At 40.3% G+C, this 57671-nt stretch carries 44 protein-coding genes, 1 other RNA gene and 1 pseudogene (2 of these 46 cut by a window edge); 44 read left to right on the top strand and 2 right to left on the bottom strand.

Features of this window, described 5'->3' with window-relative positions; genetic code table 11:
- The 11 genes from BMW61_RS01700 to BMW61_RS01650 all read left to right on the top strand — a co-directional run.
- A protein-coding gene (locus BMW61_RS01700; protein ID WP_091819505.1) for an HlyD family efflux transporter periplasmic adaptor subunit crosses the window boundary here: on the top strand, positions 1–760 show its 3' end. The gene continues 908 nt to the left of window position 1, outside the view; 760 of the gene's 1668 nt are visible here — the last part of the coding sequence; its start codon lies off the left edge, out of view; it ends in the stop codon at positions 758–760.
- A gap of 122 nt (positions 761–882) precedes the next feature.
- Positions 883–1974, top strand: a complete 1092-nt coding sequence (locus BMW61_RS01695; RefSeq protein WP_175475066.1) for an ABC transporter permease — start codon at positions 883–885, stop codon at positions 1972–1974.
- Between the two features lie 43 nt (positions 1975–2017).
- Complete coding sequence (locus BMW61_RS01690; RefSeq protein ID WP_091819504.1) at positions 2018–4594, top strand: ABC transporter substrate-binding protein; 2577 nt, start codon at positions 2018–2020, stop codon at positions 4592–4594.
- A 38-nt stretch (positions 4595–4632) separates the two neighbouring features.
- Complete coding sequence (locus BMW61_RS01685) at positions 4633–5085, top strand: NfeD family protein (protein ID WP_242876572.1); 453 nt, start codon at positions 4633–4635, stop codon at positions 5083–5085.
- A gap of 24 nt (positions 5086–5109) precedes the next feature.
- Positions 5110–6021, top strand: coding sequence for an SPFH domain-containing protein (locus BMW61_RS01680; protein ID WP_022760084.1), 912 nt, complete (start codon positions 5110–5112; stop codon positions 6019–6021).
- Positions 6022–6112: 91 nt separating this feature from the next.
- Positions 6113–6412, top strand: coding sequence for a hypothetical protein (locus BMW61_RS01675; protein WP_022760083.1), 300 nt, complete (start codon positions 6113–6115; stop codon positions 6410–6412).
- A gap of 193 nt (positions 6413–6605) precedes the next feature.
- Positions 6606–8177: a transcription termination factor Rho gene (rho, locus tag BMW61_RS01670; protein WP_091819503.1), complete on the top strand. Its 1572-nt coding sequence runs from the start codon at positions 6606–6608 to the stop codon at positions 8175–8177.
- 535 nt (positions 8178–8712) lie between these two features.
- Positions 8713–9882 carry a cobalt-precorrin-5B (C(1))-methyltransferase gene (locus BMW61_RS01665; RefSeq protein ID WP_026497445.1) on the top strand — a complete coding sequence of 390 codons (1170 nt, stop codon included), beginning with the start codon at positions 8713–8715 and terminating at the stop codon, positions 9880–9882.
- A gap of 51 nt (positions 9883–9933) precedes the next feature.
- Entirely contained in the window at positions 9934–11028 is a 1095-nt protein-coding gene (gene trpS / locus BMW61_RS01660) for a tryptophan--tRNA ligase (RefSeq protein ID WP_022760079.1), read from the top strand.
- Between the two features lie 42 nt (positions 11029–11070).
- A complete protein-coding gene (gene glgA, locus BMW61_RS01655; RefSeq protein ID WP_022760078.1) occupies positions 11071–12516 on the top strand; it encodes a glycogen synthase GlgA in 1446 nt (481 codons plus the stop codon).
- Positions 12517–12520: 4 nt separating this feature from the next.
- Positions 12521–14173 (top strand): putative polysaccharide biosynthesis protein, encoded by a 1653-nt coding sequence (locus tag BMW61_RS01650; protein WP_026497446.1) that lies wholly within the window; start codon positions 12521–12523, stop codon positions 14171–14173.
- Positions 14174–14195: 22 nt separating this feature from the next.
- Here BMW61_RS01650 and BMW61_RS01645 read toward each other — a convergent pair whose 3' ends face one another.
- Positions 14196–15038: a glycerophosphodiester phosphodiesterase family protein gene (locus BMW61_RS01645; protein WP_091819501.1), complete on the bottom strand. Its 843-nt coding sequence runs from the start codon at positions 15036–15038 to the stop codon at positions 14196–14198.
- 94 nt (positions 15039–15132) lie between these two features.
- Between BMW61_RS01645 and BMW61_RS01640 the strand changes: the two genes are divergently transcribed.
- The 19 genes from BMW61_RS01640 (at position 15133) to BMW61_RS01550 (ending at position 39863) form a co-directional block, all read left to right on the top strand.
- Positions 15133–17361 carry an LTA synthase family protein gene (locus BMW61_RS01640; protein WP_139176164.1) on the top strand — a complete coding sequence of 743 codons (2229 nt, stop codon included), beginning with the start codon at positions 15133–15135 and terminating at the stop codon, positions 17359–17361.
- A gap of 2 nt (positions 17362–17363) precedes the next feature.
- On the top strand, positions 17364–19157 hold the full coding sequence (locus BMW61_RS01635; protein ID WP_091819498.1) for an Rqc2 family fibronectin-binding protein: 1794 nt from the start codon (positions 17364–17366) through the stop codon (positions 19155–19157).
- A gap of 136 nt (positions 19158–19293) precedes the next feature.
- Complete coding sequence (locus BMW61_RS01630) at positions 19294–21726, top strand: RICIN domain-containing protein (protein ID WP_091819497.1); 2433 nt, start codon at positions 19294–19296, stop codon at positions 21724–21726.
- 211 nt (positions 21727–21937) lie between these two features.
- Positions 21938–22825 (top strand): YicC/YloC family endoribonuclease, encoded by an 888-nt coding sequence (locus tag BMW61_RS01625; protein ID WP_022760072.1) that lies wholly within the window; start codon positions 21938–21940, stop codon positions 22823–22825.
- Between the two features lie 18 nt (positions 22826–22843).
- Entirely contained in the window at positions 22844–23467 is a 624-nt protein-coding gene (gmk, locus tag BMW61_RS01620) for a guanylate kinase (protein WP_026497450.1), read from the top strand.
- A 23-nt stretch (positions 23468–23490) separates the two neighbouring features.
- Positions 23491–23772 (top strand): DNA-directed RNA polymerase subunit omega, encoded by a 282-nt coding sequence (gene rpoZ, locus BMW61_RS01615; RefSeq protein WP_022760070.1) that lies wholly within the window; start codon positions 23491–23493, stop codon positions 23770–23772.
- A gap of 18 nt (positions 23773–23790) precedes the next feature.
- A complete protein-coding gene (gene rimO, locus BMW61_RS01610) occupies positions 23791–25218 on the top strand; it encodes a 30S ribosomal protein S12 methylthiotransferase RimO (protein WP_091819496.1) in 1428 nt (475 codons plus the stop codon).
- The gene (pgsA, locus tag BMW61_RS01605) at positions 25202–25738 is read left to right on the top strand and encodes a CDP-diacylglycerol--glycerol-3-phosphate 3-phosphatidyltransferase (protein WP_026497452.1); all 537 of its coding nucleotides are present in this window, start codon (positions 25202–25204) and stop codon (positions 25736–25738) included. Before rimO ends, pgsA begins: the two co-directional genes overlap by 17 nt.
- Positions 25739–25868: 130 nt before the next feature.
- Positions 25869–27608 (top strand): DEAD/DEAH box helicase, encoded by a 1740-nt coding sequence (locus tag BMW61_RS01600; protein ID WP_091819495.1) that lies wholly within the window; start codon positions 25869–25871, stop codon positions 27606–27608.
- 188 nt (positions 27609–27796) lie between these two features.
- Positions 27797–30979, top strand: a complete 3183-nt coding sequence (locus BMW61_RS01595; RefSeq protein WP_091819494.1) for an insulinase family protein — start codon at positions 27797–27799, stop codon at positions 30977–30979.
- Positions 30980–30984: 5 nt separating this feature from the next.
- Positions 30985–31965, top strand: a complete 981-nt coding sequence (locus BMW61_RS01590) for a hypothetical protein (protein ID WP_139176162.1) — start codon at positions 30985–30987, stop codon at positions 31963–31965.
- Between the two features lie 130 nt (positions 31966–32095).
- Positions 32096–33643, top strand: a complete 1548-nt coding sequence (gpmI, locus tag BMW61_RS01585) for a 2,3-bisphosphoglycerate-independent phosphoglycerate mutase (RefSeq protein ID WP_022760064.1) — start codon at positions 32096–32098, stop codon at positions 33641–33643.
- Positions 33644–33727: 84 nt separating this feature from the next.
- On the top strand, positions 33728–33970 hold the full coding sequence (secG, locus tag BMW61_RS01580) for a preprotein translocase subunit SecG (protein WP_022760063.1): 243 nt from the start codon (positions 33728–33730) through the stop codon (positions 33968–33970).
- Positions 33971–34095: 125 nt separating this feature from the next.
- Positions 34096–36543 (top strand): ribonuclease R, encoded by a 2448-nt coding sequence (gene rnr / locus BMW61_RS01575; protein ID WP_091819492.1) that lies wholly within the window; start codon positions 34096–34098, stop codon positions 36541–36543.
- 82 nt (positions 36544–36625) lie between these two features.
- Positions 36626–37090: an SsrA-binding protein SmpB gene (gene smpB, locus BMW61_RS01570; protein WP_022760061.1), complete on the top strand. Its 465-nt coding sequence runs from the start codon at positions 36626–36628 to the stop codon at positions 37088–37090.
- Between the two features lie 56 nt (positions 37091–37146).
- Positions 37147–37495: a transfer-messenger RNA gene (gene ssrA, locus BMW61_RS01565) on the top strand.
- A 164-nt stretch (positions 37496–37659) separates the two neighbouring features.
- A complete protein-coding gene (locus BMW61_RS01560) occupies positions 37660–38475 on the top strand; it encodes a hypothetical protein (RefSeq protein WP_091819491.1) in 816 nt (271 codons plus the stop codon).
- Between the two features lie 15 nt (positions 38476–38490).
- Positions 38491–39303, top strand: a complete 813-nt coding sequence (gene proB, locus BMW61_RS01555) for a glutamate 5-kinase (protein WP_026497454.1) — start codon at positions 38491–38493, stop codon at positions 39301–39303.
- Between the two features lie 2 nt (positions 39304–39305).
- Complete coding sequence (locus BMW61_RS01550; RefSeq protein WP_175475065.1) at positions 39306–39863, top strand: GNAT family N-acetyltransferase; 558 nt, start codon at positions 39306–39308, stop codon at positions 39861–39863.
- An 86-nt stretch (positions 39864–39949) separates the two neighbouring features.
- On the opposite strand, the gene BMW61_RS01545 is transcribed toward BMW61_RS01550, so the two are convergent.
- Entirely contained in the window at positions 39950–40528 is a 579-nt protein-coding gene (locus tag BMW61_RS01545; protein ID WP_022760057.1) for a hypothetical protein, read from the bottom strand.
- A 149-nt stretch (positions 40529–40677) separates the two neighbouring features.
- Here BMW61_RS01545 and BMW61_RS01540 point away from each other — a divergent pair, with 149 nt between their 5' ends.
- The 14 genes and pseudogenes from BMW61_RS01540 to BMW61_RS01475 form a co-directional block, all read left to right on the top strand.
- Positions 40678–43494, top strand: a complete 2817-nt coding sequence (locus BMW61_RS01540; protein ID WP_091819489.1) for an FtsK/SpoIIIE family DNA translocase — start codon at positions 40678–40680, stop codon at positions 43492–43494.
- A 43-nt stretch (positions 43495–43537) separates the two neighbouring features.
- Positions 43538–45214: a formate--tetrahydrofolate ligase gene (locus BMW61_RS01535; RefSeq protein WP_022760055.1), complete on the top strand. Its 1677-nt coding sequence runs from the start codon at positions 43538–43540 to the stop codon at positions 45212–45214.
- Between the two features lie 30 nt (positions 45215–45244).
- Entirely contained in the window at positions 45245–46102 is an 858-nt protein-coding gene (gene folD / locus BMW61_RS01530) for a bifunctional methylenetetrahydrofolate dehydrogenase/methenyltetrahydrofolate cyclohydrolase FolD (RefSeq protein ID WP_026497457.1), read from the top strand.
- A gap of 4 nt (positions 46103–46106) precedes the next feature.
- Positions 46107–47570, top strand: coding sequence for a chitobiase/beta-hexosaminidase C-terminal domain-containing protein (locus BMW61_RS01525; protein WP_022760053.1), 1464 nt, complete (start codon positions 46107–46109; stop codon positions 47568–47570).
- 132 nt (positions 47571–47702) lie between these two features.
- Positions 47703–48578: a sulfide/dihydroorotate dehydrogenase-like FAD/NAD-binding protein gene (locus BMW61_RS01520; RefSeq protein WP_026497459.1), complete on the top strand. Its 876-nt coding sequence runs from the start codon at positions 47703–47705 to the stop codon at positions 48576–48578.
- A 27-nt stretch (positions 48579–48605) separates the two neighbouring features.
- Complete coding sequence (gltA, locus tag BMW61_RS01515) at positions 48606–49994, top strand: NADPH-dependent glutamate synthase (RefSeq protein WP_022760051.1); 1389 nt, start codon at positions 48606–48608, stop codon at positions 49992–49994.
- Positions 49995–50053: 59 nt separating this feature from the next.
- Positions 50054–50542, top strand: a complete 489-nt coding sequence (locus BMW61_RS01510) for a hypothetical protein (RefSeq protein ID WP_091819488.1) — start codon at positions 50054–50056, stop codon at positions 50540–50542.
- The gene (gene rlmH / locus BMW61_RS01505; RefSeq protein WP_091819636.1) at positions 50542–51021 is read left to right on the top strand and encodes a 23S rRNA (pseudouridine(1915)-N(3))-methyltransferase RlmH; all 480 of its coding nucleotides are present in this window, start codon (positions 50542–50544) and stop codon (positions 51019–51021) included. The genes BMW61_RS01510 and rlmH overlap by 1 nt, the downstream gene beginning before the upstream one ends.
- Positions 51018–52046 carry a PhoH family protein gene (locus tag BMW61_RS01500; protein WP_091819487.1) on the top strand — a complete coding sequence of 343 codons (1029 nt, stop codon included), beginning with the start codon at positions 51018–51020 and terminating at the stop codon, positions 52044–52046. Before rlmH ends, BMW61_RS01500 begins: the two co-directional genes overlap by 4 nt.
- 3 nt (positions 52047–52049) lie before the next feature.
- The gene (locus tag BMW61_RS01495) at positions 52050–53333 is read left to right on the top strand and encodes a hypothetical protein (protein ID WP_091819486.1); all 1284 of its coding nucleotides are present in this window, start codon (positions 52050–52052) and stop codon (positions 53331–53333) included.
- Positions 53317–53820, top strand: a complete 504-nt coding sequence (ybeY, locus tag BMW61_RS01490) for an rRNA maturation RNase YbeY (RefSeq protein WP_026497464.1) — start codon at positions 53317–53319, stop codon at positions 53818–53820. The genes BMW61_RS01495 and ybeY overlap by 17 nt, the downstream gene beginning before the upstream one ends.
- A 19-nt stretch (positions 53821–53839) precedes the next feature.
- Positions 53840–55462, top strand: coding sequence for an MATE family efflux transporter (locus BMW61_RS01485; protein WP_091819485.1), 1623 nt, complete (start codon positions 53840–53842; stop codon positions 55460–55462).
- A 5-nt stretch (positions 55463–55467) separates the two neighbouring features.
- A complete protein-coding gene (locus BMW61_RS01480; RefSeq protein ID WP_139176160.1) occupies positions 55468–56700 on the top strand; it encodes an aminoacetone oxidase family FAD-binding enzyme in 1233 nt (410 codons plus the stop codon).
- Positions 56697–57671: pseudogene (locus BMW61_RS01475) on the top strand (NAD(P)/FAD-dependent oxidoreductase) (its annotated part continues 702 nt past the right edge of the window); the annotation flags it as partial. The gene BMW61_RS01480 and the pseudogene BMW61_RS01475, both read left to right, overlap by 4 nt.

Raw genomic sequence — 57671 nt, 5'->3', positions numbered from 1 at the left:
TTCACTTCAGGATACAAAAAATAAGACAGCTCAGGAGCTCGAGAGAGCAACAACAGACAGAACAGAGCTTCTTACTGAGATTGCAAAGGAAATTGAGCTTGATGCTCAGAGAGATACAATTGCAGAGCAGAGAGAAACAGTTGAGAAGCTTGAGAAGGAATCAACCGGTGCTACCGTAACTGCGCCTGTAGACGGAACAATAACAGAGCTTGCCCTCAAAGCAGGTGAGACAACCAATGCCGAGAATCCCGTTGCAACAATTCAGGTTGACGGCAAGGGTATGGTTACAAGCTTCTCTGTTACCATGGATCAGGCAAAGCGCCTTAAGGTTGGCGATATTGCTGAGCCTCAGAATGCATGGTACTACACAGACTTTAAGGCAACCCTTAAGTCTATTACTGCGGATCAGCAGAATCCTAATACAAAGAAACTTCTTACTTTCAATATTGAAAGTCCGGAAGTACAAAACGGCCAGTCAGTAAGTCTTCAGATTGGACAGAAGTCTGATAACTATGACCTTACAATTCCTGCAGGAGCTGTAAGAGAAGACTCAAACGGTAAATTTATCCTTATAGTAAAGTCGAAGTCCAGTCCTCTCGGAAACAGATATATTGCTGCAAGAGTTGATGTAGAGGTGCTTGGATCTGATGATACTACTGCAGCTATAAGCGGCAGCCTTGAGGGTGATGAGTATGTGATCACTACAGCGACAGCTCCTATTAAATCCGGTGATCAGGTAAGACTGGCTAATAATTCATGAACAAATTAAAAGAAAGTATTATAGGATTTTTCAAAAATCTGAAATTAAAACAGATCATATATTTTGTTGTTATGGTCCTGCTTGCGCTTATCATCTTTGCTTTAGGAGTCCAAAAAGATTTCATGGCAAGACATCAGTATGATCAGATGATGGGTAACAGATGGTCAGGGGATACCAGATGCGGTCAGGTCAGCATGTTCTTTTCCGAGAATCAGGGTGTAAGTATCGATACGGTTAACGAATATGCTTATAAGATCAATAAAGGTCTTATTGCTGACGGACTTCAGGAAGCAGATGCCAGTACAGAGGGTGGCGGTGCAGTATGGAATTACTGCTACAGCGCTGTGGGAAGCATAGAGATCACGAGAGACCTTAAATCTGTAACAGCAGTTGGTATCGGTGTTGGAGGAGACTTTTTTCAGTTCCATCCGATGAGAGTTATGAGTGGTAACTATTTTACCGGTGACATAGTCATGAAGGATTATGTAATTCTCGATGAGGAACTTGCATGGCAGCTGTTTGGCTCCAATGATATTGTGGGTGAGACCATTTTACTTGGAGGAGTACCTCACTATATTGCAGGTGTTGTAAAGAGGGACAGCGGAAAATATGTAAAGGCTGCCGGTATGGTATATCCTACTATTTTCATGTCATTTGAATCTCTTGCAACCTATGGCAGAATCGATGCTTCCGTTCTCTCGACAGACGGCTCTCTTGGTAAGGTCAACGTGGCATCCAAGAATGATGATGAGGAAGGAGGCGGCACTTCTGATGTTGAGACACAGGCCAAGGGTATTGTCTGTATGGAAGTTGTTATGCCCAATACCGTAGACAACTATGCCGCTAATTTTGTTATAGAGAAGCTCTCGCTTAATACAACCCAGGTTGAGGTTGTTGATAACAGCGCGAGATTCGAAGATCCTAATCTGTTTAAGCTTATTGGACAGTTTAATATGAGAGGAATGCAGACGAAGCCTGTTATTTATCCCTATTGGGAGAATAATGCAAGGGCTTATGAAAACATACTGGCCGTGCTTCTTCTTATTCAGATAGTTTGCGCAGTAGTTTTGTTTTTGATGGCAGCTATAGTTGTTGTACAGGCTTACAGACACAGGAAATGGACTGTAGGTCAGCTTGTTGAAAAAGCTGCCGACTGGAAGTACAATCTTGAATCAAACATGAAATATCATAACGAAAAGTGGAAATATTTTTGACGGTTTTTCAGTTTGTTTTATGGATAAACAAGGAGGATATTTAATGAGAAGAATTTATCTAAAAAGGCTACTCAGCGCTTCAATGGCTGTAGTTATGGCTGTAACTATGGCAGGATGCGGCTGCGGTAAGAAAAAGACAGGATCGACCGAGGAACAGGCAAGTCATGATGCTTCTGCCTATGTGTTTAAGGATAATCCGATTGACCTTGGAGAGAGCATTGATACATCATCAATTTCGGCTCTCGGCAAATTCGGAGATAAGATTTATGCAGTAGGAACTGCTGTTTCCGATGAGGGAAACAATAAAACTACTGTTTTCACTTTTGATAAAGACGGAAGTAACTTAAATACTATTGATCTCGCAAATTCAGGAAATTTACTGCTGTATAACGCAGCACTTACCGATGATGGTTCAATTTATACCCTTGAAGTCCAATATGCAGGCTATATGGGTGGCGGTGATTTTGAATTTGATCAGGGGTTGGATGGTTCTTCTCCGATTATTCTTGAGGATGGTAACTCAATAGAGATTGAAGATTCCGAATCGGTTGAAGACGATGTTACACAATATTCCGGTGAGGATGAGGAAGAAGCTATTTCCGATGATTCCGAAGCAGATGAAGAGGGTACATCCGATGACGCAGCTTCTACAAGCCAGGATGCTACAGAAGATACTAATACTACTTCATCTGAAGGTGGTGAGGGTGATGTAATTATGCCCTCCGATACAGATACCGGAGTTGATATGTCATCTTCAAGTAATGTTGATTCAGATACTTATTACATGGTCAAGTATGACAACAACGGTACAGAAGTATGGAGACAGGAGATTGATTCTACAACCGATTCATATTATTATGTGAATTCTTTTATTGCTGCTGATAATGATACTCTACTTGTATCCGATACAAACGGAGTTCATAAATACAGTACTGCTGATGGAAGCAAGACCGCTGATATCGCTTTTGATAATGCTGACACAGAGTATGGTTTTTCAGCATATGTGTATAAACTGGGTGACGGAAGCTTCGGTGCGCTTGTAAATGGTTCCGAACAGACTTTTTATAAAGTTGATTTAAAGGGCGAGAAGGCCACTGAGGTTGGAACTGTAGATTCAACTTTCTATGACTACTCATTTTATTCAGGTGCAGGAAGCCATGATCTTTTTGCATCAGGTTCCGAGGGTATTTATACCTATAAGCTCGGTGATGAAAAGGTTTCAATGATCCTCAATTTCGTTGATTCGGATATTGATACTTACGGTGTATCTCAGATGGTAGCAATTTCCGATACCGAGATAATTGCACTTATTCCTACAGAAGATATGAAGTATAACCTTACATATCTTACAAAGGTTGATCCCAAGACTGTAAGCGACAGACAGCAGATTGTTCTTGGCTGTAACTATATCGATTATGATGTAAGAGCGCAGATAATTAAGTTCAATAAGACAAATGATAAATATCGTATTGTTATCAGTGATTACTCAAAATATGACTCTGACAGTGAGATGTCAGGTGGTGCAAACAAGTTGAATACAGACATTGTTTCCGGTAATGCACCTGATATCCTTGTTCTTGATTCCGATATGCCTGTAGATAGTTATATCTCAAAGGGACTTTTTGAAGATATGACAGATTACTTCAAGAATGATGAAGAATTAAGCAAGGTCAAGTATATGGATCATGTAATGGAAGCATTCAAGAATGACGGTAAGATGTATAAGCTCATTCCCAGCTTCTATGTTGAAACAGTTGTTGCAGCTACAGACGACGTAGGAAATGATGATTATACATGGACTATCGATGAACTTGAAAAGCTTGTAAAGGCAAAGAATATCGAGCACAAGAATATTTTCGGACCTCTTACAAGAGATGAAGTGCTTGATATGGCGCTCAGTCTTTCCGGTTCTCAGTACATCGACTGGTCGACTCTTACCTGCAGCTATGATTCAGAGGCATTTACACATCTTCTTGAGTTTGTAAATGAGTTCCCTGAGGAGCTTTCAGAAGATGATTACAATTATGAGACAGCAGCTCTTTACAGAACTGATAAGGCACTTGCAGAGAGATTATATCTGTACGCTTTCTCTGATTATAACTATGAGGCAAAGGGTACTTTCGGTAAGCCCATTAAGACAGTAGGCTTCCCTTCAGATAACGGAAGTGGCTCCGCGCTTTATCCTAACCTTCAGCTCACCATGAGCTCAAGTTCTAAGGTTAAGGACGGATGTTGGGAATTCATGAGATACTTCCTATCAGACGAGTATCAGAAGACTATTGACGGTGCTTGGCCTGTAAGTATGACAAAGATGGATGAGCTTTCAGAGAAAGCTAAGAAGAAGCCTACATATATCGATGAGAATGGCAAGGAAGTTGAATATGATGATACCTGGTATGTTGGAGATACAGAGGTAATTGTTGATCCTATGACTGATGATGAGGTAAATGAGGTGCTTGACTTCCTTAATAGCATCGATCAGGTAGGAAATGCAAATGAAGCTGTAACAAGCATTATCTTTGAAGAGGCAGCGGCATACTTCAGCGGACAGAAGACTGCTGCGGAGGTTGCTGATATCATTCAGAGCCGTGTACAGATTTATGTAAACGAGATAAGCTGATAATAAGCTTCTTTGTATGATAAAGTGGGGTGACTGACATGTACAATACGTTATTTGGAGTGTCGCCTATGATATTTTGGCTGATACTTACCGTAATATTAGCTGTTTTTGAAATATTGACACAGGGGCTTTCCACCATATGGTTTGCAATCGGAGCTTTGGCAGCATTTATTATGGCTGTGCTCGGTTTTTCGGTTCCGCTGCAGATAGTGGTTTTTATTCTGGTTTCAATTGTCATGTTGCTTTTGGTAAGACCGGTATCGGTAAGACTGCTTGGCGGAAGAATTGTTAAGACCAACATCGATGCGGTTCCCGGAAGAAAGGTTACTGTCTCCAAGGATATAGACAATATCAAGGAGACAGGCGCCGTGATTCTTGATGGGACTACCTGGAACGCAAGAAGTATGGATGATGAGGTTAATATTTCATCAGGGGAAACAGTTATTATTGAAAAAGTTGAGGGCAATAAGCTTATCGTAAAGAAAGCTTAAAGGTATGAAGAAGGAGGAGAAGTTATGCCAATATTTATTATCATCGTTTTAATTCTTGTTCTGATTGCACTAAATATCAAGATTGTACCGCAGGCTCACTCATTTATTGTTGAGCGTCTCGGTGCATACAAGGAAACTTGGGATGTCGGTCTTCACTTTATGGTTCCTTTTATCGACAGAATTGCAAGAAAGGTTGATCTTAAGGAACAGTACTGTGATTTCCCGCCTCAGCCTGTTATCACTCAGGATAATGTAACAATGCAGATAGACTCAATCGTGTTCTTTAGAATTTCTGATCCCAAGGCTTATGCATACGGAGTAAGAAATCCGATAGGAGCTATTGAAAATCTTACAGCAACAACTCTTCGTAATGTAATCGGATCACTTACACTTGATGAAACACTTACCAGCCGTGACCAGATCAATGCTCAGATGCAGGATGCTCTTGATATAGCAACAGATCCCTGGGGTATTAAGATTACACGAGTAGAGCTTAAGAACATCAATCCTCCGGAGCAGATTCGTGATGCCATGGAGAAGCAGATGAAGGCTGAGCGTGAAAAGAGAGAAAAGATCCTCTTCGCAGAAGGTGAGAAGCAGTCAGCTATCACAGTTGCAGAGGGTGAAAAGCAGAGTAAGATTCTTCAGGCAGAGGCTGATAAGCAGGCAACAATCCTCAAGGCTGAGGCCGAGAAGGAGAAGCAGATCAGAGAAGCTGAAGGTAAAGCAGAGGCTATTAGAAGCGTCCAGAAGGCTAATGCTGATGGTATCCAGATGCTTAAGGATGCCGGTGCTGACGAGTCTGTTCTTACAATTAAGAGTCTCGAAGCTTTTGAGAAGGCCGCAAACGGACAGGCTACAAAGATTATTGTACCCAGCAGTATCGCAGGCGTAGCAGGTCTCGCTGAATCTATCAAGGAAGTTGTAGCGAAGTAATCTGATATTTTGTGAGAATAACTATTTTATTATCATAGCCTTCCCCTTGTAGGGGAAGGCGTCAGCGCAGCTGACGGATGAGGGGATTACTATGGCAGATAATAAGGGAAGAGAAGCACTTATTCATTCGCTCGCACAATCCATGGGAATGGGCGATGCACAAAAATTTAAAACAACAACCGGAAGATATAATTCCGAGACCGGTACAATTATGAGTAACGGCAGAGTTATATCGAGTGCGACAGTCATTCAGGCAAAAAACTATTTTACTTCACAGTACAATAAGCTTGCCGAAATGGATGATGAAGGCGCAAAACAGATGGCTACTCTGTATGAGGTTGCAAAAGAAGCTATCGGTATTATGATAGACAGTGGTAAGGGGAATGAATAATTCCCCTTATTTAATAAAATCTTAAAAAAATTTCTATTGATATTTCTTATTTTATGATGTATTGTGATGTTTAGTCGAAGGTAGTTTTTATCTTGAAGCATTAGCTTATCGACAATCAGACTTAATTTTTAAGTTTTCGATTACTTTTTCCAAGTGTTTTTTATAATTTGAATTTATAAGAAAGGAATTAGATTTGAGAGAAAAATTAGAGACACTAACACTTGCGTCCCTTCGCGATCTTGCAAAGCAGAATGGAATTAAGAGTGTTACAACAATGAAGAAATCTGAACTCATTGATGCTCTTTTGGAGCTCTATGAGAAACAGCAGGCTGAGGAAGCTAAGGCAAAGGCAGCTGAGGCAAAAGAAGCTGAGACAAAGGGATCAGAAAAGAAGCCTGCAAAAAGTGCAAATGAATCAAACGATAAACCTGCACAAAAAAAGCCCGGCAAGAAGAAGGTTATTATTGCCGATAACAGCAGAAATGACGGAGCAGATAAGAAGCCTGCAGAGAAAAAGGCTCCAGATAAGAATTCTAACGAGGCAAAGCCCGCTGAGAATAAGGAACAAAAGTCTTCTTCAGAATCCCAGGAATCCTACGCAAAAAAGGAAACTCCTGCCGATGAGGCTGAAATTGCCAATGGAATAGAGGCAGACGGTATTCTTGAAGTAATGCAGGATGGTTTTGGATTTATCAGATGCGAGAATTATCTTCCCGGTGAGAACGATGTTTATGTTGCTCCGGGTATGATAAGAAAGTATAATCTCAAAACCGGTGATATTCTTAAAGGTATTGCCAGACAGAAAAAGGAAAACGATAAGTTCGGAGCACTGCTCCAGCTTAATTCAATAAACGGCTATAAGCCCGAAGTTGCTATGGGCAGATGGGATTTTGAAAAGATGACCCCCATTTTCCCGAATCAGCAGATTGTTCTTGAACATCCCGGCTGCACGATAGCAATGAGAATCATGGATATGATCTCGCCTATCGGTAAAGGACAGCGTGGAATGATTGTTTCACCTCCTAAGGCAGGAAAGACAACACTTCTTAAAGATGTTGCTCTTTCAGTAAAGAGAAGTAATCCCGATATTCACCTTATAGTTCTTCTCATAGACGAGCGTCCTGAGGAAGTTACGGATATCAAGGAGAGTATTGAGGGACCTAATGCAGAGGTTATCTATTCAACCTTCGACGAGCTTCCGGAGCATCATAAGAGAGTATCCGAGATGGTTATCGAGCGTGCTAAGCGACTTGTTGAGCACAACAAGGACGTTATGATTCTTCTTGATTCAATTACAAGACTTACAAGAGCATACAATATTGTAGTTCCTCCGTCAGGAAGAACTCTTTCCGGAGGTCTTGATCCGGCGGCTCTTCATATGCCCAAGAGATTCTTCGGCGCAGCAAGAAACATGAGACAGGGCGGAAGTCTTACAATCCTTGCTACAGCACTTGTAGAGACAGGTTCCAAGATGGACGATGTTATATATGAGGAATTCAAGGGAACAGGTAACATGGAAATGGTTCTCGACAGAAAGATGCAGGAGAAGAGAATATTCCCTGCTATCAATATTCCCAAGTCCAGTACCAGACGCGAAGATCTGCTTCTTAAACCCGAAGAACTCGCAGCAGTTAATGCACTTCGCAAGGGCTTCAACGGCATGAAGGCAGACGAAGCCGTAGACCAGTGCATAAACATGTTCTCCAAAACCCGCACCAACCAGGAATTCGTACGACTTGTAGAAAAACAGATTTCAAGATATTGATATACATGACGAAAGAGAGCTTAATATATTGTCTTTAAACCTCGTTGCAAAATACGCATAATCGGTTTAAATTCAATATATTAAGCTCTCTTTCTGTTTTTGTATGCAATATAGAAATTTGTTTTTCTACAATCGTACGATTATCAAGGAGGCCGTTTTGGCCTAACACATCCGCATCCCCTCCCGTATCATTCCAAAAAAAATAAACGCCGGGGCGTTTTTTGGGAGGAGGGGTTGTCAGGTGGGGAACCCGACAACCCGGTATGAAAAAAGTTTTGTTGGGGGAGTCAGAAGTTCTAACTCCTGTTAAATTTATAGTAAAGAGTAAATTTGTACAGAATATGGACAATTCATAAACTAAATATAAAATAATTCGAAATTATATCTAATCACGAACGAATTTTAGAATATTATGTGTCTATAATGACGAGTAAATATAAAAGAATTCTCCAATAATAAAGCGCCTTAGAGTAAAACATGTTATACTATTTTTATAAAAATGACTAATAAACGAACACCGCCTGGGGGGAAATCAATGATTCAAAAAGGCATGAACGTTTTTTCAAATATTTCTTCATTATCCGGGGGAGCGATTGCTGCGGTGGCAGCAAAAGCTGCTGCTTCGTCGCTACTTTTGCGCATTAGTTACGAGTCTATAGAATTTCATACTGATGATGGCAGACCGGTCAATGTTCCCGTTCGCTTTATTCCGCATCCTGAAAACCATGCGCTTCGTGAATTCTGTGTTGTTCTCGGCAATGTAAATATTCAGGGGCTTTCCGGTGCTTCGGAAGTTCATGTGACGGTTGAGCGTGTAAGGAAGATGACGGATATTCCGGATGATATATATATAAAACCGGAATATATTAATCTGTATCTTGATGGCGGAGAAGGTATAAGCAGGCTTACTGCTGCTGAGCATGGAGTACCTGCCGGATTTGCGAATATTGATAAGGAAGCGAGAGATGTAATTTTCGAGGCTGTTGCGGATGCGATCCATTTTGCGGATATAATGCCGCTTATAAAAATAACGGTTTCAGCCATATCGTATAATAACAGCTCATTGCAGTTTAGTATTACCGGGGGCAACGGTTCCGTTGCCAGAACTTCACAGGACGATGTTCTATCGGAAATCGCAGGTGCCATCCAGGAGCAATATGAATCCGGGATAAGGAATGTTATAGCGGTTCCGGGTAACGCAGGCCATAAATATATACAGGATAATACCCATATATCTATGGCGCACTGCATAAGATGCAGAAACTATATAGGTGACACGCTAGATATGGCAGCAATGGTTGGTATGGAAAATTTCCTGCTTGTCGGAAATGCTTCAAAGCTTATCAGACTGGCTGCGGGTATTATGGATACTCATACCTGGAATGCTGACGGAAGGCGAGAAGTATTTTCACTTCATACAGTATTAGCGGGGGGGACTATATCCCAGGCCAGAATCCTTCAGGATCTTGCAACCACGGATCAGATGCTCGCAAAGCTCACGGAATGGGGAATCCGTGATGCGGTAATGCAAAGTATCTGTGTGAAGATAGGTGATTATGTTCAGAACAGAATCGGCGGTAAAGCTATGAAGTTCGGAGTTATTCCGATTCATCAGGATTACGGCATTCTGGGACAGACTCCCGATATCGGAGATGTTATTGCATGTGTTAGCAGAGAACAGTTTGCACTATCTATAAAAAAATAAGGTTTTTTGATATAATATTTAATTATATATTTTAAGGAGATGGAAAAAGTTATGCGCAAAGTTATACTTACCGGCGATCGCCCGACGGGGAAGCTTCATGTCGGTCATTATGTCGGTTCACTCAGAAGGAGAGTGGAACTCCAGAATTCAGGGGAGTTTGATGATATTTTCATTATGATCGCGGATGCTCAGGCTCTTACAGACAATGCCGAGAATCCCGAGAAGGTGAGACAGAATGTTATTGAGGTTGCGCTCGATTATCTCGCGGTAGGTCTTGATCCCGCAAAGAGCACGCTTTTTGTACAGTCACAGATACCTGAACTTACAGAGCTTACATTCTATTACATGAATCTTGTTACAGTATCCAGACTTCAGAGAAATCCCACAGTAAAGTCTGAAATACAGATGAGAAATTTTGAAACAAGCATTCCGGTTGGATTTTTCACATATCCAATAAGCCAGGCTGCTGATATTACCGCATTTAAGGCTACAACTGTTCCCGTTGGAGAGGATCAGGAGCCAATGATTGAGCAGTGCAGAGAAATTGTAAGAAAATTCAATTCAGTATACGGTGAAGCGCTTGTTGAGCCGAACATCCTGCTTCCGGATAATGCAGCTTGTCTTCGTCTTCCGGGTACCGACGGAACAGCTAAGATGAGCAAATCACTTGGAAACTGTATTTACCTTTCAGAGTCACCGGAGATGATAAAGAAGAAGGTAATGGGAATGTTCACAGATCCCAATCACCTTCGCGTTGAGGATCCGGGCGAAGTTGAGAACAATCCGGTATTTATTTATCTTGATGCATTTGCAAAGGATGAGCATTTTGCTGAGTTTGCTCCCGATTATGCAAATCTCGATGAGATGAAGGCTCACTACAAGAGAGGCGGCCTTGGAGATGTTAAGGTTAAGAAGTTCCTTAACAATGTCCTCCAGTCCGAGCTTGAGCCTATCAGAAAGCGCAGAGAGGAATTCCAGAAGGATATTCCGTATGTATATGACGTTATCAAGAAGGGCTCGGAAGTTGCAGAAGAGGTTGCAGCACAGACTCTCAGTGACGTTAAGAAGGCTATGAAAATCGATTATTTCTCAGATGAAGAGCTTATAGCTATGCAGTCTGCGAAATATCAGGTGACAGAAGACTGATCGCCTGTTAATAAAAAATCTTCCAAATGATGGAGGCACTACATGAAGAACATTCTATTTGTTGCATCAGAAGGCGTACCATTTATTAAAACCGGCGGACTTGCAGATGTTGTTGGCTCTCTGCCCAAGGACATTGATAAGAAGTATTTCGATGTCAGAGTTATCCTCCCGAAATATACCTGTATGGCACAGGAGATGAAGGATAAGCTCGAATATGTTTCGAATTTTTACATGGATTTTCACTGGAAGAGCGAGTATGTGGGAATCTTTTATGCTGAGGTTGAAGGCATAAAGTACTACTTTATAGATAATGAGTATTTCTTTAACGGAATGGCTCCCTATAGCGGAGATGTTATCTGGGAGATTGAGAAGTTTGCATATTTCAGCAAGGCTGCGCTTTCAATTCTTCCGGTTATAGGATTCAGACCTGATATAATTCATTGCCACGACTGGCAGACAGGTCTTATCCCGGTTTACCTTAAGGAGAGATTCCAGGGTAATGAATTTTTCCGTGGCATAAAGTCTATAATGACAATTCATAACCTGAAATTCCAGGGTAAATGGGATGCAAAGGATGTTCAGGATATCACAGGACTTCCGGATTATTACTTCACACCCGATAAGCTTGGATATTACAAGGATGCAAACCTGCTTAAGGGCGGTATCGTATATGCTGATGCGATCACAACCGTCAGCAGTACTTATGCTGAAGAAATTAAAACCGAGTTTTACGGAGAAGGTCTAGATGGGCTATTGAGAGCCAGAACCAATGACCTTCGCGGTATTGTCAATGGTATTGATTATACGGAATTCAATCCCGAGACAGATAAGTTCCTGGATTATCCTTATAATGCAATCAATTTCCGCAAGGAGAAGGTGAAGAATAAGAGAGCACTCCAGAGAGAGCTTGGACTTCCCGAGGATGATAAGACAATGTTGATCGGTATTATTTCAAGACTTACCGATCAGAAGGGCTTTGACCTTATAGCTTATGTTCTGGATGAGCTCTGTCAGGATGCAATTCAGATAGTTGTTCTCGGAACAGGTGAAGAACAGTATGAGAATATGTTCCGTCACTTTGCATGGAAGTTCCCGGAAAAGGTTTCTGCGAATATTTTTTATTCCAATCCTTTGTCACATAAGATTTATGCAGCATCTGATGCTTTCCTTATGCCTTCGCTGTTTGAGCCCTGCGGACTTTCACAGCTGATGGCGCTTAGATATGGTTCTATTCCGATTGTCAGACAGACCGGAGGACTTACCGATACCGTTGAGCCTTACAATCAGTATGAGAGCAAGGGTACAGGCTTCGGCTTCCTTAACTACAATGCGCATGAGATGATGCGTACTGTTCGCGAAGCTGAGAGAGTATACTATGATAACAAGCGTGAATGGAACAAGATGATTGATCGTGCAATGGCTGCCAACTTCTCATGGGAGGTTTCGGCATCCAAATATCAGGAGATGTACGATTGGCTTAGACCGTAATAATATGAGCAAAAAGAAAAACATGATTGTGCAGGGAAGTGTCCTTGCAACTGCCGGAATAATATCAAGAATTATCGGTCTATTATACCGTGCTCCTCTTACCGGAATTATTGGTGATGAGGGCAATGGATATTACAGTACGGCTTACAATATTTATTCAATTGTATTGTTGATTTCGGCGTACAGCATACCTTCTGCCATGAGTAAAATCATATCGCAGAAGCTTGCTGTACACGAGTATCGCAACGCACAGCGGATTTTTCACTGTGCGCTTATTTATGTGTGCGTAGTCGGTGGGATTGGAAGTCTTTTTGTCTTCTTTGGGGCGCCGTTTCTTGTAGACGGATATTCAATTCCGGTTCTCAGGTTTTTTGCACCTGTAATTTTAATATTCGGACCTCTTGGAGTTTTGCGAGGATACTTTCAGGCTCACAGAACGATGGTGCCAACAAGTGTATCGCAGCTAGTTGAGCAATTTTTGAATGCTTTTGTTTCTGTGGGAGCAGCTTATTTTCTTGTGAAATTTGCTATTTCGAAAGGAAGCGATGATTCTACCAGAGCCATGTATGGTGCAATAGGAAGCTCACTTGGAACAGGGTCCGGTGTGGTTATAGCACTGATATTTATGTATTTTGTATACAGTATCAATAAGGATTATATAAACAGAAAAGTAATTCATGATCATCATGAGGATATGCAGTATAAAGAGATATTCAGACTGATTATTATGATAGTTACGCCTTTTATTTTGAGTACTGCTATATATAATTTATCAACTACAATGAATTCCACGCTTTTTTCAAAGATAATGACCTATAGCAAGAATATTCCTCACAATGAGGTAGTCACTAGATATGGCGTTTTTTCACAAAAAGCGGTGGTGATAGCAAATTTCCCGATATCGATCGCGGCAGCTACTGCGGCAACAATTATGCCGAGCATATCAACTTACTTTGCGCAAAAGAACTATGAAAGAACAGAAGCGCTTGTTGAGAAGGTATATCGTATGATCAATATGATAGCTATTCCTTCCGCAGTTGGACTTTTTGCCCTTGCTGATCCTATAATTATGCTTCTGTTTCCGCAAAGGGCGACTATACATGAGGCTGGATTTTTAATGCAGATGCTTGCTGTTACTGTTGTTTTTTATTCGCTATCAACAGTTAGCAATGCAATTTTGCAAGGTATAGGAAGGGTGAACGCACCGGTTTTAAATGCTACCTTTGCTCTTATTGTTCAGACGGCACTGCTTGTGGTACTCCTTCTTTTCACAAATCTTGGAAATAAGGCTCTTGCTATCGTGACTATAACTTATTCATTTTTGATGTGTGTTTTGAATGAACATTCAATTTCAAAAGTGCTTAACGTTAAACAGGATATTATGAAGATGTATCTGCTCCCTGCAGGGGTATCTGCCGTAATGGGAACAGTTGCGTGGGGAGTGTATGAGCTGTTTAAGCTCTTATTCGAAAAGTTTATTTCACGTGACTATTTTGTAAACCTATTTGCTGTTATGATTGCTGTTTTTGTAGCAGTAATTATATATGCAGTAGGAATGGTAAGAACGAATGCGGTTACTGAAGAAGAGCTTAAATCCTTCCCTAAGGGTCATACATTGGTAGGGCTTCTGAAGAAGGTACATATTATGAAAAGTTAATCCCTTTTCCAAAAGGGGAAGGCTATAGATCTGTACGATCGGTATAAATACCTGAGATTCCTTCGCTCAGGTATTTTTTTATTTGTTCATCATCATTAACCGTATGTACAAAAAGCGGAGTATTTGTCTTTTGCATTATATTCATGAATTCCTGATCTTCAGTGAGGTCAATATGAAAAGTAAAACCAACAAGAGGCTTTTTGGCAGCGCGAAGAAGTGCCTCCTCTGTGCGTTCTGAATCCTCAGTCTCATACAAGGTATAAATGATATAAGGGAAACCGGCTTTTTTTACTGCATCATATTCTGACGCATGATATATCTGAACGACAAATCTGTCTGTGAGATCGGGATAGGAAGAGGCTATCATTTTATATGTTTCAATATTTGTTTCTTTTGTATCAGTGACAACAACCATATCCGTATATTCACGCATATAATTTGCGATGTCTTCAAAAGTAAGAACAGTGAATTTATCCAGTATTTTGCACTGAAGATAATTTGAAAGCGTCGGAGCTTCACCGGGAGTCATCTGTTTGCCGTCAAGGTAGAGATCCCCCCAGGCCTTACCGCAGACAAGGTTGCCATCACTGGTGTAATGAAAATCAACCTCGATAATTCTGTTTCCTGCTAAGAGACTGTTTTCAAGAGCTTCCTTTGAATTCGTATAATCGTATAAAGTGCCTTCATCATCACTTACAAAACCACAGGCATGGATTATATATTTATTCTCTGAAAAAATACTGCGCATGGCTTCTATGTTGTCAGGAACCTTGCTTGAAGAACATGCAGATATAAAAAGTGACATGGTAACTGCCATGATAAGTACGATATTCAGCTTCATTTTTTTGAATGATGTAATGAACATAAGTAATGAATCCTTATAGTTTGTTAGGCCTTATTATGCTAAAATAGTATAGTTTGGTGAAATCAAAAATAATTATAACATTTAAGGAACAGTCGTGAAGAAAAGAAATATAATAAAATACCTGTTTTTAACATTATTATTATCAATACCGTTTTTACTCTTGTTTACATCTCTTTGGTTTTTCAATACCTGGAATACCATGACAGTGAACGAGCTTGTTTTCAATGTAAAGATGTCTTTGTCGGGCGCGTCACATGCTATGATAAAACTTTTTATTATGAGAGCATTTCTGCCAACATGTGTGGCAGCACTTATAATCTTTTTATTTCTGCTACTTGCAAAAGATGCATTTAAAGGTAAAAAGACACTGGTTGCAATTGGAACATCTGTCATAGCACTCGTGGCAGCTATGTCTTATACGTGGATTCAGCTGGATATGACTTCATATATTGATCAGCAGCTGCATGCATCCACCTTTATTAAGGACAATTACGTGGATCCCAATTCCGTAAACATCGATTTCCCTGAAAAGAAGAGAAATCTGGTTTACATCTACCTCGAATCCACTGAAGTTACAGACAGCGATTCTGAGCATGGCGGAGCTTTTGAAAAGAGTCGAATTCCTGAGCTTACGGACCTGGCACTTTTGCATGAGTTTTTCGGAGATGGTTCAGATAAGCTTAACGGCGGTTTTTCCATGCCCGGAACCGATTGGACAATGGGTGCTATTTTTGCTCAGTCCACAGGACTTCCTCTACAGATAAGCATTGATGCAAACAGCATGTCGGAGCAGGAGACATTCTTCCCGACTGTAAGGGCAATAGGTGATATTTTAAAGGATGAGGGCTATCATCAGGAATACCTTTGCGGTTCAAATGCCAGTTTTGGTGGAAGAGAGCTCTTCTTTAAGACGCACGGTGATTATGGCATAGTTGACTATCCTTATGCCAAGGATCAGGGCTGGATACCCCAGGATTACGGTGTATGGTGGGGCTTTGAGGATGAGAAACTCTACGAATATGCTAAAAATCGTCTCAGCGAGCTGTCAAAATCGGATGAACCTTTCAATCTGACACTTCTTACCGTTGATACTCATTTTGAGGATGGTTATGTCTGCAGATTGTGTGAAGATGAGTTTGAGGATCAGTATTCCAACGTATTTGCATGTGCAAGCAGACAGGCTACAGAGTTTGTAAACTGGATAAAAGAGCAGGATTTCTATGAAAATACTACCATAGTTCTTGTTGGCGACCATCCTACAATGGATGCTGATTTTTGTGCGGAAATACCTGAGGATTATACGAGAAAGGTATACACCTGTATTATTAATCCCGGTGCATCAAGGGATGGTGCAGACCAGAGAGAATATACAACCTTCGATATGTTCCCGACAACGGTTGCAGCTTTAGGCGCATCTATTGAGGGTGACAGGCTTGGACTTGGAGCAAATCTGTTTTCAAGTGAGCAGACTCTTCTTGAAAAATATGGAATGGAACTTGAAGAGAGCGAGCTGAACAGAAAGTCTCACTTTATGAATGAACTTGCCGGAATAACCGATGAAATGGCGATGGAACAAAATTATGAGGGAGCGTCTGCAAATTGCAGCATCGAAGAGCAGGGAGATATAGTTAAAGTAACAGTAAGTGACATTACGGGAGTTGTTGAAAAAATCGAGGGTATTCAGGTCGATGTAAGGAAGGATGGAAATTACGACAGCCTTATGACCTATAACATGGTTTTAAACGAGGATGGATCATATTCTGTAGATATACCTGCAAGTGAGATAAATCCCGGTGATACAGACTTCAATATTATTTGTAAAGGGGCTCTTGGCTCTGATATTAGTCTCTTTTCACAAAGAGGTGATATGCACCTTAAACAGACTGACCTGCAGGAGTATCTCGAAGCTTTGAAAGCGTATGCAGAGAGTGGTGAATATACTGTATTTATCACGACCAGGAAGAGCGGCGCTATGAGACTTACGGATGACAACATTGCAGCGTTAAAAGCTCTCGGCATAAGCGATGATATTCCAAAAGGACAGGATGTCACTATAGTTGCAGCAATTAACAGCGAGCTGAACGACAGCCATGCTACCAAAGAAAACCAAAATATCAAGGGTACTGCATCTGATAACGTATCCTATCATTTAAAGGGAAGCTGGGATAGTTTTAAGGATAAAGATTTCCTTCTCGAAATTAATGATGAAAATATAATGATTGAGCGAAAGGGATTGCATTTCGCCGTAGTAAATAATTCAACCGGAAGAGTGGCCGATTATGTAAACTTCGACCTACTTGATAAGGAATGCAGGAGATATTAAAAATGGCATTCGATGGAATTACAGTCGCCAACATAGTGCGCGACATAAAAAAAGAACTTACAGGCGGTCGTATTTACAAGATCGCCCAGACAGAAAAAGATGAGCTTTTAATAACGGTAAGGAAGGCTGTGGAAAACGGTGGCGGTCAGAGACGACTTTTTATGTCTTCTGATGCTTCACTTCCGCTTGTCTATATGACTGATGAGAATAAGCAGAGTCCTATGACAGCACCGAATTTCTGCATGCTTCTGAGGAAACATATTCAAAACGGCAAGATAATAGATGTATTTCAGCCTGAGTTTGAGAGAATCATCAGAATTGAGATCGAACACCTGGACGAGATGGGAGATCTTCGCCATAAGACTCTGCTTATGGAGCTTATGGGAAAATACAGCAACATTATTTTTGTAGATGAGGATAATAAGATCATTGATTCAATCAAGCATATTCCTTCATCGGTGAGCTCTGTTCGGGAGGTGCTTCCGGGACGGGATTATTTTGTGCCTGTAACCCAGGATAAACTTAATCCTCTGAAAGTAACCAAGGATGAGTTTATGAGTCTTGTTCCTTCAAAAGGGCAGCCTGTTTTCAAGGCTCTCTATGAGAGCTTCACAGGCCTTTCACCTGTTGTTTCAAGAGAAATATGCTATAGGGCTGATATTGATTCTGATAAATCTGCTATTGCGCTTGAGAACGATGAATGTGTCAGACTGTGGGATGCTTTTGATAAGGTTATGACAGGGATCAGGAATGATGAATTTGCTCCCGAACTGATTTATATTAACGACAAGCCTAAGGAATATGCAGCAATTCCGCTTACCATGTATCATGAAGGTGCGGATTCTTCTTACAAAGAATATGAGGAGATATCGACACTTTTACTGGACTTTTATTCTGAGAAAAATACTGTTACAAGGATCAGACAAAAATCTTCAGACCTCAGAAAATTGGTAGCAACTGCTCTTGAGAGAAATATCAGAACGCTCGATCTTCAGACCAATCAGCTCCGCGACACCGAGAAGAAGGATAAATACAGGATTTACGGCGAACTTCTTACAGTATATGGCTACAGTGCTGAGCCTGATGCCACGTCGATAACGGTTAATGATTACAATACCGGAAAAGATGTCAAGATAACTCTTGATCCTACACTTACTATTGCTCAGAACGCCAAGAAATATTTTGATAAGTATACAAAGATGAAGAGAACTGCCGAGGCGCTTGAGATTCAGATGAAGGAAGTTTCAGAGACAGTTTCTCATCTGGAATCCATTGCTGCTTCTCTTGATATCGCAAGGCAGGAAGAGGATCTTACGGATATCAGAAGAGAGCTTGTAGAGGGCGGATATATAAAGGGTAATGCAGCTGACAGGATAAACGGAAAAGGAAAAAACGGTAAGAACAACCGTGGCCGAAATTCCAAGAGTAAGCCCTTCCACTATATCAGTAGCGACGGTTTCCATATCTATGTAGGGAAAAACAACTACCAGAACGATGAGCTTACTTTCAAGATGGCCAACGGTGGAGACTGGTGGTTCCACGCAAAGGGCATACCCGGGTCTCACGTTGTTCTCATCACCGAAGGAAAAGAAGTGCCGGACAGAACTTTCGAGGAGGCTGCATCCCTTGCGGCTTATTATTCAAAGGGCAAGGAACAGGACAAGGTCGAGATTGACTACTTAAAGCGCAAGGATGTCAAAAAGCCGGGAGGCGCAAAGCCCGGATTTGTCGTATATTACACCAATTATTCAATGGTTATAGGTACTGATATTTCCGCGCTTAAGGAAATTGATTAAGATTAAAAATAAAACGTAACAATTTTTTTGGTAATTCGTCATGAAAAATTGTTACGTTTTTTTTGTTCTTTTCATGATTTAATTTTTTGATATAGTGTTATAATTTTGTTGTCACGATTTTATTTTTTAGGAGGGTATGAAGAAAGTGTTATATCAATCAAAGTCTCACTTTGAGGGCAAAAAAATTGCTCTCAGAATCTTTACGTTACTCATTTTTACGCCTATGTTGGCAATTTTATTTGGCTTCACTTCGAAAGCGGCGTCATATTCATCGGATTGGCGTGATTGGAGACAGAAGCAGTCTGATTATGCCACCATGAGAAGTGGCGGTTGCAGAATTGTTTCTTATGCAAAATTACTGAAAGCTACAGGGCTTGTTACAGATCCAAACTTTAATCCTGATGAATTATTTAGATGGTGTGCGGCTAATGGTAAGGTTGCCTCATTAGGGAATGTTACAGAGCAGGGTACTCCCGGTGAAATCCCGATTTTGTATGCAAAAAAAGTTTTGGGAAAGACTATTACACAGAAAAAAGATGGTGTTATGTTAAGCGGTGACAATGCAACAAGAAGAAACACTGCTATAAATTATAGTAAGCAAGGGTATTATGTAATTGTATGTGGCCCGAATCACTTTTCATATGTTGATGAAGAAAGAACAAGATCAACCGGTAATCTGTGGGTAGATGATTCCGGGTATGGTGTTACTCAAGTTGGCGACACGATATGTGGATATAGTTTACAGAAATATCAAAGGATCAGAATCTTTACAGCTGAGGCTCCCACACCTCAACCCGATCCTGAACCAACTCCGTCTACACCTACAGGAAGTAGAATGGCATCAGGCTATAGCAGGACTTTGCCTGATGGCGATTATATTATAGCCAATGCAGCAAATCAGAAATACTATCTTGATATAGAAGGTAGCAGTTATCCGGCTACTGAATTTCAAAATGTACATCTTTGGCATGAGGATAATCTGAGTCTTAATGATTATGATGTTTGGCATCTAAAATATGAGAATGGATTTTATACTATAACTCAATATGACACAGGTATGGCACTTGATGTTTATTATCAAGGTCTTGAAAGCGGTACAAATGTAGATGTTTATTATAATTATGAAGACAACGATGCTCAGCTGTTTGCTATTTCTGCAAACGGTAGAAATGGCTATAGAATTCAGGCCAGATGCAACGGATATTCTCTGGATATAGAAAACGGAAATATTGCGGATAACTCAAATGTAAGAACCTGTTCCAATAACAATTCTGATGCACAGTCATGGGTGTTTATACCCTACAAACCTGCCCAGCCAATTAGTAATGGCAGATATATTATTACCAGTGCACTGAATAGCAACCTGGAATTGGATGTTGCCGGAGATACAGCTAATATAGCTAATGCTACAAATGTTCAGATTTGGGATGATTCATGTCAGAGTAAATATAATTCATTTGACGTAGAAAAGCTTAATAACGGTTATTATAAGCTTACAAATGCAGCCTCAGGAAAAGTGCTTGATTTATATGGTGGAGGTACACAATATAATTCCAATATATGCGTTCATGATGCAAATGGTAGCCTGGCACAGCAGTGGGCAATAATTCCCGCAGGAAGTGGCTATGCACTTGTTCCAAGATGTAGCGGAATGGCAATGGATGTGGTTAATTCATCCAAAAGTAACGGGGCGAATGTTCAGCAGAGGCCATTTAACGGGAATAATATACAGGCAAACCAGACATGGAATTTTGCTGTTGCCGAGCACACAATAAAGTATGATGCCAATGGTGGTAATAATGCGCCGGCTTCCCAGATAAAATACTATAGAAATGCTCTTACTATCACAAATGATATACCAACTAGAAGCGGTTATAAATTCGCAGGTTGGAAAGTTAGTAAGGCAACTAATAATATTATAGTTAAGCCCGGTGAGTTATTAAAAATCGATATGAATATGATTCTGTATGCTCATTGGGAAAGCACAGGAAATAATGAGACCGGTGAGAAAAGTACAGAGGAAATAAAGCCGGGTAAGGATGAATCCGGTGAAGGCAAGAAAACAGAAGGAAAAGATACAAAGCCTTCTGATAAGGTTGAAACTAAGCAGGCAAAGCCTGAGGTAGGTGATACGGTTGTTGATGAGGAATCAAATGCTTATTACCTTGTATTACAGACAGGTGTAAATTCAAATGCTGTTATTTATGTAAAGTCTAAGAACAGCAGTGACAAGAACGTTACAATTCCTGCAGACATAACAGTTGATGACGTAAACTATATGGTTTATGCGATTGCTCCAAATGCGTTTAAGAACAATACCAAGTTAAGGTCAGTTACTATTGAGAAAAACATATTATCAATCGGTAAAAACGCATTTTATGGATGCAAAAACCTTAAGAATATAAGAATTAAGACAACTAGTCTTTCCAAGAATACGGTTGGTAAGAATGCGTTTAAGGGTATTAATACCAAAGCAAAAGTAAAGGTTCCTAAGAGTAAATTAAAGAGTTATACAAAAGTATTGAAAGCCAGAGGAATCTCAGGTAAAAAGCAGACAATCACAAAATAATCTCTTTTAAATCTGAAAAACAGAAATTAAGAAAGACAGTGGAATCAATTTTCACTGTCTTTCTTAATGACAATAATAATATGCGTTTAAGCTTGAAATCATTGACTAAAACTGCTGTTTCATCATATTATAAAAGAGGTGTTTCTATCAGAATTATGCCAAATAACGATAGAAAGACCGGAAGTGAAAATATTTTCGGTTAGGAGGAATTATGGTTTGTAGTATGACAGGCTATGGACGAAGTGAAGTAGCCGACGAGAAGCATAAGTTTACGGTTGAGATGAAGTCCGTAAACAACCGTTATCTTGATATCAATATCAAGATGCCAAAAAAGTTTAATGCATTAGAGTCCAAGATCAGAAACGAACTTAAGCAGTTTATTAAAAGAGGAAAGGTCGATGTTTTCATAACATATGAGGACTTTTCTGAGACTGATACAAGAGTCAGATACAACAAGGAAATTGCTGCCGAGTATCTCGAGTACTTGAAGCAGATGTCTGAAGATTTTGGTATCGACAATGATATCAGAGTATCTTCACTTTCAAAGTATCCGGATGTTTTCAGCATGGAGGATGCGGAGCTTGATGAAGAAGAGATGTGGGGAACTCTCAAGAAGGCAATTGACGGCGCCGGCGAAGAGTTTGCTGCAGCAAGACAGAAGGAGGGAGAATTCCTCCACAAGGATCTCGATGAGAAGCTTGAAGGAATGCTGGAGAGCGTTGAGTTTATTACAGAGAGATCCCCCATTATTATTGATGAGTACAGAAACCGCCTTAGAGATAAGGTTAAAGAACTCCTTGAGGATAAGGCAGTTGATGAGAACAGACTTATCATGGAGGTTACTCTTTATGCTGATAAGGTTTCAGTGGATGAGGAGCTTGTTCGCTTAAGAAGTCATATCAAAGCTATGAGAGATGCTCTTAACAAGGGCGACGACAAGGAAGGAATAGGAAGAAAACTGGATTTCCTTGCTCAGGAGATGAACAGAGAGTCCAATACTATCTTATCTAAATCAACAGATCTTGAGATATCTGACAGGGGCATAAGCCTTAAGACAGATGTAGAGAAGGTACGTGAACAGATTCAGAATATTGAGTAAGGTAGGAAGTAAGACTTTATGAATAACAAAGGTATTATTGTTGTTGTTTCCGGTTTTTCCGGTGCCGGAAAGGGTACTCTGATGAAGGAGCTGATTAAAAGATATGATAATTATGCGTTATCAATATCGGCTACTACCAGAAATCCCAGACCCGGAGAAGAAGATGGAAGAGAGTATTTTTTCATCTCTAAGGAAGAATTTGAGAAGCTTATAGCGGAGGACGGACTTGTGGAGCATGCCTGCTATGTGGGAAACTACTATGGAACTCCCAAGAAATTTGTCCAGGAAAAGCTTGATGCCGGCAAGGATGTAATTCTTGAAATAGAAATACAGGGGGCACTTCAGATTAAGAAGAAATTCCCCCAGGCGCTTCTTCTTTTCGTAACACCTCCTTCGGTTGAAGAACTCGAGAAGAGACTTCGCGGAAGAGGCACCGAAACAGATGATGTCATACACGGAAGAATGCTCAGAGCAAAAGAAGAGGGACAGGGTATTGACGAGTATGATAATATAGTAATCAACGACGATCTTGACGTCTGCGTTAAGCAGATGCATGAGATAATACAGGCAGCCCATTATACGCCTGATCGCAATAAGGAATTTATTGAAGAGATTAGGGCGCAGCTGTCAGAGTTAAAGTAATTATTTTTAAATGGAGGACTAACATGATACATCCGTCATATGTGGATCTTATGAAGGTAGTTAATAAGGACGTAGAGGAAGGAAATGAGCCTATCATCAGCTCAAGATATTCCATCGTTATGGCAACAGCTAAGAGAGCAAGACAGCTTATCGCAGGTGATGAGCCTATGGTAAGAGTTAAGGATAATGAGAAGTTCCTTTCAATCGCTGTTGACGAACTTAATGCCGATAAACTCAGAATTCTTTCTGACGAGGAGAAGGAAGCACTTCTTGAAACTAAGGAAGAGGATTCTGTCGAGGAATAATTTTCTCAGGTAACCAATATGAAAATATTATTTGTATCTCTCGGCTGTGACAAAAACCGTGTTGATTCTGAAGTTATGCTCGGAATGCTGTCACAGCGGGGGCATGAATTTACAGATGATGAAGAAATAGCCGAAGCAGCAGTGGTAAACACATGCTGCTTTATTGGTGATGCGAAGGAAGAAAGTATCAACACGATTATCGAGCTTGGTGAGTATAGGAAAAGCGGAAAGTATAAGGCACTGATTGTAACCGGGTGTCTTGCTGAGAGATATCGTGAAGAAGTGCTGAAAGAGATTCCGGAAGTTGACAGGATTCTGGGAACCGCTTCCGTGGAGCATATAGTTGAAGCTCTTGATGGTGTTCTTGCAGAAAATGGGCAGGAACCTTCTGACGTAGAGCTTTCCGAAAACACTTCATCTATGAGAAGAATTTATCTGGACAGTCTTGAAAAGAAGCCTACAGGCAATCAGAAGAGAGTTCAGACTACAGGTGGCCAGTACAATTATTTGAAGATAGCTGAGGGCTGCAATAAAAATTGTACTTACTGCGTTATACCTAAGGTTCGCGGTAAATACAGAAGCGTACCTATGGAAGAGCTGATTGAAGGTGCAAAAGCACTTGTGAATCAGGGAGTAACGGAAATAATTCTTGTTGCGCAGGAGACTACACTTTACGGTGTTGATCTATACGGTAAAAAAATGCTTCCGGAGCTTCTTCATAAGCTCTGTGAGATAGAAGATCTTAAATGGATTCGCATAATGTACTGTTATCCTGAGGAGATCACTGATGAGCTCATACAGACAATAAAGAATGAGCCAAAGGTATGTAATTATCTCGATATACCTCTTCAGAGCGGATCTGATCACATACTTAAGCTTATGGGAAGGGCAACAACAAGAGCGGCCATTGCTGAGAGGATAAGCTATATAAGATCTCAGATTCCGGATATTTGCCTGAGAACAACTCTTATTGCCGGTTTCCCCGGTGAGACAGAGGCTGATCACGAGGAATCACTTTCTTTTATTAAAGAAATGAAGTTTGACAGGCTCGGATGCTTTGCTTATTCCCAAGAGGAAGAAACTGTTGCCGGAGAAATGGCAGATCAGCTTTCACAGGAGGTGAAGGAAAGCAGAAGAGATGATATAATGGAAGCACAGCAGGAAATAGCTTTTAATGCTGCCAAAGACAGAATCGGACAGGTTGTAAGTGCTGTTATCGAAGGAAGAATTGCCGACGATGACGATGATGAATACGATGGCAGTACCTATGTGGCGCGAACATATATGGATGCTCCTGATGTTGATGGATATCTCTTTATCATGAATGTTCCATATGATCTCATGAGCGGACAGTTTGTTGATGTTCTTATAACCGGTTCAAATGATTATGACCTGATTGGGGAGTTAACGGAGGGGAAAGAAGATGAAAATGAATTTACCGAATAAGCTTACTGTAATTAGAGTTATTTTGATTCCTTTTTTTGTACTGTTTTTGCTTGCTAATATCTTTGGTGAAGCTGATAAATGGATAGCGCTTGCGATTTTCATTATTGCATCGCTTACTGACCTTGCTGACGGCAAAATTGCAAGAAAGTATAATCTGGTCACGGATTTCGGAAAATTCATGGATCCTCTTGCTGACAAGCTTCTTGTGTGCAGTGCAATGATCTGTCTGATAGAGCTTGACAGAATTCCTTCATGGATTGTTGTTATTATTATAGCAAGAGAGTTTATTATAAGCGGTTTCAGACTTATAGCTGTTGAGAACGGAAGAGTTATTGCTGCAAGCTATTGGGGCAAATTTAAGACAACCTTCCAGATGTTCATGGTAATTCTTATGATCATCAATCTGCCGCAGCTTCAGCTTGTTACCACGATCATTATGTATATAGCACTTGCACTTACAATTATTTCTCTTTGTGACTACATCATAAAAAATAAAGATGTGATGAGTGGAGATATGTAATTTAAAAAATAAATTGCTTGTGTAAAATCGAAATTGATGATATAGTTTTTCATTGTGTAATTTGAATGTGTTTATTGGGGACGACATATTAAATGATCGTCCTCTTTTATTTTTATAAGAAAGAGGTAATATGTCCAATATTTTAGACGAGATTAAGAAGAACATTGAAGGGATTTCGGAAGCAGTTTCCGGAACAAAAGAACGAGATCCCAAAAGGGCAGATCATAAGGGTAGAGATAAAAAGAAAGCTGAAGCAAACGAAGAAGTCAAGGTTCGCTACGATGAAGCCGAAGGCATTGACGAGAGGGTTCTCAGAGCTATCACGGAGATGGGATTTGAATACATGTCTCCTATCCAAAGGGCTGCTATTCCCGTAATGATGAAGGGAGTAGATATTATCGGACAGGCTCAGACCGGAACAGGAAAGACTGCTGCCTTTGGTATTCCGCTCCTTCAGAAGATAGATCCGGACAACAGACATCTTCAGGCAGTTGTTTTGTGCCCCACAAGAGAGCTTGCAATGCAGGCTGCCGATGATATCAGAAGCTTTGGAAAATATATGCATGGAATCAAGGTTCTTCCTGTATACGGAGGACAGGACATTTCAAGACAGATTCGTGCATTATCATCAGGAGTTCAGATTGTTGTCGGCACTCCCGGGCGCGTTATGGATCATATGAGACGCCATACTATGAAAATGAACGATGTGCGCGTTCTTGTACTTGATGAGGCTGATGAAATGCTTGATATGGGCTTTAGGGATGATATCGAAACTATTCTCGATGGTATGCCTGAAGAGAAGCAGACAGCATTGTTCTCAGCTACAATGCCTGAACCCATTTTGCAGATTACTAGAAAATATCAACATGATGCGGAATATATTAAGATGACACCCAAGGAAATCACTGTTAAATCTATTGAGCAGTATTACTATGTGGTTCCGTCAAATTACAAGGAGGAGGTACTCACAAGACTTATTGAGTATCATCAGCCTGTAAGAAGCCTTGTTTTCTGTAATACAAAGAGAAAGGTTGATGAGCTTACCGGAATACTTAAGAACAAGGGATACAGAGCTGAGGGACTTCACGGAGACCTTTCACAGTTTCAGAGAGATACTGTTATGAATCTTTTCCGTTTTGGCCAGGCAGATTTTCTTATTGCAACCGATGTTGCGGCAAGAGGAATTGATGTCAGTGGTGTAACTGCTGTATTTAACTACGATATCCCAGAGGATATTGAGTATTACGTACACAGAATCGGACGTACAGGAAGAGCAGGAAAGAGTGGACAGTCATTCTCACTTGTATCTCCAAGAGAGATGTATAAACTCAGGGATATTGAGCGCATCTGCCACACTAAAATTGAGGAGGGCGAAATCCCTTCAGCAAAGGAAATAACAAGAGCAAAGGCCAGAAAGATTTTTGCAGAGGTTATCGATCTCATAGAGGCAGGGGAAATTACAGATTGTCTTGAGTTCTTAAATGATAAGGTAGCTGAAGACGAGTATTCAATTGAACAGCTGGCTGCCGGTCTTATGAGACTTAAGATGGGTAAAGCGCCTGAAGAACTTGATTTGAAGCCCAGAAAACGTGACATCTACAGAGGACAGAGAAGCAGAGACAGAAGAGAAGGCAGAGGCGGCAGATTTGAAAAGGACAGCCATGGCAGAAGAGACGGTCAAGGCAGAGGCGATGGAAAAGGCCGAAGAGACGGCAAGGGCTCAGGTTATGGCAGGAGCCGTGATGGCAAGTACAGTAAGGACCGCGGTATGAGAGACGCTTCTCCTATGCATAAGAAGGCATCCGCAGATAAGTTCAGAAGAAATGCCAGACCAAGAACTGAGAAGCTTGGTGTAAGAAAAGAAAAATAATACAAGAAAATACCTGTAGTATAAAGCATAAAAGCTTCATGGAATATAAATACCTCCATGAAGCTTTTTTTCAATACCTGCTTATTTATTTGTAATAAAAAGTTAATAGAGATTTAATTGAGGGCTATTTTTATCAAAGCTAAAATAATAATGATTGTGTGTATTCTCTAAACGTTGGAGGGTTTGGAATGAAGAAAAAAATAATATCAGTTCTGATGTCACTGTGTTTAGTTGCAGGATGTAGCACAGCTGCTCCGGCAAAAGATAATTCTGATAAAAAAGAATCAGCCGCATCTGAAGTTTCGGAAACTCCTACAAGCGCTGAAGAGGCTGTTGAGAAGTCAGGTGATACTGACGAAGCGAAAAAAGATGAGGATCAGCCAGAGGAAACTACGAAAGGCAACGCTGAGGATATGTCTGAAGAAGCCGGGGATTCAAATGACGAAATGGCAGGGGAGATGGCTGTCGGTGAGACATATCATGGTTTTAAATTAAATGATATGTACAGCAGCCGTTTTCTTAGCTCTGATATATATACCTTTAAGCATGAAAAGAGCGGAGCAGATCTTGTTTATACCAAGAACTCTGATCCGGAAGTGTCTTTTTGCATCGCTTACAAAACTCCCTATATAGATGAGACTGATACTAATCATATTTTTGAGCATGCGATTTTGGCATCCTCCGAAAAATATCCTTCCAAGGATCTTTTCTTTGATATTGCCAATAAATCATATAATACATATGTTAATGCACATACAAATTTGACGACAACCTACTATCCGGTTTCATCCATGAGTGAGGATCAGCTCATGACTATGATGGATGCTTATATGAGTTGCATGGTTGACCCGGCTATTTTGAAGGATGAAAAAATTTTTGAAAGGGAAGCTATTAGATTTGAACTTGATGATCCTGAAGGTGATATTGGCATAAATGGTACGGTATATGCGGAAGACTACGGCTTTTTAACTGACCTTTCGGAATGCTCACTCAATGCCCTTATAGATAATATGTTCCCCGGACAGATTGCATCTAATATGATAGGTATGGCTGAGTATCATTATGATGATCTTACCTATGAACATACAATTGATACGTATGAAAGGTGTTATCATTTTGATAACAGCTTGATTTCTCTTTATGGAGATCTTGATATAGACAGATTTTTAGAATTTCTTGATACAGAATATTTGTCAAAGTATGAAGTATATGGAACAGACTTAAGTGAATATGAGGATTCACATACAGAGGACGGATATGTTGAGAAGGTTGAGTATATACCGGCATATGAAGGTGATTCTGTAGAAGATAGTGGCAGAATCTTTTATGCAATTGATATGGAGGATGCTTCTGACGATGAGCTTATACAGTGGGACTTTCTGACGACATTAATTAATAATAATGCATCCTGTATGAATAAAAAGCTTATCGAGGATGGTATCTCAAATCCTGTTTCTTCTTCAATTGTAACGGATCTTGCAAAGCCGGTTCTTATGTTCGCTATGGATTATGCAAATGAAGATCAGATGCAGTCTTTGAAAGAAATTGCAGAATATACACTTGCGGAAGTTGCAGAAAACGGAATACCAAAGGATATTTTTGAAGCAAATATTAAAGAGACTGAGCTTGGTACAATTTTTCTTAGGGATAGTTCAAATGTAGGAAAAGGCTTAAGTGAAGTTTACAATGCATATTGGGCAAGAACCGGGAAACTTGACTATTTTGAGGAGTATGAAAGAATATTCGATGAGCTTGCTGGTGATAATGAGCAGGCTACCTTTAAAAGGATTGCAGCTGATGCAATGACACCTGTAAGAAGTGTTCTTGTAGCGGCTATTCCTAAACCTGGGCTTGCTGAAGAACATGATAAGGAATTAGAGGATTATCTGAAAAATAAAAAGGCACAGATGTCAGAGGAAGAAATTGAAGAATTTGTTCAAAAGACAAAGGAATTCAATGATTGGAATGAAAAAGAGCTTTCAAATAATGACTTCTTGATAGATATTAAGGATTTGCCGGAATATCTGACTTCTTCTTTTGAGAAAAAGCAGGAAGATGGAATTACATATTATACCTCGGATATTGAAGCCGGCAGGGGCGGCTATTATGATATCTACTTTGATTTAAGCAGTTTATCCAGGGATGAGATAAAGACACTAATACTTTATACTGATTTCTTGTTTGAGGTAGATACAAATAAATATGATACAGACGAACTGACACTTCTTGAAAGTGAATATCTGAATGGATTTTCAACAGGACTATTTTATCCTAATAAGGAGGCAAAAGAAAATCACAGACCAATGCTGCATGTCCTATGGAGGGGATTAAACGAAGATTTTGATAAGTCGCTTGATCTTGTTCTGAATGTCATATGTGAGACGGATTTGAGTGATAAAACCAATATTAAACATATTATCTCCCAATATTGTGAGAACTATAATCCGGCGAAGAGCGATGCCTATTCCCTGGCACAATCCTATGCTACGGCAGCCGGAACAACGATTACGGCTGATTCGGAAAAGTTCGCTATAGATATTTATAATAAGGATATATATGATTATATTTCGAATCTTGACGACAATATCGATTCGGATGATGTTTTTGATAAATTTGTAGCTGATATTGAGACTGCAAGGAAAAAAGCATTTACAAAAACAAATCTTATTTTCTCATCCGTTGCTGAAAAGACAGAAAATGAAGAGGTTATTAAGACTGCAGCAAATACATTTTCAGGACTTGAGGAAAATGAAGAAACCGGGACTTCTTATGATCTTCCTGTTTTGGCTTTGAAAACCGGAGTAATTGTTGAGAACTCTCAAAATTATACTATCTTTGATATTGATTTCAGAAATGATGAAAAATTCAGGGGAGCCTATGTACCGTTCTTATTTGCTGCAAGTGATAAGTATATAGTACCTAAGATGAGATTTCAGATGGGAGCTTATTCGGCAGGAGCCTATTCCGTTTTGAGGTGTTATGAGCTTGGGGCATACACATATTCCGATCCAAACGTAAAGGATACCATTGAGACACTGGAAGGTATACCGGAGTTTATAAAAACAGCTGAGCTTGATAAAGAGGATTACAAAGGCTATGTCCTCAATGCTTATGGCGATGAAACAAGGACGACAGGTATATGGAGTGATGCTGTCAGAAGAATCAGAAGGGATATTCTGGGTGTTGATGAAAATGCCTATGTGGATACAGTAAATGATATAAGAAACGCAGATATCAGCATGCAGCAGGAAGCAGCGGAGAGCTATGAAAAACTCTTCAAAAATGCTGCTATTGCAACGGTTGGTAATGAACAAAAGATTACTGCGGACAAGGATGCGTTTGACGAAGTTCTGAACTATAAACTAAAATAGGGCTCATGATGAATTATGAAAAAATAGAGGATGTATTTATAAAAAATGCAAAGCTTCCTGATGGCGACATGGAGGAGCTTTGCACAACCGTCAGACTGTATGCCTATGAACTATTGTCTGATAAAACCGGGCGTTCTGATGATATAGGCGAGATAAGAGAGTTAGTTGAAACAACAAGTCCTGTTCTGGAAAAGCTCTATCAAGAGTATGAAAACTCTGAACTGAATACACTGAAAGATACAAACGGAAAAGCTTATGACGAGACAGTTTTTGATCTTTCGGTTTTAATAGCTGTGATGTGTACAGGCTCCAGAGTATATGAAAATCTTGATCCTGTGTTTTCAAGAGATATAATGCATGCCGCACTTGATGCCGCACATTTTCTTATGGTGCGTCAGTTTAAGGAGGCTGATGACGATAATAGCGATGCGGGTGAGAGAAGCAGTGTAATTCGAATGAGCAGCAGGGATGATGAACTGTCCGAAAGGACAACAGCAGCTATGCTATGGGCTTTTGCGGAACTATTGAAAACCGATAAGGATATCAGAAATGTTTACGACCATTCGCTTATGGCCGGTATGCCCCAGAAAATGTCCAGACAAAAGAGATATAAACTGCGAGTGTCAGATCTGATAAAAAGAATTTCATTCGATCTATCAGGAAACGTCGAATCAAGTATTTTGATATTATTATCTTTAGTGGTGTTAAGCGATACGGAAGAGACATTTTCCGATGAAGTCAGAACAAAGTTATACGAGTTTTTATATAAGAAGGCGGATGAATCAGATGATGAAATGACCACTGCGGTAGCTGTTTTAGCTCTTCAGAATGAGCTTGATATGGATGAAAAGGCAAACGGAGGAGCGTCTGAACTGATAAAAGTTGTCGAATACAATGTCATCGGAGCAGGCAAAAAGAAGATGACAGAGGAAGAAAAAACAGCTGTCAAAGAACACATTAAGAGATTAGAGGCAAAGCTTCAATAATTGTAATAACAATTTACATAAAAAGTTTATTTGAAAAACAAGCGATTTATGGGTATACTACTGTGTGGAAACCGATAAATCGCTTGATATTTGAGTAAAAATATTAAATTTTATAAATGGAGGCATAAATATGCAGGGTTCTAAACCAACAGTTTTATTAATTATGGACGGATTCGGAATTAACGACAATCCGAAGGGAAATGCTATTGCTATGGCAAATACACCCGTCCTTGATGGCCTTATGAAGGACTATCCTTATGTTAGAGGTAATGCCAGCGGACTTGCTGTAGGTCTTCCTGACGGACAGATGGGTAATTCAGAGGTTGGACATATGAATATGGGTGCAGGCCGTATCGTTTACCAGGAGCTCACAAGAATTACAAAGTCTATCGAAGATGGCGATTTCTTTACAAACGAAGGCCTTATGGCTGCTATCGATAACTGTAAGAAAAATGATTCTTCTCTTCACATGTACGGTCTTGTAAGTGACGGTGGTGTTCACAGTCACATTACTCATATCTACGGACTTCTTGAACTTGCTAAGAGAAACGGACTTTCAAAGGTTTATGTTCACTGCTTCCTTGATGGTCGTGATACACCTCCGGAATCAGGAATAGATTTTGTTCAGCAGCTTGAGGACAAGATGAAGGAGCTCGGCGTAGGTGCAGTTGCTACTATCTCCGGCAGATACTATGCAATGGACAGAGATAACAACTATGACCGTGTCAAGGTTGCATATGATGCCATGACAAAGGGTGAGGGCAACAAGGCAGACAGCGCTCACGAGTGTATGGTTCAGACTTATAAAGACGGAAAGACAGATGAATTCGTTATTCCTACAGTTATCATGAAGGATGGCGCTCCCACAGCTACTATCAAGGATAATGATTCTATCATTTTCTTCAACTTCCGTCCTGACAGAGCCAGAGAGATTACACATTGCTTCTGCGATGATGATTTTGATAAGTTTGACAGAGGAGCACGCATTAAGACTACTTATGTATGCTTCACAGATTATGATCCGCTCATTCCCAACAAGGAGATTGCTTTCAAGAAGGTTCTTCTTAACAATACCTTTGGTGAGTGGCTTGCAGCTAAGGGCATGAAGCAGGCTCGTATCGCTGAGACAGAGAAGTATGCACATGTAACCTTCTTCTTCAACGGCGGAGTTGAAGAGCCCAATGAAGGTGAGGACAGAATCCTTGTTAATTCTCCTAAGGATGTTCCTACATATGACCTTAAGCCTCAGATGAGCGCTCCTGAAGTATGCGACAGAGTACTTGAGGCAATTAATTCAGATAAGTATGATGTTGTTGTTACAAACTTCGCTAACCCGGACATGGTAGGCCATACAGGTGTTATTGATGCTGCGGTTAAGGCTGTTGAGACAGTAGATGAGTGTGTTGGTAAGATCGTAGAGGCTGTTAAGGCTAAGAATGGCACAATGTTCATCTGCGCAGACCACGGTAACGCTGATATGATGATCGATTATGAGACAGGTGAACCTTTCACTGCTCATACAACAAATCCTGTTCCTTTCATCCTCGTTAACTATGATCCTGCATATACACTCAGAGAGGGTGGATGCCTTGCAGATATCATTCCTACACTTATTGAGTGCATGGGTTACGAGCAGCCTGCCGAGATGACAGGAAAATCACTTCTTATTAAGAAGTAAGCTGTAATTTAATACTTGTTGATTTTTACGATTATTTATGTTATCTTAGACGAGTATTTGTGAAATATTAGGAGGGATTTTTTCGTGGCAGCTTTGAAAATTGTTTTGGCAATTATCTTTATTATTGATTGTGTCGCACTTGTAACACTGGTTCTTGCTCAGGAGGGTAAGACTCAGGGACTTGGTTCTATACAGGGATTTGCAGAAACTACTTACTGGGGTCAGATTAAAGGACGTTCCAGAGAGGGCATTCTTAAGAAGGTAACAGTTGTACTTTCTGTGCTTTTCATAGTTCTCAGTATAGTTCTTAACATGACTGTATTTTAAATTCAGGTTGTTTTACTTAAGGGCACTCTTAAATGAGTGCCCTTTTTATCTTATGAGAAATAAGCAAGCGGAATTTTATCTATTTAGATTTAAGGCTCTTTTGGAAGGATATAAAGGAAGACATTATGAGCAAAAAGAAGATTATGAATAAAAAAGAGAATATTGTCGGTACTTTTATTTCAAACCAGAGAGGCTTTGGATTTGTTGAAGTAGAGGGCAGGGATGAGGATATCTTTATTCCCGACGAGTATACCGGCGGAGCTTTTCAGGGTGATACCGTAGAGGTTGTTATAACTTCTGACAGAAATAAGAACGGCGGTATGCGCGACGAGGGAAGAGTTGTGGGAGTCCTTGTAAGGGCTGTCGAAAAGGTTGTTGGTACCTTTCAGGATGGACATACATATGGTTTTGTAATTCCTGACAACTTAAGGTTCACACAGGATATTTTTGTATTGAAAGAACACACCAGAGGTGCAGTTACCGGAGATAAGGTTGTGGTCGCTATCACTGATTATGGTGATCCAAAGAAGGGAAGGAAGCCTGAGGGTAAAATAACAGATATAATAGGAAATATTAATGATCCCGGAGTTGATATATTATCAATAGTTGAGGGATATGATATTCCTAGTGTTTTTCCTGAAAAGGTGATGAACCAGGCTGAAAAGTGCAAGGATCATCTTATTGAAGGTGACTATCAGGGACGCCTTGACCTTAGGGGGGTGACAATGGTCACGATTGACGGCGAAGACGCGAAAGATCTGGATGATGCTGTATCATTGACGGTAGAAAATGGGATATATCATCTCGGAGTACATATTGCTGATGTAACAAATTACGTGCAGGAGGGCTCAGCTCTAGACAGGGAAGCTCTTAAGCGCGGGACGAGCGTATATCTTGTTGACAGAGTAATTCCTATGCTTCCCCACAGGTTAAGTAACGGTATATGCTCTCTTAATCACGGTGAAGACAGGCTTGCTCTCAGCTGTCTTATGGATATTGATTCAAATGGTGCGGTTTTATCTCATCAGATTGCTGAAACGGTGATAAATGTTAACGAGAGAATGACCTATACTTCCGTTGCGGCTATTTTAGAGGATGAAGATCCTGATGAAATTAGTAGATATGAAGAGCTTGTGCCGATGTTTCGACAGATGGCTGAGCTTTCAGAGATTTTGAAGAAGAAGCGCGCAAAAAGGGGAGCGATCAATTTCGATTTTCCTGAAGCAAAGATTACTCTTGATAAAGAAGGGAATCCTCTTGAGATTAATATAAGAGTTGCAAATACAGCGACGTCAATGATAGAAAGCTTTATGCTTGCGGCAAATGAGACTGTTGCGGAGCACTTTTTCTGGATGCAGGCTCCTTTTGTATATCGTGTTCATGAGCAGCCGGATCTTGAAAAAATTGCGAATCTCAATGCTTTTATATCAAGACTTGGCTTGCATCTGAATGTAAAAGCTGAAGAGATACGACCTTCCGAGATTCAAAAGCTCCTTGAAAAGATTGAAGGAACCGAGGAAGAAGCGGTTATAAGCAGAATAGCTCTAAGAAGTATGATGCAGGCAAAGTATAGTACAGAGTGCCTTGGTCATTACGGTCTTGCTTGTAAATATTATTGTCATTTCACTTCACCTATCAGAAGATATCCTGACCTCCAGATTCATAGGATCATCAAGGATTATCTGAGAGGCAGAATGGATGATGATAAGCTTAAGCATTACAAAGATATCCTTGAAAATGTTGCCAAACATTCTTCGGATACTGAAAGAAGAGCTGAAGAAGCAGAACGCGAGACTGAAAAACTGAAAAAGGCTCAATTTATGGAATCTCATATTGGAGAAACGTTCGAAGGTGTTGTCTCCGGTGTTACCGGCTGGGGAATGTTTGTTGAGCTTCCCAATACCTGTGAAGGTATGGTTCCGGCTGTCACTATGGAGGATGATTTTTACGTTTTCGATGAGGATAACTATAGACTTGTCGGAGAGAGAACGGGAAAAGTATACGCACTTGGGCAGACGGTCACTGTAAGAGTTCATGATACAGACAGACTTGCAAAGACAATTGATTTCAGGATTGTCGATGAGAATGAGGATAATTACGGCGATAATTTGAATTTCCTTGACTATGACAATGACTTTGAAGAGGATTACTATGAAGAGGATGAAAACGGTCATCTGAAATTAGTTAAAGGGAAAAATAAAAAGAAATCTGCAAGTAAGAAAGTAGATAAGAAGTTAGGTAAGAAGCCTGAGAAAAAGACTCCTGCTAAGCTTCGCGCCGCAAAGATTTCAAAATTATCTCTGGATTCCGAGGAAGCTGTTATAACAGCAAAGGAAAAGAAAGCTTCCGGAAAGAAAAGAGATAAGCTGAGCGAAAAAAAGAAAAAAGAAATCCTTAAAGAGGCTTCAAAACTTAAGAAATTAAGTAAGCTTAAGGCTAACAAGAGCGAAAAGAGCGCTAAGAAGGCAGAAACAGAGAGCGGACGGAAAGTATATAAAGTACATAAGTATAAAAAGTCCGCAACTTCGAAAGCGGCAAGGAGTAGCCAGGGGAAGCGTAGAAAGAAAAAATAATAATGTGAACTCGTGGTTTATTGTTTTTTTCTATAATATGGCATAATATATTAAGACTACAAAGAATTGAGGTATGATCGTCATGGCTGACGAAAGCATAAAATTAATTGCAAATAACAAAAAAGCATTTCACGATTACTTCATTGAGGAAAAATATGAAGCAGGTATTTCTCTTGCAGGTACTGAGGTTAAGTCCTTAAGGCAGGGGAAATGCAGTATAAAGGAAGCCTGGGTTAGTATAGATAAGGGCGAAGCATATATTTGCGGTATGAACATAAGCCCTTATGAAAAAGGGAATATTTTTAACAAGGATCCGCTTCGCGTTCGTAAGCTTCTCCTTCATAAGGCTGAAATAAGAAAACTTGATCAGGCTTCACAGGCACAAGGCTATACGCTTGTTCCTCTTGAGGTATATTTTAAGCATGGTAAGGTCAAGGTTCAGATTGGTCTCGCTAAAGGTAAAAAGCTCTATGATAAGAGAGAATCAACCGCTAAGAGAGATCAGCAGAGAGAGGCAATGAGAGATTACAAGGTGAGTCTGAGATAAACTATAAGTTTAGTTGATTTTGGACGATAATCAGTATATACTTATCAGGCAAGCAAGGGTTAGTAAAGGTTTCGACAGGGATTCTGAAGCTGGAGAAGCTGTCCGCAGGATGGTGCGTTAATCCTCAAACTTAAATATAAACGCTGAAGATAATTTAGCAATCGCTGCCTAAATGCGGCGCGTCAGCCTGAGTGCACCTGCACATTCAGTAACTGACGTCAACTTTGCAGGAAACGACATGGTGAGTGCTCCGTAGCTATGGTCGTATCAGGGGCTACTTCTCATATTAGGGCGCTGACTTCCGGTTATGAGAGGGAAATGGCTTTGCCACAATAGCCGGCTATGACAGTAGAAGGACAGGGGACGGATTTTTGGACGCGGGTTCGACTCCCGCCTAATCCATTCACACAAATCGGTTTAATAGTTTGTAAATAACTATTGAGCCGATTTTTTTCATTGAAAGATATTATAAATTCTTGCCCAATGTCTGATTTTTCTTGCAATTTACATGTTCTTGTGTTTAGAATGTTTTTATGCACAAAATATGTAGGCATAAAAAGGAGGTTAGTATGATAAAAGGGGTAAAATATTTAAAGAAGTTTATCGTATCTGCGCTTGCCGCAGCATTTATTATCAGCGCTGTACCGACAACTGCAGTTACCGTAAACGCGGCTACAAAGGTTGATGTAAATGAGACAACACAGGTTCTCAGTAAAAGAGGTGTTCTTGTTTATAAGGCAACAGGAAACAGCATGGTTACAATTACACCTGGCGTGTATGCTAAGAATGTTCTTTCCGTAACAATTAATGATGAGGATGCAAAGATAAAGAATATCAAGTGCTCAAGCAAACTTAGATATAAGCTTACTTACAGAGAGTACGAGGATAAGACCGATTCAGTAACTTACAGATTTTCATTCTTTACAAAGACAGCTAAGCGTTACAAATTTAAATTCAAGGTTGATGATCAGGAATATTCAATTTTCATAAATGCTACAACACCGGTTGCAAGAGCTACTTTTGCAGGTCAGGATCTTTCAACAAAATATGGCCTTGGTACAGTTAATTATGTAACTGAGCTCAGTAAAGGTAAGTTTGCTGTACAAATGGGAAAAGGTTATACGCTTGAATCTGTTCAGGTTGGAAGATATAAGAATGTAACAAACGAAAACAAAGAGGTACATCCTACACTTTACTGGACTACCAGTGCTAACAATAAGACAATTAAGCTCAGCGGCGAGAAACAGGTTTCAGAGGATAGAGATATTCTCGAGAGTAGTATGTATGCTACAACTATTATTCGTGTAAACTACAGATACACGAAGAACAACACAACAGGCTGCGTTGATTACTATCTTAACAAAATTGTAGATTCAGATAATTAATAAAGGATATATGTAATGAGTCCGAAAAAAATCAGAAAAGAGCGCATAGTAGTCAAGGTAGGAACTTCGACTATCACCAATGAAAATGGCGGCATTAATATTCATCAGATTGATCTTTTATGCAGGGCGCTCTCAGGAATTGAAAATCTTGGATATGATCTTGTGCTTGTCAGCTCCGGCGCTATTGCAGTCGGAGCAGGCAAGATGCGTCTTAAACAAAAACCCAAGGATCTGCGGCTTAAACAGGCTGCTGCTGCGGTAGGTCAGAGTGAACTGATGCATCTTTATGACAAACTTTTTGGAGAATACGGACGCCTTTGCGGACAGATTCTTCTTGATAATGATGATATCGAAGATCCGGTGAGAAGAGAGAACCTCAAGAATACATTTGACGCACTTCTTGAGAACCATATTATACCGATTGTTAATGAAAATGACTCTGTCAGCCATGCAGAAATTGAATCTGATCAGAAGCTTTTTTCGGATAATGATATGCTGTCAGCTCTTGTGGCAGCTTTCTGCGGCGCATGTAAGCTTATTATTTTATCTGATATCGATGGATTTTATGATAAAAATCCTTCAAAGTATCCTGATGCAAAACTTATCAGTCGGGTTGAGACGATCGATGAAACTATGTATGATCTTGCTGATGGCAGTGGCTCCAACAGAGGCACAGGAGGTATGGTGACAAAACTTCAGGCAGCTGAGTTTGCTACAGCCAGAGGTGTTGATGTACTTATTACAAATGGAAGCAATACGGATAATTTGTATGACATTATCAACAAAAAGCATGTAGGTACTTTGTTTGTTGCAAAGGAGAATAACTGATTTTGGTTGATGTTATTAAAACAGAGCGTCTGATCCTTCGGAAGTGGAAGGAGAAAGACGCTGATATTTTATACAGACTTGCAAAAAATCCTGAGATTGGGAGAGGAGCCGGATGGCTTCCGCATAAAGATGCCGAGTATTCCAAAGCAATTATAAGAGCTGTATTGTCAGATGACGGTGAGTATGCGATTGCTCTGAAGGATGATGAAAATACTCCGATCGGAAGTATAGGAGTACGGATTGGAAGCTGCGAAAATCGTGGAATCATGAGAGACGATGAAGCTGAAATCGGTTATTGGCTCGGGAAGGATTACTGGGGATACGGATATGCCACAGAGGCGCTTTCGGAGCTGGTGAGATATAGTTTTACTGAGATAGGGCTGAATTCCATCTGGTGCGGATTTTTTGACGGAAATGAAAAATCCAGAAATGTTATAGAACGCTGCGGTTTAAAATATCATCATAGAAATGAACACCTGTATAATTCTATGCTAAGTGAATATTACAATGAAACCATGATGAGAATTTCCGCAGAAGAATATTTTATTCGTGCTAAATAGTAGGAACCGAAAGAGATAGTAGAAATTGAATTAATACAAAAACAGACCGGTGACAATATAATTATCACCGGTCGTATTATCAGAAATTAAAATTCCGGGGTACCTTCATGGTATTTGTCGTAAATCTCGGAGAGATAAACTTTAACCATCTCGATGTTAGCCATCTTCTTAAGTTCCGAATTATCCATTGCTATTGAAATCTCATCAGCAAGAAGAAGCATATCATAAATGGCAAGCTTGAATTCGTTTCTGGTCATATTACTGATATTGGCCTTCATAAGCGGAGTTCCAAGCTTCATAGTTACGTTCTCATCGGCAATACCTGTCTTGATGACCATGGTCTCGGGATCAAAATTTACATAAAGTATAAGTTTTTCCTTCTCATGCTTTCTGAGAGTAAGACTTGTCTGATGACTTGCCTCCATCCATTCGAAAAGATCAGCATCATCGGGGTGAAGAAGATAGTTTGTAAGCTCCTCGCGATGTTTCTCCACATACTGAAGATATTTGCTGGCGTTAGGACCGGTATATGAAAGTTCTACCTTAAGGCCATTCTCTGTCTTCAAAAGGCGACATTTGGAAGCAACTTCTCTGATTTTAAGCTCTGATTCGTTGTTGCCGATCTGTTTAAGCAGTCCGGTTTCAAGTTCCTGTTTAAATTCCATATAATCAATTTCCTCCAAAAATAGAAAAGCGTTAACTAAGCGTGTTAAGTATAGCACAAAGGCTTCAAAAATGGTATACTATTTCGTGGTATGCGCCTTCTATGAAAACGCATATTGGGATGAGTTTTTGAAAAAAGTAATGGGTGAGTATGGCTACAAGTAATTCAAGAAAACGCTCGGGTGCGAGCAGAACAAATAACACCAGAAAAAGATCGGCAACCAATGAAAGGAGACCTTCCGCAAGGTATGAGGAGGATACCCTGGACTATGCTGTAAAGAGTGAGATTTTATTAATTGCTTTTGCAGCGCTGGCGGTCTTTTTATTTTTATGCAATTTTAAGATATGCGGGTCTATCGGTAATACTTTAAGTGATATTATGTTTGGTATTTTCGGTATCGCTGCATATATTATGCCCTTAGTATTTTTTGCCTCCGGAGCTCTGCTTTTATCCAACGGAGCAAGCCCTGCTGCGATAAGGAAAATATTATCGGGACTTTTGGTTCTTATTGTAATTTCAATGCTTTTTGAACTTATTACAGGCAGAGTTCAAAGTATGACATCATACAATGCCGCAGACATATTTGACGGCGCCAAAAACGCTCGTAATGGCGGCGGAATGATAGCAGGAAGCATCACTTATGCTGTTTATCACAACCTGTCTCTTGCGGGTACGCTTATTGTAATGATGGTGGCAGGCTTTACCGGGATTTCACTGTTTACACAGAAATCTATGCTTGGCAAGGTGAAAAAAGGCGGCAGGCATGTGATCGAAAGAACCAGACAGGAAGCTGAGTTTTACAGAGAACGCCTGGATGAGCGCGCAAAATATAGAGAGGAAGAGAAAAACCGCATCGAAGAGGAAAGACAGCTCCTGCTTGAACAGAAAGAGGATGCCAAAATTCTCAGGATGGACAGGAAGGTTTCGGGTGTCAGCATGGACACAACCATCTCTGCAGACGATGGAGATGAGGACTATTTCGAGGAAGAGCCTTCAAAGGAACAGGAATTCAGGATACATGGAATAGATTTTGACAATGATGATGAGCCTGAACATCAGACATTTATTCCCGACGAAGAGGTTCATGATGATATACATGAGATAAAGTTTAATCCTTCAATTTCTACCGAACCTCAGCCGGACGGACAATATGTCATGAAGGCTGTAAAGACGCGCGAGCCCGAAAAGGAACACAGGATTATCAGTATAGGTGATGATTTTTCTGCTCCGGATGATGCTTATTCTGATGAAGAGGATGACAGCGCGGCAAGAAGTGCCCTTATGGCTGTAAAAAATCAAAAGCCCGTGGCTCGTCTTAAAGCCGAGGAAGAAAAGAATGACTTTACTGACATACCGATTCACGCAGAGAATCTTGCCCCTGACTATAACGGTGAATATGCTGTTCACAGTACTGACTATATTACGAGCTCCAAAAACAGAGAGGCTGCTGAGAAGAGACAGGAACAGACTATTACAAAAAGGCCTGTTATGGAATATGAATACCCTCCGTTTAATCTCCTGAAAAAAGGTGTTAAAGGAAGAGGTGACTCGGCAAAACACTTGAAGGATACAGCCAGAACACTTCAGGAGACACTTGAAATGTTCCATGTTAATGCGACTGTAACGGATATCAGTCAAGGACCTTCGGTTACAAGATATGAACTTCAGCCGGAGGCAGGAGTTAAAGTAAGAAAGATTGTTGACCTTGCGGATGACATAAAAATGCATCTTGCGGCAACGGACATTAGAATTGAGGCGCCGATACCGGGAAAATCAGCGGTAGGTATTGAGGTTCCTAATAAAGAGAATTCTACAGTTGCACTGCGAGATCTTATTGAGAGCGAAGATTTTCAGAAGTCAAAGTCCAAGCTTTCCGTTGCTATAGGTAAGGACATCGCCGGTAAACTTGTGATAACTGATATTGCCAAGATGCCACATCTGCTTATAGCCGGAGCAACAGGTTCGGGTAAATCGGTATGTATAAATACAATTATTATGAGTATCATCTACAAGGCTTCACCTGAAGATGTAAGACTCATAATGATAGATCCTAAAATAGTCGAATTATCAGTTTATAATGGGATACCGCATTTGTTAATACCGGTAGTTACAGATCCCAAGAAGGCTGCTGCTGCATTGAACTGGGCAGTTGCCGAGATGACAACAAGATACAAGAAATTTGCCAATGCAAAGGTAAGAGATCTTAAGGGTTACAATGCTTTATGCGAGCAATCGCATGATCCCGAGATGCAGAAGATGCCTGAAATCGTCGTTATCGTAGATGAGCTTGCGGACCTTATGATGCAGTTTAAAAACGAAGTTGAGGATTCGATTGTCAGACTGACTCAGCTTGCAAGAGCAGCCGGAATTTATCTGATAATTGCTACGCAAAGACCTTCGGTTGACGTTATTACAGGCTTGATTAAAGCAAATATTCCAAGCAGGATTGCTTTTGCGGTTTCAAGCGGCGTGGATTCAAGGACAATTCTTGACAGCTATGGAGCTGAAAAGCTTATCGGAAAGGGCGACATGCTATTCTTCCCGAGAGGCTACAATAAGCCTGCAAGAGTTCAGGGATGTTTTGTATCCGATGACGAAGTGCAGTCGGTAACGGATTTTGTTAAAACACAGGGTGTCGAAACAGGTTATGGACAAAATGTTTCGGAAGAGATTTCAAGTATGGAAGTAAGCACGAAATCAAGCCAGCAGTCTACGACTTCGGATTCTGCTGATACGGCTTCGGATCTGGATCCTTTATTTGCACAGGCAGGTGCGGCTATTATTGAGAAGGAAAAGGCTTCCATCGGTATGTTGCAGAGATTATATAAGATAGGCTTTAACAGGGCTGCAAGAATTATGGACCAACTGAGTGATGCCGGGGTTGTCGGACCTGAAGAAGGAACGAAACCCAGGAAAATTCTTATGACAAAAGAAGCTTTTGATGAGATGATAAATAATGCATCATAAAAAGTAATCATCTGACGAGGTTTTATTGAGGAGGAAAAAGAGAATGGCAGTAAAATCAGATATCGAAATTGCAAGAGAAGCTGAGATGTGGCCAATAAAAAAGGTTGCCGAAAATATCGGTATTTCTGAGGACGATCTCGAGCTTTACGGAAAGTATAAGGCTAAACTTTCGGAAGAATATCTTCAGAAAATAAAGAAGAACAAGACAGGTAAACTTGTTCTTGTTACTGCAATTAATCCGACTCCTGCCGGTGAAGGTAAAACTACAACCAGCGTTGGGCTCGGAGATGCGCTTTCCAGACTCGGCAAGAAAACAGTTATAGCACTTAGAGAGCCTTCACTTGGCCCGTGTTTTGGTATTAAGGGAGGTGCTACCGGCGGCGGATATGCGCAGGTTGTGCCTATGGATGACATGAACCTTCATTTCACCGGTGATTTTCATGCGATTACTTCTGCCAATAACCTTCTTGCAGCACTACTGGATAATCATATTCAACAGGGTAACGAACTACAGATAGATACCAGGCAGATAATATTTAAGAGATGTGAGGATATGAATGACAGAGTCCTCAGAAATATAGTGGTAGGACTTGGAAACAAAATGGATGGGGTTGTCAGAGAAGACCATTTTGTTATTACAGTAGCTACAGAGGTTATGGCAATCCTTTGTCTTGCCAGAGATATGCAGGATCTCAAGGATCGTCTTTCAAGAATTGTTGTTGCATATAATTATAACGGGGATCCGGTTACTGCCGGCGATCTCAATGCAGTTGGTGCCATGGCTGCGCTTTTAAAGGATGCAATGAAGCCTAATCTCGTGCAGACGCTTGAACACACACCGACAATTGTTCATGGCGGTCCTTTTGCAAATATAGCACATGGCTGCAATTCAATAAGGGCTACGGAGGCAGCTCTTCATATGTCAGATATCACAATAACGGAAGCCGGTTTTGGTGCAGATCTTGGTGCTGAAAAGTTTCTTGATATCAAGTGCAGAATGCATGGCTTAAAACCTGATGCCATAGTTCTTGTTGCGACTATAAGAGCACTTAAATATAACGGAGGAATTCCCAAGGACAAGCTTTCAGAAGAAAATACAGATGCTCTTAAGAAGGGCATGGTTAACCTTGAAAAGCACATAGAAAATCTTCAGCAGTATGGGGTTCCGGTTGTAGTAACCCTTAACGGTTTCCTTACTGATACTGATGCTGAGATTTCAATTGTAAAGGATTTCTGTGAGAGTAAAAATTGTGATTTCGCAATTTCAGAAGTTTGGGAACATGGCGGTAAAGGCGGCGAAGCTCTTGCAAAGGCTGTAATAAATACACTTGAGAATAAGCCTTCAAATTATGCTCCTATCTATACTGATGATCTTTCGCCGGAAGAGAAGATTGAAACTGTAGCTAAAAAGATTTACGGAGCAGATGGCGTTATTTATGCACCGGCTGCAAAGAAACAGCTTCAGAAGATTGTGGATATGGGTTACGGTAAGCTTCCTGTCTGCATGGCGAAGACGCAGTATTCGTTATCCGATGATCCTTCACTGCTCGGAAGACCGCAAGGCTTTGAAATTAATGTAAGAGATGTATATGTTTCTGCAGGTGCAGGATTTATTGTTGCTCTTACAGGAAACATCATGACTATGCCCGGACTTCCCAAAAAGCCTGCAGCCTTTGGAATTGATGTTGATGAAAAAGGAAATATTGTAGGACTGTTTTGATAATACACATTAATTTAAGGAGAGACCGGAATAATGAATATCATCGATGGAAAAGTAATATCTGCACAGGTTAAGGATGAGGTAAAAGAGAAGACAAAAAAGCTTCGTGAAGAAAAAAATACAGAAGTGTGTCTTGCCGTTATCCTGGTGGGAGAAGATCCTGCTTCACAGGTTTATGTTAGAAATAAGAAAAAAGCATGTGAGTATGTGGGTTTTAAATCTTTATCCTATGAACTTCCTTATGAGACAACACAGGAAGAATTATTAGAGCTTATTGATAAGCTGAATAAAGATGATTCCGTACATGGAATTTTGGTTCAGATGCCGGTACCTAAGCATATTGATGAGAAAACTGTCATTGATGCAATATCTCCCCTTAAGGATGTGGATGGTTTTCATCCAATGAATGTGGGTGCGCTATGTATCGGAGAACCCGGTTTTGTATCATGTACTCCAGCCGGAATTATCCAGCTGCTTAAAAGATCCGGTGTGGAAATAAGCGGTAAGGAATGCGTAATAGTAGGAAGAAGTAACATTGTAGGTAAGCCAATGGCTCTTTTGATGCTCAGAGAAAACGCAACTGTTACAATTGCACATTCAAGGACAAAGGATCTTAAGGAAGTCTGCAAACGCGCGGATATTTTGATAGCAGCCGTTGGCAAAGCGAAAATGATAACTGAGGACTATATAAAAGAAGGTGCTGTAGTTATTGATGTCGGAATAAACAGAAATACTGAGACAGGAAAGCTTTGCGGTGATGTTGATTATGAAAATGTTGCAGATAAATGCAGCGCAATAACTCCGGTTCCGGGTGGAGTCGGACCTATGACTATTGCCATGCTTATGAACAATTGTCTTGAATCAGCATTACGTAAGGCCGGTGACTGAATTTATGAAATGTCCAAATTGTGGGAATAAAATTCCGGAAGGGAATCTTTATTGTGGAATTTGCGGCAAAGAGATTAACTTCGTACCGGAGTTTGACCCGGAAATTGAAAACAAAATAAATGAATCGCTTTCCGGTGTGGCTGATGATCTAAAGGATGAAAGCATTTTTTATACAAAGAAGATTCCGGGTATGATTGCAAATAAGACTGAACTAAAGCCTTATGTGATACCTGCAATTACCGGAATAGGTATAATAGTAGGCTTTATCATTATTATCCTGTTTTCGTTCGGCGGCAAAAATACTTCACTTAGCTATGAAGAACAGGCTGAGACTTATTATGTTGAAGGGAAATTGTCAGATGCGATTATTACAATTGACAAGGCAATAGAAAGCCTTTCGGAAGATGATGCTGAATATAGTATAAAAAAATCCGAGCTGATGTTTCAAAAGTATGGATATGAAAAAGAAGCAGGTCTTATTGAGGATTCGATTGTTACTTTGAAAGCACTGACGGACAGTAGTATTTTCGATGACGAAACTGTGGAATCAGCAACTAAGCAGCTTATAGGATATTATGAAGAACAGCAGGATTATGATTCCATTGTTGAAGTGGTAAACAACACAAAGAATGCCGGAATAAAAAATGAGTATTCCGAATATATTCCGGTAACACCGGTCATTTCACCCGATGGCGGTGATTTTGATGAAGCCGTAAATGTCAGAATAACAGATACTGCAGAGGGCGATATCTATTATACTGTTAATGGCGATGATCCTGATGAGAAGAGTATTCATTATGACGATGAGTTAATTCTTGAAGAGGAAGGCGATTACCATATCCGTGCTGTTTTCATAAATAAATATGGAATAAAAAGTGATGTGGTAAAGAGCTTTTTTCATCTTGAAAGTATTGGACCTGCTGAGCCCGTGATTATGGAGGATAGCGGTGATTATTCGCAGGCAACGATGATTGTTGCTGTTTGCGACCCGGGATGTCGGATATTATATACGTCAGACGGATCAGATCCTACAGAAAATTCAACAGAGTATTTTACACCTATTTCCATGCCTATAGGATCATCTACATTCAAATTTATCACGATAGATGATGAAGGTAAGATGAGTGAAATTGTTGAGAAAAACTATCATTTAACTTATACAACCATGGTTTCTGTTGATCAGGCGAAACAGAGTATAATTTCGATTCTTGTAAAGCTTGATATTTTGCTTGATTCCGCCGGAAAAGTAAGAGGTGAAGAAGGTTATTACGATTATGTCTACGACGGAGAAATTGAAATAACAGGATCCGGTGAGTATTACAAGTTTGTAGAGACCCATGTCTATAATGATGGACATACAAATGAAACCGGTCTTCTTTATGCGGTAAATACTCATGACGGAAAAGTAAACAGACTTGGGTATGATTCAAGTGGAAAATACACTCTAATCACAATTTCCAATAGATAAGACAGCTGTTTACGGATTTTTGTATTAAGTTAAATAATTTGATGCTTTAGCAGTTTAAAGTCTTGAAATTAGACTGGGCATCCATTATCATTGTTACAATATTGCAACTATTTATTATTCAGGAGGAGAGCGATGTTTAAAGTTTTAGAGGCTAATGAGCTAGCTACGAATATTCACCAGCTTATCGTAGAAGCTCCCCGCGTGGCCGGCACATGCTTGCCCGGACAATTTCTTATTGTTCGTGCAGAAGAAGACGGTGAGCGTATCCCGCTTACTATCTGTGATTATGACAGAGAGAAAGGAACTGTTGAACTTGTAGTACAGGCACTTGGTGCCGAATCAAGAAAAATTTGCCGTAAAAAGGCAGGTGATCAGCTTGCAGATGTAGTAGGACCTTTGGGTAATGCGTCCGATCTTTGTAGTGAAAGCATTGAAGAGCTGAAGAAAAAGAAAATCGTATTTATTGCCGGTGGTGTTGGTACAGCGCCCGTTTATCCGCAGGCTAAATGGCTCAAAGAGCATGGTATAGATTGCGACGTAATTATTGGTGCTAAAAACAAGGATCTTGTAATTCTTGAAGAGAGATTTAAGACTGTATGTAATCTCTACGTCACAACAGATGACGGTTCCTACGGAAGAGAAGGTATGGTTACAAAGTGCCTTCAGGATCTCTACGATGAAGGAAAACGCTATGATCACTGCGTTGCTATCGGACCTATGATCATGATGAAGTTCGTATGCAAGCTTACAAAAGAGCTTGGCATCCCTACAATTGTCAGCATGAATACAATTATGGTCGACGGAACAGGAATGTGCGGTGCTTGCCGTCTTACTGTTGGCGGTCAGGTAAAGTTTGCCTGTGTTGATGGTCCTGAATTCGACGGACATGAAGTTGATTTCGACCAGGCTATGAAGCGCATGAGACTGTATCAGACAGAGGAAGGCCGACTTGCACTTAAGGAGCAGGAAGGTAATTCTCATCATGGCGGCTGTGGACACTGTGAATAAGGATTCGTTTAAGGAATGGAGATAAAGATGGCACAAGACGTTTGGACAAGAGTTCCGGTACGCGAGCAGGATCCTAAGGTTCGCGCTACCAATTTTGAAGAAGTTTGTTTGGGATACAATGAAGAGGAAGCAATCGCTGAGGCTGAGAGATGCCTTAATTGCCCCAATCCTCAGTGTGTAAAGGGATGCCCGGTTTCTATTAATATACCTAAGTTCATCCAGGAGCTTAAGGCCGGAGATGTTGCTACAGCATATCAGACTATCAGTGAGTCAAGTGCACTTCCCGCTGTATGCGGTCGTGTATGCCCTCAGGAGAGCCAGTGTGAAGGAAAGTGTGTTCGCGGTGTTAAAGGCGATGCAGTTTCCATCGGTAAGCTTGAGAGATTTGTTGCTGATACTGCAAGAGAAAAGGGTATCAAGCCCGAAGGCGCTAAGGAGAAGAAAGGAAAGAAAGTTGCGGTTATCGGTTCCGGCCCTGCAGGTCTTACCTGTGCAGGTGATCTTGCGAGAATCGGTTACGATGTAACTATTTTTGAAGCGCTTCACGAAGCTGGCGGAGTACTTGTTTACGGTATTCCGGAATTCCGTCTTCCCAAGGATGCGGTCGTTAAGAAAGAAATTGAGAACGTTGAGTCTCTCGGCGTTAAGATTGAGAAAGACGTTGTTATCGGAAAATCTGTAACGATAGATTCATTAATGAAGGATGAAGGCTTCGAGGCTGTATTTGTTGGATCCGGTGCAGGTCTTCCAAGATTTATGAATATTCCCGGTGAGCAGGCTCTAGGTGTATTCTCTGCAAACGAATTCCTCACAAGAAGTAATCTTATGAAGGCTTTCTCAGAGGATAGTACCACTCCTATCATGAAGCCTAAAAAGTGTGTTGTTGTCGGCGGTGGTAACGTTGCTATGGACGCTGCACGTACAGCACTTCGTCTTGGTGCAGAGGTTCATATCGTTTACAGAAGAGGCGAGGAAGAACTTCCTGCAAGAAAGGAAGAAGTTGAGCACGCTAAGCAGGAGGGTATCATTTTTGATCTTCTCTGCAACCCTGTTGAGATCCTTGAGAACGAGGATGGATGGGTTAAGGGCTGCAAGTGTATTAGAATGGAGCTTGGTGAGCCTGATGAGAGCGGCAGAAGAAGTCCGGTGGAAGTTAAGGGCTCTGAATTTGAGATTGAGTGTGATGCTGTAATCATGTCACTTGGTACAAGCCCCAATCCTCTTATTTCAAGCACTACAGAAGGACTTGAAATCAACAGAAGAAAATGCATTGTTGCTGATGAAGAGAGCGGAAAGACATCTAAAGAGGGTGTATTCGCAGGCGGTGACGCAGTTACCGGTGCAGCAACTGTTATACTTGCAATGGGTGCAGGTAAGGCTGCAGCCAAGGGAATTGACGAGTATCTTTCAAAATAACAAAAAAACCTTCCCCCCCTCTGGGGGAAGGCGGCGTTTACGCCGGATGAGGGATGTATATGGTATATCAGAGCAGTGCTCAAAAAGCAGAAGATAATCAGTCATCAGGAATAATGCTCATTACCGTTGGTGCAATAGGACTTATCGCAGATGTGTTTTTTCTTGTAAAAAATCCATTGGATATGCCTATGTTTAATAAATACCTTACCTGCGGAGTCATGGGTGCACTTTTTGTGCTGTTTTTTGTTATGGGTATTCTTGCAGTCAGAAGCTATAAGATTTTCAAAGGAAAAGCGGCTGAGGAAGACACCGTTCTTGAGAAGATAAAGGCCTGGAGCGAGGCAGAACTGACTTCTGATTACATAGATACACATATGTATGATGATGACGAAGAATATGAACAGCTTACCGATAAGGAGAGCCTGTTCTTTAAACGTTCGGAGTTTATTAAGAAGGAAATAATGAAAAAATATGTAAATGTCAGTGAGGAACTCGTAGATTCTTTTATTGACAATTACTATGACAAACTTTACGGAGATGAAAATTGATAGCTATTGATATTCTCTGTGTCGGAAAGATTAAAGAGAAATATTGGAATGAAGCTATTTCGGAATATTCCAAAAGACTCACAAGATACTGTAAGCTAAATATTATTGAAGTTCAGGATGAGAAGACTCCGGATAATGCTCCGTCTGCATTGGAACAGCAGATAAAGGAAAAAGAAGGAGAACGTCTTTTAAAGCATATAGATCAGAAGGCTCTTAAGTTTGCCCTTGCTATTGACGGAAAACGATTCTCCTCCACATCCTTTGCGGATACCATTCAGGATGAATGTACAAGAGGTGTGAGCAAGCTACAGTTTATCATCGGTGGGTCTTTAGGACTTTCTGATGAGGTATTAAAAGCATGCGAAAGAAAAATAAGCTTTTCGGATATGACTTTTCCTCATCAGATGATGCGCGTGATACTGCTTGAGCAGATATATCGCGCACATAGAATAATTAATGGAGAACCATATCATAAATGAGTAATATTACTGAGAAGACTATGCATCTTGGAATAGAACAGATGCAAAGTATATTCGGGCAGCATGATAAGTATATCCGCAAGATTGAGGACAACCTTAAGGTTGAAATAATAGACAGAGGCGGGGAACTTCATATTATTGGTACAGGCGAAGCCGTAAAAAAGGCTGCAGATATTATTGCTGAACTGGCAGATCTCTCCGAAACAGGGTCTGAGATTGAGGAACAGAGCATAAATTATGCCATTCAGATTAGTAATGAACCGACGGAAGATGAAATCCAGGCAAAAGGGCATGTTCTGACTCAGATTGATGGAGATGTTATCTGCCATACAATTAATGGTAAGCCAATTAAACCCAAGACACTCGGGCAGAAGAAATATGTAGATGCCATTAGAAACAACATGATAGTTTTCGGGTTGGGACCGGCCGGAACCGGTAAAACATATCTTGGTATGGCGATGGCAATAACAGCTTTTCAAAAAGGAGAAGTTGAGAGAATCATTCTTACAAGGCCGGCTATTGAAGCAGGAGAAAAGCTCGGATTTTTGCCGGGGGATCTTCAAAGTAAGGTTGATCCATATCTGAGGCCTCTTTATGATGCATTGTATCAGATAATGGGTGCAGACAATTTTGTCAAAAATATGGAAAAAGGTCTTATTGAGGTTGCTCCTCTTGCATATATGAGGGGAAGAACTCTCGATAATTCATTTATAATTCTTGATGAGGCGCAGAACACAACGCCTGCTCAAATGAAGATGTTCCTGACAAGAATCGGGTTTGGCTCAAAAGTCATTATCACAGGAGATTCGACGCAGAAGGATCTTCCGGCTGATACAAAGTCCGGTTTGGATATTGCATCAGCTGTGTTAAAGAAAATAGATGATATAGCATTTTGCAATCTGACCAGCAGGGATGTTGTACGTCATCCACTGGTTCAGCAGATAGTTAAGGCATATGAGGATTTTGAAAAATCCAAAACCAACGAAGAAAAAAAACGTGCAATTAAGAGGCGGGAAAGACATTAAATCATGACACATGTAAACGGAGTAGCAGAAAACGGTAAGCAGACGGAAAATAATCAGGTAAGAGGTGATAACCCTGTTTTGACATCAATTTTTGATAAGGGGGAGGGACCTATAAGATTTTTCTTTGGATCAATATTTTTTGTAACAGGACTTATGCTTTTAGGATTTTCAATTCTTTACAAATTAAGCATTGAGGTTGTTATAAGGAATACTTTTACGGGTTTTCTATGTGGCGGTGTTTTGCTATACATGATAAATGATGCCAGTGTTCGTGGACTTTTTGCATACGACAACGGTCAAAAACGAAACAGATATGTATTTTCATATTATGTTGGGCTGATAATTTCTATGGCACTTCCGCTTATTACTGCAGAGGTTTGGCCCTATGTTTTTATTTTCCTTTTGCTTGGTCTTTTTTCCACAAATGAGATTGGTCTGTTCTCAGGCTCAATGCTTGTAATGTTCTCGGTTCTTCTTGAAAAAGAGGGGAGTTATTCGGAATTCTTTATCTATTTTGTTGCCGGAGCAGTTGTACTTGTCCTCTTACGTGATCTTAATGAAACGACAAAAATCGGTTTTCCGGTTTTCATTTCCATGGCGCTGCTGTTTTCACTTATTGTAGCGTATGACATACTTTTTCAGAATAGGACACTTACCCCTACTATGCTTATTGTTCCGATTGTTAATATCGTTGTGACAATAATTTTGATACTTATTCTTTTGAATATCTTCGGGGTTTATGTCATAAGAAAAAGTAATGACAGATACATGGACATTAATGACACGGAATTTCCGCTTTTAGTCAGGCTCAAAGAGAAGGATAAGGCAGCCTATTTTAGGGCAATTCATATTGCATACCTTTCTGAGAGAATAGCCATGGATCTTGGACTGAATGCCAGAGCTGTAAAGACTATGTCTTATTATTATAAGATCGGTGTTATTGACGACTCAAAAACATGGGACGAGGTTAAGCATTTTTATATTGAGAATAACTTTCCTGATGAGGCTGTGCAGTATCTTAAAGAATATATTGAAAATGATAAGTCAAAACACCGCTCAAAGGAAGCGGCTATCATTTTTATGTGTGAGACGCTGATTGCTTCTATTACGTACCTTTTTGAAAAGGATAAGAATACAAAGATCAATTACGATGAACTTATAGATAAGATTTTCCTTCATAAGATAGAAAATAAAGATCTGTATAATTATGATATTTCTCTTTATGAAATTGAACGCATGAAAAAGCTTATGAAAAAGGAGAAACTATATTATGATTTTCTTCGTTGATAATGAAGTTGATGCGAAGTTTTCTTTTGATATTGAAGAGACTGCAAAGAAGGTTGCGGGAGAAGTCCTTAAGAGTGAAGGATGTCCGTTTGATGTTCAGCTTAGCCTTCTGATAACGGATGATGAAGGTATAAGGCAGATCAATTCAGAATTTCGCGAAATCGATTCTCCAACAGATGTGCTTTCATTCCCCAATATAAGCTACGAAAATCCGGGAGATTTTTCGGCAGCAATGGGTGAACAAAAGATAGATGTTACGGATCCTGAGAGCGGCCTCATAGTTTTTGGGGACATAGTTATAAATGAAAACCGTGTAAGGCAGCAAGCTGAGGAATTCGGGCATAGTGAGCTTAGAGAATTTGCCTTTCTTGTGGCACATTCCATGCTTCATCTTTGTGGATATGACCACATGGAAGAGGATGAAGCCAAAGTGATGGAAGAAAAACAGGAAAATGTTTTGCAGTCACTGGGAATTACCAGAGACTAAGCGGAAACGGGTGAGAGGTATGAGTAAAAAGTTTAGGATAAGACCGGACGTTGTTCTTTCGTCCGGAATGATTTTTATATTGGCTATTATGGCTCTCTTGGTGGCATTTTTTGATATGGCCGGAGCTGACGGGGTAGGCTTTCTTGCTGCTCCAATTTCTTTATTTATGGTAGCTTATCTTGTTTTTATTTGTGCTTTTGAAAACACCACACGGGAGATGGTTAAAAACAGATTGCACAGAAGCCAGATGCTATCAGCAAGGAAAAATGTAAGGCAACTTATGTTTATAAGCTTTGGCGTTGGTCTTTTCTGTACTCTTTTCAGCGCTGGAATTTCAATAGTTCTGGCTAATCCGGTATTTCACTCACCGAGGAGTTTTTATGTACTTCTTTTGGTTTCGCCCGTATTTTTGTTCCTGAGCATTCAGGGTGTTTTAAGAGGATATTTAAGCGGATCCGGTTTTGCTATCGTTTCTATCATTTCAGATGCCATTCTTACATGTATTACGGTTGTTTCAACCTTTGTTTTGTCAAATGCGGTATTTGACTATGGTAAAAAAGTAGATGCACTTATGCATATAGATGATATTGCACCTGCATATGGTGCTATTGGTGCCTGCCTTGGTATTGCTATCAGCTCACTGATAAGTTTTCTTTTTGTGACTATAATGTTTCTTATCAAAAAGAAAGACCTTAATGAGAAGACGCAGGATAGTATACCGGTGAATGATAACCATAAGAACGAGTGCGTAAATGATCTCATTACTAATTGCATAATAGCAGCAGCCACAGGCTTGCTGGTTCTTGCTGATGAGTGTGTATACTTGAATGTTGCACATAAGCTTCATCCCATGGAAGATAATATTGATAACTGGGGAATTTATATCGGTCAATGTGTTGCGGTTGTGGTATTTTTTGTATTCATTACAGCCCTTCCGTTTGTAAAATCCTGGTACGGTGTTCATGTCAGCATTATGAAAAAGGATTATAAGTCTGCAAGAGTCAGACTGCAGAGTCTTGTTCATTTTGAAGCAATGCTTATTTTCCCTGTAGTTATTTGGATTATGCTTCTGGCTAATACTTTTAATACTGTTGTTTTCGGGAAAAGTAATGATGCGGGAGTTGATATGGTAATACTTGCAATTCCGGTAGTGATTCCTGCGGCAATCATTGTATTTCAATCCTTTTTGTTGAAACAGTTGAAAAATAAGTTTGTGATGGCTATGAATTTAATAATCGGTGTAATCATCCATTTTGCAGTTCTTCTGGCAATGTCCTATATAGGAGGCTTTGGAATTCATGCATCAATAGCAGCTTTTGCTGCAATGTTTGTTGTTCAGGGAATTCTTGGGCTTTTGGAAATCAAGGTTATGTTTGATGTTAATCTGCAAATGGTAAGAAATATTCTTATGCCGCTCATTGCAGCTGTTGGCTCAGGACTTATTGCACTTTTGATAGACCGTATTCTGGTAAATATTATTGGAGAAATACTGACATTATTCATATGTGTTGTTGTCGCATTTGTGATATATATGCTTCTGCTCATTGTTTTAAGAAGCGTGAATCGTTATGAGGTAGAGAGAATGCCTCTGGGAGATTATTTTGCTCTTGTTTCGGATATGGTGAACGGAGAAAGGAATTAAAAAAAGTGTCATCAAGAAATCAAGTTGTAATTGCGGGAGGCGGTGCCTCAGGTATGTGCGCTGCAATTGCTGCTGCAAGAAAAGGCGCCGTAGTGAGAATTATAGAAAAAACAGATGTTTGTGGGAAGAAACTTTCCATGACCGGAAATGGTCGCTGTAATCTTGCCAATCTCAAGGTGTCCCCGGATGATTATAATGTCAACTCAAGGACAAGAATGAAGAAATGGCTTAAGCAGTTTGGCGTTGACAGAGTAACTGAGTTTTTTTCTTCTCTTGGCCTGGTCATAGTAGGAGAAGATGGATATCTTTATCCCATATCAGGGCAAGCCGGCTCTGTTGTTTCTGTACTTTTAAATGAATGTGTAAGGCTTGGCGTAGATTTCACGTATAATGAGCAGGTAAAGCGCATTATCAAAAATGAGGATGGTACTTTTACTGTAAAAACCGACAAGGGTGAATATGGAGCCGACAGTGTAATTCTTTCAACAGGAGGTCTGGCAGGTCCGAAGTCAACAGGTTCAACCGGAGATGGCTACTATATATGTGAACAGCTAGGAATGACAAAGAAAGATACGTTTCCGGCACTGGTTTCTCTTCTTTCTGAGGATGAGACACTTCCCACGGAAAGTGGTGTGAGAGCACTTGCCCGTGTGACATTTATGATTGGCGACGGGGAGATAGCGAAAGAGTACGGTGAGGTTCAGATAACCTCAAAAGGTATTTCCGGAATTCCTGTTATGCAGGCATCTGGGACAGTTGCAGAACATCTTTCAAAGGGAAGACCTGTTACCTGTTCAATTGATTTCTTTCCCGGATACAGTGATGGCGAATTTGACGCTCTTGTAGATAGGATGATGTGCCTTTCGAAGGAAAGAAAGGTTGGCGATCTTCTGGATGGCTTTTGCAATTCTCATATTAATGAAATGGTACTTCGCAGAATGAAAATTAGCAGGGGCATGAAAGTTAAAAACGTAGGCGAGTCGATGCTGGCATGCATTTTATATAAATATAGGGATATAAGAATCAATATTACAGGTATCGGTGACTATAAAAAAGCTCAGGTAACCCGTGGTGGTATAAGTTTAGGCGATCTCTCTGACACTCTTTCGTCAAAAAGGTGTCCGGGAGTCTATGTTGTCGGCGAGTTATGCGATGTCGATGGCAGATGCGGTGGTTATAATCTTCAGTGGGCATGGACCAGCGGATATATTGCAGGGGAGGCTGCAGGCTCCTTATGATACGATTAAATTCGGTAAAAATAAGAAATAATGGCTTCGAAGCTTACCTAAAAGGTAGCGAACCTTATGATGCGATAAAAAACAATCTCAAAAATAAAGCAGCTAAGCTTTTAAAAATCAATCCTTCAAACATTTCCGAGATAATAATACGCAAGCATTCAATAGATGCCAGAAAAAAAGCGGAAATCTACGATGTTTATGTAGTGGATTTGAGACTCTCTTCAAAAGCGCCTTCCGAAGATGAGGTGATAAAAAAATCCAGATGCAAAACTGCAGCTGTTGTTTCTTCAAAGAAATATAAGTTCCCAGTAAACAGAAAAGAAGATGAGGAAAGCAAAAGAGAGTACAGCGGAGGTGTCACAAGACCGATTATTATCGGATCCGGGCCCGCCGGTCTTTTTTGTGCTTATGAACTTGCAAATGCAGGGTATTGCCCAATCGTATTAGAGAGGGGCATGGATATTGATAAAAGGCATGAAGCTGTTGAAAACTTTTGGAACGGTGGCAAGCTGCTGCCAAAAGGCAATGTGCAGTTTGGAGAGGGTGGTGCCGGTACTTTTTCAGACGGTAAGCTAAATACTATGGTCAAGGATAAGAAGGGCCTTGCACTTGAATGCCTTTCTGTCTTTCATGAATTCGGTGCGAAGGAAGATATTCTTTTCGAATCCAAACCGCATATTGGTACGGATGTTTTAAGAAAAGTCATAAAAAATATCAGAAATGAAATAATAGCGCTTGGAGGCACATTTTACTTTGAAACACAGGTCACAAAGCTTGTGATTTCTGATGGGAAAATAAAAGGTGTTAAGTGTGATAACGGTAAAGAGTTTAGATCTGATATTGTCGTTCTTGCAATCGGTCATAGTGCAAGAGACACATTTGAGGAACTAAAAGAAACAGGCATAAATATGGAGCCAAAGGCCTTTGCGGTTGGCCTTAGAGTTGAACATCCGCAGACTTTGATCAATAAA

It is taken from the genome of Butyrivibrio sp. ob235, assembly GCF_900109475.1.
Classification (GTDB): Bacteria; Bacillota; Clostridia; order Lachnospirales; family Lachnospiraceae; genus Butyrivibrio.
The sequence above is the reverse complement of the archived record's forward strand: the minus strand, read 5'-3'. Positions and strand labels throughout refer to the sequence as shown.

Bases quoted from the DNA above. Each gene is read 5' to 3' on its own strand.
- BMW61_RS01695 (WP_175475066.1), top strand. From the start codon at position 883: ATGGCAAGACATCAGTATGATCAGATGATGGGTAACAGATGGTCAGGG.
- BMW61_RS01690 (WP_091819504.1), top strand. From the start codon at position 2,018: ATGAGAAGAATTTATCTAAAAAGGCTACTCAGCGCTTCAATGGCTGTA.
- BMW61_RS01685 (WP_242876572.1), top strand. From the start codon at position 4,633: ATGTACAATACGTTATTTGGAGTGTCGCCTATGATATTTTGGCTGATA.
- BMW61_RS01680 (WP_022760084.1), top strand. From the start codon at position 5,110: ATGCCAATATTTATTATCATCGTTTTAATTCTTGTTCTGATTGCACTA.
- BMW61_RS01675 (WP_022760083.1), top strand. From the start codon at position 6,113: ATGGCAGATAATAAGGGAAGAGAAGCACTTATTCATTCGCTCGCACAA.
- BMW61_RS01665 (WP_026497445.1), top strand. From the start codon at position 8,713: ATGATTCAAAAAGGCATGAACGTTTTTTCAAATATTTCTTCATTATCC.
- trpS (WP_022760079.1), top strand. From the start codon at position 9,934: ATGCGCAAAGTTATACTTACCGGCGATCGCCCGACGGGGAAGCTTCAT.
- glgA (WP_022760078.1), top strand. From the start codon at position 11,071: ATGAAGAACATTCTATTTGTTGCATCAGAAGGCGTACCATTTATTAAA.
- BMW61_RS01650 (WP_026497446.1), top strand. From the start codon at position 12,521: ATGAGCAAAAAGAAAAACATGATTGTGCAGGGAAGTGTCCTTGCAACT.
- BMW61_RS01645 (WP_091819501.1), bottom strand. From the start codon at position 15,038: ATGTTCATTACATCATTCAAAAAAATGAAGCTGAATATCGTACTTATC.
- BMW61_RS01635 (WP_091819498.1), top strand. From the start codon at position 17,364: ATGGCATTCGATGGAATTACAGTCGCCAACATAGTGCGCGACATAAAA.
- BMW61_RS01630 (WP_091819497.1), top strand. From the start codon at position 19,294: ATGAAGAAAGTGTTATATCAATCAAAGTCTCACTTTGAGGGCAAAAAA.
- BMW61_RS01625 (WP_022760072.1), top strand. From the start codon at position 21,938: ATGGTTTGTAGTATGACAGGCTATGGACGAAGTGAAGTAGCCGACGAG.
- gmk (WP_026497450.1), top strand. From the start codon at position 22,844: ATGAATAACAAAGGTATTATTGTTGTTGTTTCCGGTTTTTCCGGTGCC.
- rpoZ (WP_022760070.1), top strand. From the start codon at position 23,491: ATGATACATCCGTCATATGTGGATCTTATGAAGGTAGTTAATAAGGAC.
- rimO (WP_091819496.1), top strand. From the start codon at position 23,791: ATGAAAATATTATTTGTATCTCTCGGCTGTGACAAAAACCGTGTTGAT.
- pgsA (WP_026497452.1), top strand. From the start codon at position 25,202: ATGAATTTACCGAATAAGCTTACTGTAATTAGAGTTATTTTGATTCCT.
- BMW61_RS01600 (WP_091819495.1), top strand. From the start codon at position 25,869: ATGTCCAATATTTTAGACGAGATTAAGAAGAACATTGAAGGGATTTCG.
- BMW61_RS01595 (WP_091819494.1), top strand. From the start codon at position 27,797: ATGAAGAAAAAAATAATATCAGTTCTGATGTCACTGTGTTTAGTTGCA.
- BMW61_RS01590 (WP_139176162.1), top strand. From the start codon at position 30,985: ATGATGAATTATGAAAAAATAGAGGATGTATTTATAAAAAATGCAAAG.
- gpmI (WP_022760064.1), top strand. From the start codon at position 32,096: ATGCAGGGTTCTAAACCAACAGTTTTATTAATTATGGACGGATTCGGA.
- rnr (WP_091819492.1), top strand. From the start codon at position 34,096: ATGAGCAAAAAGAAGATTATGAATAAAAAAGAGAATATTGTCGGTACT.
- smpB (WP_022760061.1), top strand. From the start codon at position 36,626: ATGGCTGACGAAAGCATAAAATTAATTGCAAATAACAAAAAAGCATTT.
- BMW61_RS01560 (WP_091819491.1), top strand. From the start codon at position 37,660: ATGATAAAAGGGGTAAAATATTTAAAGAAGTTTATCGTATCTGCGCTT.
- proB (WP_026497454.1), top strand. From the start codon at position 38,491: ATGAGTCCGAAAAAAATCAGAAAAGAGCGCATAGTAGTCAAGGTAGGA.
- BMW61_RS01545 (WP_022760057.1), bottom strand. From the start codon at position 40,528: ATGGAATTTAAACAGGAACTTGAAACCGGACTGCTTAAACAGATCGGC.
- BMW61_RS01540 (WP_091819489.1), top strand. From the start codon at position 40,678: ATGGCTACAAGTAATTCAAGAAAACGCTCGGGTGCGAGCAGAACAAAT.
- BMW61_RS01535 (WP_022760055.1), top strand. From the start codon at position 43,538: ATGGCAGTAAAATCAGATATCGAAATTGCAAGAGAAGCTGAGATGTGG.
- BMW61_RS01525 (WP_022760053.1), top strand. From the start codon at position 46,107: ATGAAATGTCCAAATTGTGGGAATAAAATTCCGGAAGGGAATCTTTAT.
- BMW61_RS01520 (WP_026497459.1), top strand. From the start codon at position 47,703: ATGTTTAAAGTTTTAGAGGCTAATGAGCTAGCTACGAATATTCACCAG.
- gltA (WP_022760051.1), top strand. From the start codon at position 48,606: ATGGCACAAGACGTTTGGACAAGAGTTCCGGTACGCGAGCAGGATCCT.
- BMW61_RS01510 (WP_091819488.1), top strand. From the start codon at position 50,054: ATGGTATATCAGAGCAGTGCTCAAAAAGCAGAAGATAATCAGTCATCA.
- BMW61_RS01500 (WP_091819487.1), top strand. From the start codon at position 51,018: ATGAGTAATATTACTGAGAAGACTATGCATCTTGGAATAGAACAGATG.
- BMW61_RS01495 (WP_091819486.1), top strand. From the start codon at position 52,050: ATGACACATGTAAACGGAGTAGCAGAAAACGGTAAGCAGACGGAAAAT.
- ybeY (WP_026497464.1), top strand. From the start codon at position 53,317: ATGATTTTCTTCGTTGATAATGAAGTTGATGCGAAGTTTTCTTTTGAT.
- BMW61_RS01485 (WP_091819485.1), top strand. From the start codon at position 53,840: ATGAGTAAAAAGTTTAGGATAAGACCGGACGTTGTTCTTTCGTCCGGA.